The sequence below is a fragment of the Streptomyces sp. NPDC048644 genome (assembly GCF_043199105.1).
Classification (GTDB): Bacteria; Actinomycetota; Actinomycetes; order Streptomycetales; family Streptomycetaceae; genus Streptomyces.
Map to the genome: position 1 here is coordinate 57,672 of NZ_JBICVO010000004.1, position 57,118 is coordinate 114,789.

Sequence of the window (57,118 nt, forward strand, 5' to 3'; positions counted from 1 at the left end):
GCGGCAGCGCCCGGCGCCCCGGCACCCGCGCGGCCCTGGCCCGCTCCCCGTCCGGCGCACCACCCTGGCTCCCCATCCCGTAGAGGGCACGACGGGGCGGGACGGATGGGGCGTCGGGTTCCGGAGGGGATGGAGGGGGCGGGGAGGCTGGTGGGGTCGAGGAGGTCGGAGGGAGTGGGGAGGCCGGAGGGTTCGACGGGGCCGGTGCATCCCGGGAGTCCCGGTGCCCCAACTGGTCGGGTGACGTCGGCGAGTTGGAGGGCTCTGGCCGGTCCGACGGGACTGCCGAGTCCGACGGGACTGCCGAGTCCGACGGGACTGCCGAGTCCGATGAGTCCGACAGGTCCGACGAGGCTGAAGGGCCCGACACCTCCGACGCACCCACCGAATCCGCCGCATCCTCAGCCGCACGCCCGGCCGCACTCCCGTCCTCCCCGTCCTCCCCGTCCTCCCCCTCCCCCAACGCCCCCATCGCCCGTGCCAGCCACAGCACGTCGAGGAGTTCGGCCGCTCCCAGGTCGTATCCGGCGCCCCCGAGGGTCTGCCGCAGCCGGTCGATCATGGCGACAGTGGCTCGTCGAGGCGGTGCAGCACGGCGGAGAGCAGTTCGTCCCGGCTGAGGTCGGCGCCGCTGATCCGCAGGTGGACGGCGGCGAGCAGTTGGTCGGTTGCCAGCGTCTGGGTCCTGGTGCGCTGCTCGAACGCCTCGATGAGGTCCTCGGCCTCCGCCAACGCCGCGGCGCCCAGGTGGTGTTCGACGATCTTCCGCAGCCGGTCGCCGGTCGGTTCGGGCAGGTCGAGCCGTACGCAGCGGCGCAGGAAGGCGGGCGGGAAGTCGCGTTCGCCGTTGCTCGTCATGACCACGATCGGGAAGTGGGTGCAGCGGACCACGCCGCGGTGGATGGGCACCCGCTCCCGGCTCCCGCTCATCAGGACCTGCACGTCCTGCTGGTGTTCGGGCAGCCGGGCCAGCTCGGGGATCTCGAACTCGCCCTCCTCCAGGACGACCAGGAGGTCGTTGGGCAGGTCGATGTCGGCCTTGTCGAGTTCGTCGACGAGCAGCACCCGGGGCCGGCCGGCCGCCAGCGCGCTGCCCAGCGGACCGAGCCGCAGGTACTGGCCGATGTCGCCGGCGGGCGCCGGGCGCCGGGACGTGGCCCTGCGCGGCGCCCCGCGCAGTTCCTCACGCTCGCGCCGCAGCGAGGTCTCCCGCAGCCGGCCCACCGCGTCGTAGCGGTAGAGGGCGTCCTGGAGGGTGGAGCGGCTGTTGACGGACCAGCGCAGGACGCTGCCGAGCCCCAGTTCGTCGGCGATGGCGCGGGCCAGCGAGCTCTTGCCTGCGCCGGGGCGGCCGGTGACCAGCAGCGGGCGGTGCAGGTGCAGTGCCGCGTTGACGACGGAGATTTCGTGGTGCTCCAGGAGGTACGGGTCCACCGTCTCCCTGCCGCGTTCGGCGGGGAAGCGCCGCCAGGGAGGCGGGTCGGGCAGCGGCGACGGTCCGCGGAACACCCACCAGCCCTCGGGCTCCGCCGCCCCGCCGTCACTGCCGTCTGCTGCGCTCTGTCCGGTCACCACGTGCTCTCTTCCTGTTTCCGGTACGTCCCCCGTTTCCTGCCCGCCGTGCCGCGCCGGGCGCTTGGGCCCGCGCGGCGTGCGTCCCGCTGTGTCCGCCGTGGTCACGGCCCGCTCCTCACGGCTGTGTCAGCACCCAGGCGTCCGGCGCGAGCGGGCCGGGACGGAAGTCGGGTGCGTCGTACAGCAGGGAGAGGCGCCGGCCGTGGTGCGCGGTGTGTCCCGGCTCGGCGACGGCCTTGGCCCGCTCCAGGCGCACCGCTTCGGGGATCTCGGTGTGGTGCGTGCCGTCCACCAGCGCCAGCAGGTCCCTGCCGATCCGCTCGCCGTGGTCGGCGCGGTGCCACAGCACGGTGTGCACCCCCGCCTGCACGCACTGCCGCAGCAGCGCGCCGTGGTGGTCGGGCGGGCAGCACAGCACCACCGTGCCGGCGTCGCGGTGCACTTCGAGCTGGGCGCGGGCCACCTTGCGGTCGGTGTGCCGGTGGTCGAGTACGACGCCTTTGGCGTGCGGCAGCGCGGCGGTGCGGTGTTTCCAGCCCGCGTAACTCTCGCGGGACCGCTCGGTGGTGCGTACCACCACCCGCCGGCTGATGCCCGGCGCGAACGGGCCGTCCTCGTCGCTGTCGCAGGACTCCCAGGAGTCCACGTCGAGGCCGAGCCAGGCGGCCGGCAGGAAGAATTCCACCAGGGCGGTCTCCGGGTCTTCCCTGACCTCGGTGCGCAGCACCCGGCGGATGTCGTCGATCACCTGCTCGCTGCCCGCCTCGCTGTCCCTGACCATGAGGAGGCGGTGCGAGGCGCGGTCGGGCCAGGTCCAGATCTGGTAGGTGAAGCCCCGTCCTGACGGCCCCGGCAGCAGCTCGACCTGGACGCGCGGGGCGAAGCGCGGTGCGGTGGCGCCCGCCTGAGGGGCGGCCCCGGGTGCCGGGGGCCGGACGGCGGTGGCCGCGAGGTCGGCCCTGAACTGGTCGACCGCCGCTTCGTCCACGCCCGAGCGGGCGGCGACGCGGCCGACCCAGGCGTCCAGGTCGTCGGCCGGGTAGGCGCCGGCCGCCCGTTCGTCCGCGCTGATCCGCACCACCCCTTGCAGCAGCGGCGGCAGCGGCGTCCCGGGGGCCGGCGGGAAGCCTTCCAACGCGTCGACGGTGTCGGCGAGTCCGGTCACCTCGGGCAGCTCGGGCGCGTGCGGCAGGACGCGTTGCAGCAGGGTGCGCGCGTCGGTGCGGGTGCAGTGGGCCAGCAGCCCGGACAGACCGCGACGCTGATGGGTGGTCAGGTATTCACCGGGGCGTACCGTACGGGCCGCTCTGCGCAGCGCCTCCCAGTCGTCTCTGGCGCTGTGGGCGGCGTGGCCGTGCGGGTCGCCCCAGGGCGCGTGGTGGTCCCTGACCAGTTCGAGGAGTTCGGGGATGCCGCGGCGGACGCCGACGGCCAGGCCGACCAGCCGCTCCAGGTCGGCGGCTGGCCCTGCCGACGGCCGCCCGAGCCGGGCGGCCAGCCGCTCCTCACAGTCCAGTACCGCGTCCGGCCTGGTCAGGATCCGCTCCAGCGCGCCCAGCAGTTGCTGCACGCCGCGTTTGGCGGTGGGGACGGCGGGCGGCGGCAGGGTGGGGAGTTCGGCTTCGATGGCGGGCACGCTGAGGGCGTACATCGTCGGCTGCGCTCCGGCGGATCCGTCCGGCGGGCGGTGCACGGCGGTGACCAGGCCGACGACGGCCTGACGTGCGCGGTCCCACAGCGGCCCGCCGCTGAAGCCCTCGGTGACCTGCCCCGGGCCGAGCACGTCCAGCGCGATCCAGGGCGGCGCCGAGACCCTCGGCACGGCGCGCACGGTGGGCAGCGGATTGCCGCTGGCCCACAGGGCGATGACCTCACCGGCGTGGCCGTGCGGCAGGAAGGGCGCGGGCTGCGCCCCGTCGGGCGGGTCGGCCGTCAGCTCCAGGACGGCGAGGTCGCCGTGGTACGGCACCCGGCCCGGCACGGCGGGCTCGCTGCCGCGGGCCGTGGCGCGCGGCGGCGCCCACCATTCGTGGGCGACGTGGGCGGTGAGGTCGCGGCCCGGTGCGAGGTGCGGCAGCCGGAGGGTGACCGCTTCGCCGCCGGGCGGCTGCCGGTCGAAACGGTCCCTGCCCAGCGCGCTGTTGACGACGTGGGCGCAGGTGAGGACGAGCCGGTCGGCGACCAGCACGCCGCAGCCGATGGCCGCTCCGGCGTTCCGTACGGAGACGAAGGAGCGGTGCAGCGGGGTGTCGTCACCGGCGCCGGTGATCACGGCGTCGTCCCACCGGTCTCACCCGCGTCACTGCCGAGCTTCCAGGTGGCGGAGACGGTGAAGCTGGCCTCGCCGTTGCCGGAGAACACCCCGAGCTTCAGGTCGGAGCCGAGGGTGACACCGAACTGGACGGTGACCTCGTCCGGGTGGTGGCTGCTGTCCGCGATCGAGCGGTGGATGCGTCCGAGTACCCCGCCGAGCGGTCGCAGGGCCTCTTCGAGCACTTCGCCGCTGCGGGTGAGCGTGCGGTGCAGCCGGCTGTCGACGCTGACCGGCTGCGCCGACCCGAATCCTTCGGGAAGTTCCAACTCGCCGTCCCCGGCGTGCCGTTGGGCGTCGTCGCCGGTGGCCGAGCCGGTGTCCTGGGCGGGGACTGCGGGTGTGGCCCGCAGCCATACGACGGTGCCGTCATCGATGCTGAGCGCTACGTCCCCCATGTCGATCAGTCTGACACGGGCGCGGCCGAATGTGGTCTCTCTTTTGCGCCGTAGGCGGAGCGGTCGCGGCGTGGGCCGCGCACGGTACGGGGGCACCCACCGGGGCGGGTGCCCGAGCCGTCAGCTGTCGAGCAACACCCGTGCCAGTTGGCGGGATTGAGCCACAAGGCGGTCCCGGGAGTCCCAGATCTCGCCGTCCTCCTCCAGGAAGCCGCCCGCGAGGTTGCGGGTGGTGAGGGCGACCCGCAGTGGTCCTGGGGCCGGCCGGCAGCGGATGTGGGTGGTGAGTTCGATGGTCGGCACCCAGCCGGACAGGCCCAGGTCGAAGGCGGTGGGCGGCATGCCGTCGACGGCCAGCAGCAGGGACAGCGGGTCGTGGTCGCGCCCGTCGGCGAGGCCGAACCAGCCGCGCATCTCGCCCTTCCCCGAGGGGGCGCCGACCGCCCAGCCCGCGGTGGCCGGATCCAGTCGGATCGCCAGTCGGCCGGCGATGGCGGTGCTGCCCGGGACGGGCGGCTGCCCCTCGGGCGCGCTGTCGGTGCCGAGGCAGTGTTCGTACGGGGGCAGGGCGGGCGGCTTGGCGCTGGTGCGGACGTCGTCGGGCAGCGCGTCGAGGTCGCCGTAGGAGGCGAGCACCCGCAGCCGCTCGACCTCGGTGCCGTCCTCCTTGAACTGCACGAGGGTGGCGGTGCCGGTGGACATCGTCCGGCCGGTGCGGACCACCTCGGTCCGTATGACGGCCGGCCCTGGGACCGATGCGGTCAGGTAGTGCGCGGTGACGGAGAACGGGTCCGGGTGCGGGAGGGTGTCGCCCAGGGCGCGGCCCATGAGGGCGAGCAGATAGCCGCCGTTGACCGCGTGGATGATCGTCCAGCCCGCCGAGAGCTGTGCGTCGTAGACGCCGGGGGCGCGGCGCACGACCGCCGTATCGCGGTCGAACTCGCTGTTACCTGGGGTCACCGTAGCCATGGGATGCACGCTACACCGAAGAGTTACCGACCGGTAGTGTCACTTTGACGGAACACATCAGGCCATGACGCCCCCGGAGCCTGCAATGATTCCGCCATGCTTCACGTGCTCTACCTGGTCGGCGTCGCCGCCTTCGCCGCGAGCGGGGTGCTGGCCGCGTACCGCGCCAACATGGATCCCTTCGGCGGCCTGGTGCTCGCCTTCGCCGCCTCGATCTCCGGCGGCACGCTGCGCGATCTCATCCTCGACCGGCACCCGCTGTACTGGACCCACGACTGGGTCCTGCTCACGGTGATCATCTGCGTCGGCGTCGGCACCATGATCTATCTGCGCTTCCGGACGCTGCCGTACAGGTCCCTGCTGGTCGTCGACGCCGCCGGGCTCGCCGTCGTCACCGTGATCGGGGCCCGCGCCGCCATCGACGCGGGCGCCACCCCGCTCGCCGTGATCATCCTCGCGGTGCTGACCGGCGTGACGGGCGAGGTCGTACGGGACGTGCTGTGCGGGGAGTTCCCGCCGCTGCTGCTGCGTGAGGACGTCTACGCCATCGCCGCGCTGGCCGGCGGCTGCTGCCTGCTGGGGCTGCACCACCTCGGCGTCAACGGCACCGCGGCGACCGCGGCATCCGCCGGGCTCGTCTTCGCCCTGCGGATGGCCGCGGTCTACCTCGGATGGCACCTGCCCCGGCCGCAGCAGCTGGGCGGCGGCCGGGGCGCGGCGGACTGACGGGCGGCGGCCCGGCAGGCCCTACTTGCCCGCCGGCAGTCCGGGCCGCCCCGGGGTCATCAGCCAGGTGTCGAAGAGGTCACCGAGCCGCTGCCCCGAGATCTTCTCGGCGAGCGCGATGAACTGCGAGGTCTCGGCGTTGCCGTAGCGGTGCGCCGAGGTCCAGGCCGGCAGCAGCCGGAAGAACGCCTTGTCGCCGATCCGCTCGCGCAGCGCCTGGAGGGTCATCGCGCCCCGCTCGTAGACCGTGTCGGAGAACATCGTGTCCCGCTGCGGGTCACCGGCCTTGATCTGCCAGAACTCGTCGTCCGCCGGCACCGACGCGTACGCGTCGCGGAACGCGTCGTGGGCGCTCTTGGTGCCCTTGTGCTCGTCCCAGAGCCACTGCGCGTAGGTCGCGAAGCCCTCGTTGAGCCAGATGTTCTTCCATTCCTTGACCGAGACCGAGTCGCCGAACCACTGGTGGGCCAGCTCGTGGACGATCGTCGTCTCGTTGCGGACGGCCGAGTACACCGGCTTGGACTGCACCTCAAGGGAGAAGCCGGCCTTCGGCATGTCGTCGACGATCGCGCCGGTCTCCTCGAAGGGGTACGGGCCGAAGACCTTGGACCAGTAGTCGGTGGCGGCGGCGGTGACGCCGTAGACGTCGACCTTCCCGGTGGGCAGGGTCGGGTCGGTGGCGACGTAGATCGGCGTGCCACCGGGTGTGGTGCCGGTGCGGACGTCGAACTTCCCGATGGTGGCGGTGGCGAGGTACGGCGCCATCGGCCGGCTCTCCCGCCAGTGCGCGTACGCGCGGCCGTCGCGCTCGCCCGACTCGACGAGCCGGCCGTTGGAGACGCCGGTCAGGCCCTTGGGCGCGTCGATCCGGATGTCGTAGGTCGCCTTGTCGCCGGGATGGTCGCTGGAGGGGAACCACGTCGACGCGGCGTTCGGCTCGCAGGCGACAAAGACGCCGTCCTCGGTCTTCATCCAGCCGTAGTCGGAGCCGAACAGGATGGGGCCGCTCAGCGGCTGCGGGACACCGCCGTAGACCACGGTCACGGTGAACTTCCGGCCGCCGGGCAGCGGGCTGCCGGGCCGTACGGTCAGCTCGTCGCCGGATCTGCCGAAGTCCGCCCGGTGGCCGTTGACCGCGACCGAGGCGACGTCGAGCTTCTGCAGGTCGAGGTCGAAGGCGGAGAGGTTCTGGGTGGCCCTGGCGGTCAGCGTCGTCCGGCCGTCGAGACGGCCGCTGTCGGGGTGGTAGCTGACGCCGAGGTCGTAGTGCAGGGCGTCGAACCCGCCGTTGCCGAGGTGCGGGAAGTAGGTGTCGCCGACGCCCGGCGCGCCGGGTGATGCCGCCGGCGGGGCGGCCGACGCGCCGGGTCCTGCGGCGATGGAAGCGGCGGCGGCCACCGCGGTGGCGAGCGCGAGCAGACGGGTGGTGCGACGTGCAGAACGGGAGAGTGCCATGAGCCGTCCCTTCGAACACACGGAGGAAAAGAATCAACCGTGCCGACTCTGCACTCTCCCGCGCCGCTTCACCCGGGACTTTGCCAACTCCTCAGGCGTTACCGCCCGTTGACTCCTTACCGTCCTTACCGCCCTTACCTTCCGTACCGTCCGCCTGCTCCGGAATCGTGCCGCCGCCGACCGGCTCCGGGTGGTGGCAGGCGACCTGGTGCCCGGTGCGCAGCGCGACCAGCGGCGGCTCGGTGGTGGCGCACACCTCGGTCGCCTTCCAGCAGCGGGTACGGAACCGGCAGCCGGACGGCGGGTTGATCGGCGAGGGCACATCGCCCTTGAGCAGGATCCGGTCGCGCTCGGTGCGCCGCTTGGGGTCGGGCACCGGCACGGCCGACAGCAGCGCCTTGGTGTACGGGTGCAGCGGCGACGCGTAGAGCGAGGCGCGGTCGCTCAACTCCACGATCTTTCCGAGGTACATGACCGCGATCCGGTCCGATACGTGCCGGATGACCGAGAGGTCGTGGGCGATGATGACGTAGGTGAGACCCAGCTCCTCCTGGAGGTCGTCCATGAGGTTGACGACCTGCGCCTGGATGGAGACGTCGAGGGCCGAGACCGGCTCGTCGGCCACCACCAGCTTCGGCTTGAGCGCCAGGGCGCGGGCGATGCCGATGCGCTGCCGCTGGCCGCCGGAGAACTCGTGCGGGTAGCGGTTGTAGTGCTCCGGGCTCAGACCCACCAGCTCCAGCAGCCGCTGCACCTCCTTCTTCACCCCGCCATCGGGCTCGACGCCCTGGAGGCGGAAGGGGGTGCCGATGATCCCGCCGATGGTGTGCCGCGGGTTCAGCGAGCCGTACGGGTCCTGGAAGATCATCTGGACGTCGCGGCGCATCGGCCGCAGCCTGCCCGGGGACAGGTGGGTGATGTCCTTGCCCTCGAACTCGATGCTGCCGCCGGTGGGTTCGTCGAGCCGGGTGATCAGCCGGCCCATGGTGGACTTGCCGCAGCCGGACTCGCCGACCACGCCGAGGGTCTCCCCCGGGCGTACGTCGAAGTCGATGCCGTCGACCGCCTGCACGGCCCCGACCTGCCGCTTGAGCAGCCCCTTGGTGATCGGGAAGTGCCGCGTCAGGCCGCGCACCCGCAGCAGCGGCTCGGGGTCGGACGCCTCCGGGGACGCGGCCTCGCCGGGCCCGGCCGCCGGGGTGTTCTGGCTCTCGTCGTCAGTCGTCTCGGTCACAGCTTCGGCGCAATCTCTTCGGTCCAGATACGCTCCCGCTCCTGCGGCGCCATGTGGCAGGCGGAGAAGTGCCCGCCGTCGACCTGGCCGAGTTCGGGACGCACGGTGCGGGTGAGGTTGTCCTTGGGGACGTCCGCGTACGGGCAGCGGGGGTGGAAGGCACAGCCGGACGGCACATTGATCAGGCTGGGCGGCGCGCCCTTGACCGGGATGAGCCGGTCGGTCTGATCGCGGTCGATCCGCGGCATCGAGCCGAGCAGGCCCCAGGTGTAGGGGTGCTGCGGCGTGGCGAAGATCCGCTCCGCGGGGCCGCGTTCGACGCACCGGCCGCCGTACATCACCAGCAGGTCGTCGGCCAGCTCGGCCACCACTCCCAGGTCGTGGGTGATGATGACGACCGCGGAGCCGAACTCCTTCTGCAGATCGCGGATCAGGTCCAGGATCTGCGCCTGGACGGTGACGTCAAGAGCGGTGGTCGGCTCGTCGGCGATCAGCAGTTCCGGGTTGTTGACCAGCGCCATCGCGATCATCGCGCGCTGGCGCATGCCGCCGGAGAACTGGTGCGGGTGGTCGTCCACCCGCTTGTCGGGCTGCGGGATGCCGACCCGGTCGAGCATCTCGATCGCCCGCTTGCGCGCCGTCTTCTTGTCGACGTCGTTGTGGACGCGGTACGCCTCCACGATCTGCCGGCCGACCGTGAAGTACGGGTGCAGCGCGGACAGCGGGTCCTGGAAGATCATCGCCATCTCGCGGCCCCGCAGCCGCCGCACCTCGTCCGGATCCGCGCCGACGAGTTCCTTGCCGTCCAGCCAGATCTCGCCGGACATCCGGACCTTGCTGCGCTGCTGCCGGGAGGCGCGGTGCAGGCCCATCACGGCGAGCGAGGTGACGGACTTGCCGGAGCCCGACTCGCCGACGATGCCGAGCGTCTTGCCCTTCTCCAGGGCGAAGGAGAGCCCGTCGACGGACTTCACGAGGCCGTCGTCGGTCGGGAAGTGCACCTTCAGGTCCCGCACTTCGAGGAAGGCGGAGGGCGCGGCCCCGCTCCCGGCCGCGGGCACCGAACCGGTCGCCGTGGCGGTCGCGGACCCGGGCGCGGGTACGGCCTCGGGCGCAGCCTCCGTCGTGGCCTCGGCCTCGGCCGATGACTCCGTGCCGGCCGCCCCGGTGGCGTCCTCGGCGGTTTCGGAGGATTCGGAGGAATCAGTCACGAGAGCCTCACCCGCGGATCGACGGCGGCGTACAGAACGTCCACCACCAGGTTGCAAAGGACGATGAAGAACGCGGCGAGCAGCGTGACGCCGAGGACCTTCGGCAGGTCGTTGTCGGTGATCGCCTGTACCGCGAAGGCGCCCACCCCCTGGAGGGAGAAGACCTGTTCGGTGATCAGCGCTCCGCCCAGCAGCAGCCCCAGGTCCATGCCGAAGACGGTGACGATGGGCGTGAGGGCGGCCCGCAGACCGTGCCGGACGACGACGGTGCGCTCCCCCAGGCCCTTGGCCCGCGCGGTACGGATGTAGTCCTCGCCGAGGGTCTCCATCATCCCGGCTCTGGTGAGGCGGGCGTACAGCGCCGAATAGAGGAAGGCCAGCGTCACCCAGGGCAGGACCAGCGTCCTCGCCCACAGGAAGGGATTCTCCAGGAGTGGCACGTAGTCGCTGCGTTCGAAGATCGGCCACTGATAGGTGAACAGGGCCAGCGCGACCGCGCCGGTGAAGAACATCGGCAGCGAGACGCCGGCCAGCGCGACCCCCATCGACAGCCGGTCGAAGACCGAGCCGGGGCGCAGCGCGGAGATCACGCCGGTGGTGATGCCGGAGACCAGCCACACGACCGCCGCGCCGAAGGCGAGCGAGAGGGTGACGGGAAGCCGGGACTGGATCTCGGGCCAGACCTCGATGTGGGTCTTGAACGAGTAGCCGAAGCACGGCACGTTACAACGCGCCGCTTCCGGGCCGAACTTGTAGTCGACGCCGACGAAGATGCCCTTGATGAACTCCCAATACTGTTCGTATACGGGCTTGTCCAGGCCGAGATTCTTCTTCACCGCGGCGATGTCGGCAGGTGTGGGCGCCTTGCCGATGTACTGCTGGGCAAGTTGGTCGGTGGTCTGCCCGGCGAGCTTCGGCAGCAGGAAGAAGATGCCGAAGGTGACCGCGCTGACGATCAGCAGCAGGATCACCGCGCTGATCAACCTGCGGATGATGTACGAGAACACGGGGATGCGGCGTCGGTGCCCGCCGGCCGGAGGGGCCGGCGGGCACCAATGCCTTCACCTGCCTTCCGGTGCTTACTTCTTGACGCCGATGTTGAGGTAGTCGTACTGACCGCTGTAGGCCGATGTGGAGACCAGGTTGGTGGCCTTGGGCGAGCGGTAGTTCAGCACCTTGAAGTAGGTGAGCGGAACGATCGCGGCCTGCTCCATGGCCTTCTTGTCGATCTCGGCGTACTCCTTCTCGCGCGCGGCCTTGTCGGGGTTGGCGACGGCGTCGTCGAGCAGCTTGTTGATCTGCGGGTCGTCCAGCTCCGAGAGGTTGGAGTTGCCGGACTGGCTGATGGCCTTGCCGTGCAGGATCTGCTGGAGGTAGCCGTAGCCGGTCGGGAAGTCGGCGCCCCACTGCATCATCATCAGACCGACGTTGTTCTTCTTGTTGAACTTCGGCACACCGGCGTAGTCCGAGAAGTACTTGCTGGTCGGGTACTGCTGGATCTTGGCGTTGACGCCGATCTTCTTCAGCGAGTCGATGACCGAGGTCGCCGCGTCCACCTCTTCCTGGCGGTCGTTGCGCGCCAGGATCGTGGTGTTGGTCTTGCCGGCGCCGCACTTGTCCCAGTGCTTCTTGGCCTCGGTGAGGTCCAGCTTGTCGCCGGAGTACTTCTGCGGGTACTGGTCGTACTTCTGGTAGCCGGCGATGTCGGTCGGCAGGACCGTGGAGGCCAGGTCACCGCGGATCGGGCCGCCGAGCGAGGTCTGTACGGCCTTCTTGTCGACGGCGTACTCGACGGCCTTGCGGCACTCGACGTTGTTGAACGGCGCCACATTGGTGTTGATCGCCATGTAGTTGAGCCGCTGGCCGAGGGCGTTGTCGGTGTTGCCCTTCTCCTTGGAGTTGGTCAGCAGCTGGGCCTGCGTCTGCGCGTCGACGCCCTTGCCCGCCATGTCGACCTGGGTGTTGCCTGCCAGCAGGTCCTTGTCGATGGTGGACTGCGCCACCTTCAGCCGCAGGACGATCTTGTCGGGCAGCTGCTTGCGCAGCGGGTCGGTCTTGGCGTTCCAGTGCGGGTTGCGGACCAGGGTGAGCTGCTTGCCCTCCTGGTAGTCCTGGAACTTGTAGGCGCCGGACGAGACCACGTGCTTGGTGTAGTCCGCGCCCTTGTCCTTGTCCTGCGGGACGGGCGCCGTCTGCGGAGCGCTGACCAGGTAGTCGAACTCCGCGAACGCCTTCTTCAGGTGGAAGACGATCGTCTGGTCGTCCGGCGTCTCGATGGACTTCAGACCGGCCTTGCTCTTGTCCTTGTACGGACCCTTGTAGCCGTCGTCGTTGTCCTTGAGGAACTGCTGGAAGTAGTTCGGTCCCAGGGACAGCGTGTCGCGGGCGAAGTTGCTGCGCTCGACCGCGTACTTGACGTCCTGCGAGGTGATGGCGGAACCGTCGTCGTACTTCAGACCCTTGCGGATCTTGTACGTCCAGGTCTTGCCGCCGTCGCTGGACTTGCCCATCGACTCGGCCAGGTCCGGCGTGAGTTCGTTGCCCTTGGCGCCGGGCGCCGCCTTGAAAGCGGTGAGTGAACGCGCGTAGAGGCGGCTGAAGTTGTAGACGAACGCGTAGTAGGTGTTGCCGGGGTCGAACGACTCGGGCGAGTCGCTCATCGCGTAGTTGAGCGTGCCGCCCTTCTCGTCCGAAGCGTTGACGATGCCCTTGGTCGCGGCGTTCGCCTCGCCGGAACTTCCGGAGGTACCGCCCCCGCTGCAGCCGGCCAGCAAAAGGCCCGCACTGGTGATGGTCGCTGTCACCGCGACCGGAACTGACCTTCGCATGATGGTGGCTGTCCCCTTCATTCGTCGGAAAACGTCGGAAAACGTCGGAAAACTTCGGCGGAGAGAAACTTCGGAGAGCCGGGATGCGGGCGCCGGGCCGCGGTCCGGCGGGCCTCAGCGGCTGCGCGGATCCAGGGCGTCCCGCAGCCCGTCACCGAGCAGGTTGAACGCCAGCACGGTGACGAAGATGGCGATGCCGGGGACGAGCATGTACTGCGGGTCGACCTCGTAGTACTTGACCGCCTGGTTGAGCATCCCGCCCCAGGACGCCTGGGGCGGCTGGATGCCGACGCCCAGGAAGCTCAGGGCCGCCTCGAAGAGGATGTTGGAGGGGATCAGCAGCGTCGAGTAGACGACGATCGGGCCGACGAGGTTGGGCAGCAGCTCGCGGAAGAGGATGAACGGGCCGCGCGCACCCATGCCGCGGGCCGCGTCGACGAATTCCCGCTCGCGCAGCGACAGCGTCTGGGCGCGCACGATCCGGCCCATGTACGGCCAGTTGAAGAATCCGATCACGAAGATCAGCACGGAGAGGTGCAGCGGCAGGCCGGTCAGTCCGAAGGCGCCGCCCTGGAGGGACGCGGAGATCGCGATGGCGAACAGCAGCAGCGGGAACGCCAGGAAGACGTCCATCAGCCGGCTGATGACCGCGTCGACCCGGCCCCGGTAGAAGCCGGCGATCACCCCCATGACCGTACCGATGGCCACCGACAGCAGGGTGGCGCCGAAGGCGACGATCAGCGAGACCCAGGAGCCCTCCAGCACACGGGCGAGCAGGTCGCGGCCGAACTTCGGGTCCACACCCAGCGGGTGGTCCAGGCTCATCCCGCCCATGTCGCCCTTGGGGAGCGTGGTGTTGGGATCGATGAGCGACTGCTGCGGCGCGTCCGGGTCCAGGCCGAGCAGTGCCTGGATCGGACGGGAGAGCGCGGCGACGGCGATGAGGAGGATGACAACGATGGCGCCCACCACCGCGACCTTGTCGCGTCGGAAGCGCAGCAGCGCGATACGCCCGAGCGAACGCCCCTCGATCCGCTTGGTCTCCACGCCCTGGAGCACCGCTTCCGGCTGCGCCTGCGCAGCCGCCCCGGTGGTCTCGATCGGTGCGGTCACGGTGCCTTTGACCCCTCTCGGCCGACGGTGGCCGGCCCACGCCCGGCCGCGGTGGCGGCCTGGTTCACATCACTGGTGCAAGTGGTGCAGGTGTCGCGGAAGTTCGCCCCGCGGCGGTCCGCGGGTCCACACGACACCGGTGGTCGGATGACGTTCGTACACAGGGCCGAGACCCTGCTGCCGGAGTCTTCATCCGATTCGCGATCACTCACCAGCCCTGACGGTGAATGGATGCGCAACTGTGATGTGGTCCGCAGGTTTCCGTTATACGGACAGAACTCCCGGCTCAGCGGAGCGGGGGGACGCGGAGGAGAGGCCCAACGGGCGGGCAGAGAGGGCGAATCCGCCCGGAAATCGACGCCGTCACGCGCCGGGTGGTGTCAGTAGGGACGCGGGTAGCCGTAGCCGTAGGACGGCGCGGGGGCGGGCATCCGACCGCCGGGGGCGCCGTAGCCGTCCCGGTCGAAGAAGGGCCGCGCGCAGGCCCGCATCCACATGCCGACGGGGTCGTACTCGTCGTTCATCGCGACGGTCGACACCGGCAGGCCGTCCGGAACCGCGCCGATCGACTGCTGGATCATCAACCGCACCGCGTCCACGGCCTGTTGGCCGGTGTCGTACAGGTCGAGGCCGATGGCCAGATAGGGCGCCCCGAGTGCGGGCTGCACCCAGGCCCTGCGCAACGCCCGTACGGCGGGCGTGCGGTGCGCGTTCTGCGCGAGCAGGGCGTAGAACTGCGGGAGTTCGATGGCCGGTTCGGTGATCCGCAGCGGTCCTGCGGGCAGCCGGTCGAGGCCGCCTGCGATCCGGCGCAGGTCCAGCCAGGGGATACCGACGCCGCCGCCGGGAGCGTGCGGATTCAGCCACAGGCCCCAGCGGTCGGGGAAGAGCGAGGCGGCGATGTCGGCACCGGCCACCAGCTCGTGGTCGCGGTTCCAGCCGGATGCGGCGAGTTCGGGCGCCGAGGTGACGCACGGCGCGTAACCGAGCCCGTCGACCTCCATGTTGCCGTACTGCGCGTCGGGCATGCCGGCCCGGCCGTGCCAGAGCAGCATCCAGACCTGTCCGGCGGCGAGGGCGTGCAGCAACGCCTCGTAGGCGTCGTAGCGGCCGGGCGAGACCTGCGCCAGCATCTGTTCGACCTGGCCGGCCGCCGCCGCTCCCTGATGCGCACCCGCGCTCACGTGGTCCGTCCCTTCTCCGGCAGGGCACGTGGGGTGCGCCCGCCCGTCATCCAACCAGCTTACGAGTGGTCCCGGGCGTAGAAGGGACGCACGCGCTCCAGCATCCGGTCGGCCACCGGATCACCCTGGGCGATGTCCAGCATGACGAGCTGGACGGGCCAGGGCACCGGGACCGCGCCGAGCGCACGTCCCAGGGCCGACAACGCGGCCTCCTGCGTACGGTCGTCGTGCAGCGGCGCCTGGGCGGTGTCGACCTGAACTCCGACGAACAGCGCGGGCGTGTCGCCCTCCACGCTTGCCAGGACACGTCGGGCAGTCAGGACAAATCCGGCGGCCGAGAACTCCAGCCCCGCCGCCGCGAGGAAGTCCACCGGCTCGTCCTGCCAGTCCGGTTCGAAGAGCCGCACCCGGCCGCCGCCCGGCACCATCCCGGCCTCGGGACCGTCCTCCCGGCACAGCGCGGCCACCGCGGGTGCCGGCAGCGGCACCCCGACCGTGCCGTCGGGGTTGACGGCGATGCCGAGCTTCGGCGGCAGCCCGCGGGCGAACTCCCTGGCCGGCGCGACGGTGAAGGACAGGTGCGAGCCGACGACCCGCAGGAACTCCTGCTCGGAGGTGAAGACCGGCACGTACGCGAGGCCGTCGATCTCGACGGTGGGCAGGTCGAGGCCGCCCGCGCCGGGGCCCGCGCTGTCCGGCCCGCCGCCGTTCGGCAGCGGGATCCACAGCCGGCTGCGGCCCAGCACCTCCACAATCCGGCCACCCGCCCCGGGATGCCCGACCGAGGCCGCGAGCACCTCTTCCAACTCATTGGCCGGCCATGCCAGCTGAGGTATCCCCTGCTCCGAAAAGTTCATGTCCATCCGCCTGCTCCCAACCGCGCTACCTGGCCGAAAAGCCTAGACGAGTAGGACGGGGCTCGCGTTGCCCGCCCGCGCGGTCCGCTTCAGCCGAACCTGACGGTGCGCAGCGCGTCGGCGGCTGCCCGGTCCAGCAGGACGGCCGAGCCGAACCCCCGCGGCAGCCGTCCCCGCTCCGCGCCGCCGAGCAGCCGGCCGACGGCCCTGCGGTGCCGGGCGAAGGCGTACCAGGACACCCCTCGGCCACGCGACGCCTGGCCGTGCAGCGCCACCTCGGCCGGCACGTCGAGCAGCACCAGGTGCAGGGGCCGGCCGTCCCGGCGGGCCGCCCGCGCGACCCAGCGGCGCACCCACGCGAGCGTCCCGCAGTCGTGCACCACCACGCTGCCGCCGGAACGCAGCGCGCGGCGCAGCCCCGCGTAGTGGGCGGCGCGGACCAGCGGGCGGTAGAGCGGGTACGGCCACCGGCGCAGCCTGCCGCGCTCCCAGCGTGCGCGGGCGTCCTGCGAGTCGATGCGGTGCACCGGGGCACCGCGGCCGTCCAGCGCCGGGACGAGGCGGTCCATCAGCGTGCTCTTGCCGCTGCCCGGCAGTCCCGAGACCACGACGAGGGCGCCGGGGGCGCAGCGCAGCCCCGTCGTGCGGCGGGCGGCGGGCAGCGCCCGCAGGTCCATGACGTGCCCGTGCCCCTCCCGTGCCAGGGGCTGCGGTACGGCCTGCGGCGCACGTGGCGGGCGCGGCAGCGCGACCCCCGCCGTCGTCGCGTATGCGGCTTCGCTGTGCACCGTGATCGCCCCTCCCGGTCCGGTGGTCCGGGCCTGGCCCGTACCTGCCCGCAGAGTGTCAAGAAAAGGTAATGTCCATCAAGGCGGTCGGCGGGCTCTTCCGTCTGCCGAGGGGGCGGCGACCGGGACTCCTGCGTCCGGCGATCCCGTGCAATGATGTCGGCGCCACGTGCACATCTGTGTTCACTCGTGCACCGTCAACTGCATACCGGCCGCTTGAATCCGCGCGGGAGAGTCCCCGGCTGCGCGCCGGGGCGCCGAAGGAGCAAGTCCTCCCTTGAATCTCTCAGGCCCCGATACCGCGCGGGCGAGGCAGATCTGAAAAGCGAGCCACTGCCCGGCTGACGGGGCGGCTCCACCCAAGGTGCAAACCGGCCCGTTCGCGGGATTCCGGTGAACCTCTCAGGTTCCGATGACAGATGGGGAGACATGTCCTGTCAACCTTGCCTGGGAGCCCGGAACCATGACAGAAGCCCCCCGCCGCACGGCGCTGGATGCCACCCATCGCGCGCTCGGCGCGACCATGACCGACTTCGCCGGCTGGGACATGCCGCTGCGCTACGGCAGTGAGCGCGACGAGCACGTCGCCGTCCGCACCCGCGCCGGCCTGTTCGACCTCTCCCACATGGGCGAGATCACCATCACCGGACCGCGCGCCGCCGACCTGCTGGACTACGCCCTGGTCGGCAACATCGGCGGGGTCAAGCCCGGCCGCGCCCGCTACACCATGATCTGCGAGGCCGGCGGCGGGATCCTCGACGACCTGATCGTCTACCGGACCGGCGAGCAGGAGTACCTGGTCGTCGCCAACGCCTCCAACGCGCAGGTCGTGCTGGACGAGCTGACCGCACGCGCGGGCGGTTTCGACGCCGCGATCCGCGACGACCGGGACGCGTACGCGCTGCTCGCGGTGCAGGGCCCGGAGTCCCCCGGCATCCTCAAGGCCGTCACCGACGCCGACCTGGACGGGCTGAAGTACTACGCGGGTCTGCCCGGCACGGTCGCCGGCGTACCGGCGCTGATCGCCCGTACCGGCTACACCGGTGAGGACGGCTTCGAGCTGTTCGTCCGGCCCGCGGACGCGGTCGCCCTGTGGGAGGCGCTGACCGCGGCGGGCAAGGACGCGGGCCTGGTGCCGTGCGGTCTCTCCTGCCGCGACACCCTGCGCCTTGAGGCCGGCATGCCGCTGTACGGGCACGAGCTGACCTCCGCCACCACGCCGTTCGACGCGGGCCTCGGCCGGGTCGTGAAGTTCGAGAAGACCTCCAACGGCGGTGACTTCGTGGGCCGCGCCGCGCTGGAGGAGGCCGCCGCCCGCGCCGAGTCCGCGCCGCCCCGCAAGCTCGTGGGCCTGATCGCGCAGGGCCGCCGCGTCCCGCGGGCCGGCTACCCCGTGGTCGACGCGGCGGGCACGGTCGTCGGCGAGGTCACCTCCGGAGCGCCGTCGCCCACCCTCGGCAAGCCGCTGGCCATCGCCTATGTCGACGCCGCGCACGCCGAGCCCGGCACCGATGGCGTCAAGGTGGACATCCGCGGCAGCCACGAGCCGTACGAGGTCGTCGCGCTGCCCTTCTACAAGCGGCAGAAGTAGCCCGTCCCCCTTGGCACATCACGGTGCCCGGGGCGCCGCCGCACCCCGTGTGTCTCACTGTGCAAGACCCCTTTCACATTCACACCTTCGCGTACAGGAGAATCGACCCATGAGCAACCCCCAGCAGCTGCGCTACAGCAAGGAGCACGAGTGGCTGTCGGTCGCCGAGGACGGCGTCTCGACGGTCGGCATCACGGAGCACGCGGCGAACGCGCTCGGCGATGTCGTCTTCGTGCAGCTTCCCGAGGTCGGTGCCACGGTCACGGCGGGCGAAAGCTGCGGTGAGCTGGAGTCGACCAAGTCGGTCAGCGATCTCTACGCGCCGGTCGACGGCGAGATCACCGAGGTCAACGAGGTCGTTGCCGAGGACCCCTCGCTGGTGAACTCCGCCCCGTTCGAGGGCGGCTGGCTGTTCAAGGTGAAGATCACCGCCGAGCCGGGTGACCTGCTCTCCGCGGACGAGTACACCGCCTTCACCGCCGGCTGAGTACGCCGCTCGGCCCCCGCCCGTCCCGGAAGCGCTTCGCGCCCCCTGACTCCCCAGGAAAGACTCATGTCGCTTCTCAACAGCTCCCTCCATGACCTCGACCCCGACGTCGCCGCCGCCGTCGACGCCGAACTGCACCGCCAGCAGTCCACCCTCGAAATGATCGCCTCGGAGAACTTCGCTCCGGTCGCCGTCATGGAGGCCCAGGGCTCCGTCCTGACCAACAAGTACGCCGAGGGCTACCCCGGCCGCCGCTACTACGGCGGCTGCGAGCACGTCGATGTCGTCGAGCAGATCGCCATCGACCGGATCAAGGACCTCTTCGGCGCCGAAGCCGCCAACGTCCAGCCGCACTCCGGCGCCCAGGCCAACGCCGCCGCCATGTTCGCCCTCATCAAGCCGGGCGACACCATCCTGGGCCTCAACCTCGCCCACGGTGGACACCTCACCCACGGCATGAAGATCAACTTCAGTGGCAAGCTCTACAACGTGGTGCCCTACCACGTCGACGAGAAGTCGAACCTGGTCGACATGGAAGAGGTCGAGCGCCTCGCCAAGGAGCACCGCCCGAAGCTGATCGTGGCCGGCTGGTCCGCCTACCCGCGTCAGCTGGACTTCGCCGAGTTCCGCCGCATCGCGGACGAGGTCGGCGCCTACCTGATGGTCGACATGGCGCACTTCGCCGGTCTGGTCGCCGCGGGTCTGCACCCCTCGCCGGTGCCGCACGCGCACGTCGTGACCACCACCACGCACAAGACGCTCGGCGGTCCCCGCGGCGGCGTGATCCTGTCGACCCAGGACCTCGCCAAGAAGATCAACTCGGCGGTCTTCCCCGGCCAGCAGGGCGGCCCGCTGGAGCACGTCATCGCGGCGAAGGCGGTGTCCTTCAAGGTCGCGGCGTCCGACGACTTCAAGGAGCGTCAGCAGCGCACCCTGGACGGCGCCCGCATCCTGGCCGAGCGCCTCGTCCAGGACGACGTCACCCAGCACGGGGTCTCCGTCCTGTCCGGCGGCACCGACGTGCACCTGGTCCTGGTCGACCTGCGCAACAGCCGGCTCGACGGCCAGCAGGCCGAGGACCGTCTCCACGAGGTCGGCATCACGGTCAACCGCAACGCCGTCCCGAACGACCCGCGGCCCCCGATGGTCACCTCGGGCCTGCGGATCGGCACCCCGGCGCTGGCCACCCGCGGCTTCCAGGAGGCGGACTTCCGCGAGGTCGCCGACATCATCGCCGAGGCGCTGAAGCCCAGCTACGACACCGAGTCCCTCAAGGCCCGGGTCACCGCGCTCGCCGAGAAGTACCCGCTCTACCCCTCCCTCTGAGGGGCGCGCGCCACGATGTGACGCGTTGCACGAACTGAGCCTTCCGGAGGCCGGTCCGCCGGCCTGGAGAAGGTGAACGGGCCGCGAGCCCGGGGCCGTTGGTCCCGGGCTCGCGGTCTGCCTGCCCGCATTCCGTGCCTTTGTCGGCACTTATGGTGGCATGGCCCCTGGGTGACGGGGGCTTCCGCGACAGAGGACGGACACACGCACTCCATGGACATGAGCGCGGGCAACAGGAAGGGGCTCAGCCTCTTCGCCCTCATCATGATCGGCATCGGATCGATCTTCGGCTCCGGCTGGCTCTTCGGCGCAGGCACCGCCGCCCAGGTGGCGGGCCCCGCCGCACTGGCGGCCTGGGTGATCGGCGCCGTCCTCATCGGCATGATCGCCATGACGTATGCGGAGGTCGGCTCGGCGTACCCGATCCCCGGCGGGATGGCCCGCTACGGTCACCTCTCGCACGGGCCCGTCCTGGGCTTCCTCACCGGCTGGGCGGTGTGGATCGCCGTCGCCTCGCTCATCCCGATCGAGTCGATCGCCGCCACCCAGTACATGTCCTCCTGGAGCTTCGGCTGGGCCCGCGGCCTGGTCGACGGGGAGCACCACGAGCTGACCGCCACGGGCATCGGCGTCGCGTTGGTCCTGACCGTCGCACTGTGGCTGACCTGCTACTGGTCGGTCCAGCTGCTGGCCCGCGCGAACACCGTGCTGACCCTGGTCAAGTTCGTGATCCCGGTCCTCGCGGTGGCCGCCCTGATCGCCTCCGGCTTCCACACCTCCAACTTCACCGCGCACGGCGGCTTCGCCCCGTACGGCTGGTCGGCGGTGCTGACCGCCGTCACCACGTCCGGCGTCGTCTTCGCGTTCAACGGTTTCCAGGCCGTGGTCAACCTCGGCGGCGCGGCCAAGAACCCGGGCCGTGCCATCCCCGTCGCGCTGGTCGGGGCGCTCGCCCTCGGCCTGGTGATCTACCTGGCGCTCCAGACCGCGTACCTGGGCGCCGTACCGCCCGAGCAGCTCACTCAGGCGGGCGGCTGGCGGGGCGTGGACTTCAGCTCGCCCTTCGCCGATCTCGCCAAGCTGCTGATGCTGCACTGGGTCGTCACGATGCTCCAGTTCGGTGCCTTCATCTCGCCGGCCGGATCGAACATCGCCAACGTCGCGTCGGCCGCCTACATGGTCCAGAACATCGCCGAGACCGGCTTCTTCCCGAAGAAGCTGGCCGCCGTGCACCCCAGGTACGGCACCGCGCGCCCGGCGATGTGGCTCAACCTCGGCTTCTCCGTGCTGCTGCTGGTCACCGTCGGGCACAGCTGGGAGGCGCTGGCCGGGGTGATCTCGTCGGCCATGGTCATCTCGTATCTGATCGGCCCGGTCGCGGTCGGCGTCTTCCGGAGGACCAAGCCGGATCTGCCGCGCCCGTTCCGCCTCCCGGCCGCCGCCGTCCTCTGTCCGCTCACCTTCGCCTTCGCGTCCTGCGCGCTGTACTGGTCGCGGTCGCCCGACACCGCCAAGGTGGCGGCGATCACCCTCATCGCGGTGCCCGTCGCCGCGCTGGTGCTGCGCCGTAGCGGCCGGCGGCTGCGCGGGCAGTTCGCCCCGGCGTGGTGGATGGTCGCCTTCCTGCTGTGGATGGCCCTGGTCTCCGCGCTGGGCAGCCCGGACTTCGGCGGCCTCGGCGTCATTCCCGGCGGCCTGGACATCGCGCTGGTCGCCGTCTCGGCCGTGGCCTTCTACTTCTGGGCGGTACGCGCCGGGGTACGGGCCCATCGCACGGGCCTGGCCGGCGCGGACCCGATGACGGACGCCCCGCCGGAGGCCGCCGATACGGCAGCGGCACCGTCCGTTACCCCGGAGGACGACCGCCCGACGGTCGCCGTCTGACCACGGACGCCGGGTCCGGGTTACGCTCGTCAGTCGGCGCAGAAACGTATCAACCACCCCATTGCTCCACCGTTCACCACGAGCAGACAAGGGAGTTCGCCACCGTGGCCATCTCTGTCTTCGACCTCTTCTCCATCGGCATCGGCCCCTCCAGCTCCCACACGGTCGGCCCGATGCGGGCCGCCCGGATGTTCGTCGGACGGCTCAAGAAGGACGGGCTGCTGGCCCAGACCGTGTCGGTGCGCGCCGAACTCTTCGGCTCGCTCGGCGCCACCGGTCACGGCCACGGCACCCCCAAGGCCGTCCTGCTCGGCCTGGAGGGCCACTCGCCGCGCACCGTCGACGTCGAGAACGCCGACGCTCTTGTGGACCGCATCCGCAGCACCGGCCGGCTCCGCCTCCTCGAAGCCGAGATAGGCAGCGCGCACGAGATCGACTTCGATGAGCCCACCCAGCTGATCCTGCACCGCCGCCGCTCGCTGCCGTACCACGCCAACGGGATGACCCTGTTCGCGTACGACACGCACGGTGCGCCCCTGCTGGAGAAGACGTACTACTCGGTGGGCGGCGGCTTCGTCGTCGACGAGGACGCCGCGGCCGAGGACCGCATCAAGCTCGACGACACCGTCCTGACGCACTCCTTCCGCACCGGCGACGAATTGCTGCGGCTGTCCCAGGACACCGGCCTCTCCATCTCCGCGCTGATGCTGGAGAACGAGAAGGCGTGGCGCACCGAGGCGGAGATCAGGGCCGGGCTGCTGGAGATCTGGGAGGTCATGCAGCGCTGTGTGGAGCGCGGGATGACCCGCGAGGGCATCCTGCCCGGTGGCCTCAAGGTCCGCCGCCGCGCCGCCAACGCCGCCCGCGCGCTGCGCTCGGCGGGCGACCCGCAGGCGCACGCCATGGAGTGGATCACCCTCTACGCGATGGCCGTCAACGAGGAGAACGCCGCGGGCGGCCGGGTGGTGACCGCCCCCACCAACGGCGCGGCCGGCATCATCCCCGCCGTGCTGCACTACTACGTCAACTTCGTGCCGGGCGCGGACGAGGACGGCGTGGTCAGGTTCCTGCTCGCGGCGGGCGCGATCGGCATGCTGTTCAAGGAGAACGCGTCCATCTCCGGGGCCGAGGTCGGCTGCCAGGGCGAGGTCGGCTCCGCCTGCTCGATGGCGGCCGGCGGTCTCGCCGAGGTGCTCGGCGGCTCGCCCGAGCAGGTCGAGAACGCCGCGGAGATCGGCATGGAACACAACCTCGGCCTGACCTGCGACCCGGTGGGCGGGCTCGTCCAGATCCCGTGCATCGAGCGCAACGGCATGGCCTCGGTCAAGGCGGTCACCGCGGCCCGGATGTCGCTGCGTGGCGACGGGCGCCACCACGTCTCCCTCGACAAGGTCATCAAGACCATGAAGGAGACCGGTGCCGACATGAGCGTCAAGTACAAGGAGACGGCCCGCGGCGGTCTCGCGGTGAACATCATCGAGTGCTGACCCGCCGGCGGCGGAGCGTGCGACGACGGCCGCGGATCCGTCCCGTCAGGGGCGGGCCCGCGGCCGTCAGGCGTTCCGCACCCGCCCGCCAGGCGCACACCGCGAATGCACTCAGCACACGGACGATCCGTCCCCAACTCACCCGTATCCAGGGCCATTCGCCCCCGCCGAGGCACTCCGTGCGCGAAATGTGCCCCAGTACACTGAAACGTCCGCGCCGACGCGACACGCACGGCACCCGCACGACCACAGAGAGGGGCCCGGCGTGCCCACGCTCGACCTCAGCAGCCACCCGGGCCATCTGGCCCGCCGCTTCCAGCAGGCGCACACCCTGCTGTGGAACACCATCGTCTCGGAGGAGGTCACCTCCCCGCAGTTCGCGGTGCTCAACGCGCTGGTCGACGAGGACGGCCTCGACCAGCGCACGGTCGGCGAGCGGGTCGGTCTCGACCGGTCGACCATCGCCGAGGTGATCCGCCGGCTCGTCGCACGCGGCATGGTGGGCAAGATCCGCGATCCGCACGACGGCCGGCGCTCGGTGCTGCGCGCCACGGACGAGGGCGTACGGGTGCACAAGAAGCTCGCGGTGCGCACCGCCCGGATGAACCAGGTCTTCCTCGCCCCGCTGGAACCGGCCGAGCGGACCGTCTTCCTGGACCTGCTCCGGCGTGTGTCGAACGCCGCCGAGGACCTCCGTCACCCCGCGGAGCCGGCCGCGCCCGGCCGGTAGGGCGCGACACCGGGACGGCAGTGGGCGACGGAGCCCGGTGGCCCCGCCGCCCTGCGAAAACGGGCGCTACCTGCCGATCTCCCAGGCGAACGGCGGGAGTTCACCCGCCCGGGAGTAGATCTCCAGGGAGTGGTCCACCGGGACGAAGGGGTGGACCCGTCCGCCGTCGAGACCGGCCAGCAGCCGGGCGCAGTGGTGCAGGCAGCCGGCCACCTCCGTGCCGTCACCCGAGATGATCGTGGCGGCGGTGTGCGGGCCCTCGCACGGCGTCGGATCCTGGGCGGACGCGGCGGCGCAGCGGGCGGCGGAGAGCGTCGCGGGGTGGGGTTCGGGGAGGTCGGCGGCGGGGCGGAAGGGTATGTCCATCGGTACTGTCCCCCAGTTGGTGCGATGGTGACCGGTGCGGTGCGGATGCCGGTACGGACTCCACGTCCGGCGGCACCCAGCACAGTGGTACGCCCCTACTCGCCGGTCCATGCCCGCTTGGCGAAGACCGGGGGAAGACCTGAAGCGTTCGTCATCGACTCATGGGTTCGGGGCGCGTCCGATGCCGCCGGAGCACGGTGCGCAGCCACCCGAAACCCCTCCGATCGGGAGCGCGGTGGCGTCACTGGGCGCACGCGACCGCGGCGCACTCCCCTTCGGTCGCCCGTTCACATGCCCTGGGTGTCCGCGGGGTCGCTCCCGGCCCCCGGCGGTGTCTCCTGGCCGACGGTGAAGCCCAGGACGGCGCCGCCACCGGGGCGGTGGGCGGCGAAGGCGTGGCCGCCGTGGGCGGCGGCGATCTCGCGGACGATGGCGAGGCCGAGGCCGGATCCGGGCAGCCCGCGGGCGGCCGGTGCGCGGTAGAAACGGTCGAAGACCCGGGAGAGGTCGGCCTCCGCGATCCCGGGGCCGCGGTCCAGTACCTCCAGCCGGTCGCCGCTGACCACGACCTCGATCGGCGCCGTCCCGCCCGCGTCGAACTTGGCGGCGTTCTCCAGCAGGTTGGACAGGGCACGGTGCAGCGCGGCCGGACGGCCCTCGACGACCACGGGGCGGTAGGTGCGTACGGTGATCTCCCGGCCGGTGCGCCTGCGGGCCGCGGACGCCGCCTTCTGCGCCACATCCGCGAGGCTCACCTCGCTCAGCGGATCGGCGTCCCGCCGCCCGGCCGCCAGGTCCACCAGCTCGTTGACCAGGTCGGTCAACTCGCGCGCCTCGCCCGACAGGTCGGCCAGCAGTTCCTCGCGGGCGGCGGGCGGCAGTTCGTCGAAGCGGTGCAGCAGCGAGATGTTGGTGCGCAGCGAGGTGAGCGGCGTCCGCAGTTCGTGGCCCGCGTCCTGGGCGAGCCGCTGCTGGTCCCAGGCCGAGCGCGCCAGCCGCCCGAGCATGTCGTCGAAGGCCCGGCCGAGACGCGCGACTTCGTCCCGTCCGGCGACCGGCACCGGCACGTCCAGCCTGCCGTGCTCGGCGACGCTCTCGGCGACCGAGGTGAGCCGCACCAGCCGGCCGGTGATCCGGCGCGCCAGCCACCAGCCCGACGCCCCGGCCACGACCAGGACCGCAGCCGCCAACAGGGCGGTGCGCGCCTGGAGTTCGGCCAGCAGGTCCTCGGACGCGCTGGACTTCTGCGCCACCTGTACCGCGCCGCGCCCGCCGCCGAGCGCGACCGTCGCCACGTGGTACGCGTCGCCGTCAGCCGTCGCCTCGCGCTCCGCGTGCCGCCCGGCCCCGGCGGTGCCCGCCAGGTCCCGCTCGGCCGCGCCGACCGGGAGCCGCGGGCGCCCCGGGTCCACGATCCGGCCGTCCGCGCCCAGCACCTGGACGTCGGTGCGGGTGGGGCGGGTGAGGTCGTCCCGGGGGCCGTCGTGGTCCGCGTCGGCTGCCGTGTAGTCCGCGGGCCCGAACGGCTTCTCCCGCACCTGGTCCCGCAGATCCCGTACGACCCCGGAGAACACCGACTTCTCGTCCACCCGCACCAGCCGCGCCGCGGCGTCGTAGCTGAGGAAGCCGACAAGCACGGTCACCGCCGCGGCGCCGGCGGCGAAGGTCACAGCGAAGGAGGTGCGCGCGCTGGCCGGCGCGCGGTCCCGCAGCCGCGCACGGAGCCGGCAGCCGGGTCTGCCCCGGAGCCCGCCGCCGCGGCCGGTGCCCACCTCAGTCCTCCCGCAGGACGTATCCGATGCCGCGCACCGTGTGGATCAGCGGCCTGCTGCCCGGCACATCGACCTTGCGCCGCAGATAGCCGACGTACACCGCGAGGTTCTTCGAGCCGGGGCCGAAGTCGTAGCCCCAGATGCGGTCGTAGATCGTCGAGTGGTCCAGCACGATTCCGGCGTTGCGCGCCAGCAGTTCAAGGAGTTCGAACTCGGTGCGGGTCAGCTCCAGTTCGCGCCCGCCGCGCCAGGCCCTGCGGGACGGCCCGTCGATCCGCAGGTCGGCCGCTTCGACGACACCGCTGTCCGCGGCGCACTCGTACCCCGCGCCCGGCTCGCCTGCCGCCGCGCCGTCCCGGTCGCCGTACTCGCCGTCCGGCGCGGTCCGCCGCAGCAGTGCGCGCAGCCGGGCGAAGACCTCATCGACCTCGAAGGGCTTGACGACGTAGTCGTCCGCACCGGCGTCGAGCCCGGCGATCCGGTCCGCGGTCTCGACCCGGGCGGTGAGCATGAGGACGGGGGTGCGGTCCTGCTCGGCCCGCAGCACCTGGCAGACCTGGAGTCCGTCGATGCCCGGCATCATCACGTCCAGCACGATGACGTCGGGCCGCTCGCGGTGCGCCGCCGCCAGCGCCTGGATTCCGTCGGCGACCGCGGTCACCCGATAGCCCTCCAGCGTCAGGGCGCGCTCCAGGGCGGTGCGGATCGGGCGGTCGTCCTCGGCGAGCAGTACGGCGTAGGTCACCGGGCAAGTCTGCCAAGCCCGGCCGGGCCGGTGCCCTGGACCGAACGGCCACCGCGGCTTTCTTACCGGGCTCTCACCCGGGCCACGCCACGGGCTTACCCCGTGGCGCCAGCGTGGTCACGGGCCGGACGGCAGGCCCCGGGGCGTCCGGCCGCCGCGCCGCCCGGACGGCCGGAGCCACGCGGCGCACCTACCGGGAAAGACCGGATGAAGATCACCCTCCTGCTGCACAACGCCTATGCCATCGGCGGCACCATCCGCACCACGCTCAACCTCGCCGCCGCCCTCGCCGACCGGCACGACGTGGAGATCGTCTCGATGCTGCGGCACCGGGAGGTCCCGCGGTTCGCCGTCGATCCCCGGGTGCGGCTCGTCCCGCTGGTGGACACCCGGGTCGGCAGCGACGACATGGCGGACCCGCGGTTCAGCGAGCCCGCGCATGACTTCCCCGCGGCCGAGAAGCGCTACGAGCAGTACAGCCGGCTGGTCGACCTCCGGGTCGCCGCCCACCTGCGGGCCACCGACGCGCACGTGGTGATCGGCACCCGCCCCGGCATCAACGTCTACCTGGCCCGCTTCGCCCCGCGCCGCGCGCTGCGCATCGCCCAGGAGCACCTGCGCCACGACGCGCACGGCAAGCGGCTGCGCGCCGAACTCGCCCGCCACTACCGGACGCTGGACGCCGTGGTCACCACCACCGAGGCGGACGCCGCGGTCTACCGCGCCCGGATGCCGCTGCCCGGCGTCCGCGTGCAGGCGGTGCCCAACATCGTGCCCGCGCCGCAGGGTCCGCCGTCCGACGGCACCGGCAAGGTGATCGCGGCGGCCGGCCGGCTGGTCCCGGGCAAGCGGTTCGACCTGCTGGTCGAGGCGTTCTCCGCGGTCGCCGCCAAGTACCCGGACTGGCGCCTGCGGATCCACGGCGGCGGCGCCGAACGGGTCAGGCTCCAGCAGCTGATCGACGGGCTCGGCCTCGGCGACCGGGCGGAGCTGACCGGCCCGCGCTCGCCGATCGAGGCGGAGTTCGCCAAGGCAGCCGTCGTCGCCTCCGCTTCGGACGCCGAATCCTTCGGCATGACCCTCGTCGAGGCGATGCGCTGCGGCGTGCCGGTGGTCAGCACCGACTGCCCGCTGGGGCCCGGCGAGATCATCACGGACGGCACGGACGGGCTGCTGGTGCCGCCAGGCGACGGGCAGGCGCTGGCCGACGCCCTGATCGCGCTGATCGACGACCCGGTGCGCCGCGGGCGGATGGCCGCCGCGGCCCTGGAGAGCGCCACACGCTACGACCCCGGGCCGATCGCCGCCCGCTACCAGCTGCTCTTCGACGAGCTGCGGGCCACCCGCAGGCGGCGGGCCCTGCGGCGGGCCTTCGGGTGGGTCCGCACACGGGCCGGGCGCCTCGCGCGACGGGTCCGCACCGCCGTGCGCCGGCCCGCGAACGGCGCACCAACGGCGCACGGCGGGGCGGACACCACGACCCGTGGGACAACCGGCGCCTCAACCGCCCCGGCCACCTCGACCGCCACCAACGCACCGTCTCAATAGGGAACTTCACGCCCCTGATCTGGCGTCTCCGGACGTACACATGCTGAACTGCTGGGACGCAGATGACGCTTCGGGAACGCAGGTCCGATCGGCGGGAGGCCGCTCATGCTGCACGGTGTCGATGTCAGCTCGTACAACTCGTCGTTCTCCACCGACGGTCTTGACTTCGTGATCGTCAAGGCCACCGAGGGCCGCTCCTACATCAACCCGCACCAGTCCGCGCAGGCCGCCAAGGCCCGCAAGGCGGGCTGTGTGGTCGGCTTCTACCACTTCCTGTGGCCAGGGAACATCGCCGCCCAGGCCAGGTACTTCGTCGAGAAGTGCGCGTCCGTCCAGGGCGACATCCTGGCCGCCGACTGGGAGCGCACCGGCGACGGCACGTACGCGAGCAACGCGCAGAAGGACCAGTTCCTGAGGGAGGTGAGGAAGCTCCGCCCGACGCACCGCGTGATGCTCTACTGCAACCGCGACTTCTGGCTCAACCACGACACCACGTCGTACGCCGCCGACGGTCTGTGGATCGCCGACTACGTCTCCGCGGGGCACCCGAGGATCAAGGCGAACTGGCGCATCCACCAGTACACCGACAGCCCGCTGGACAAGAACGTCGCGGACTTCTCCAGCAAGGCCGCCCTCAAGAAGTGGGCGCACCCGGCATAAGGTTCCGGTAGCCGGCACACCAGGCCGGACGGAACCAGAACCGAGGAGCAGCCGTGACCGACCCGGCGTCCATGACCGTGCAGCAGGAGATCGCCCGGGATCTCCAGGTGACCGCGTCCTTCGACGCCGAGCAGGAGATCGAGCGCCGGGTGGCCTTCCTCACGGAGCGGCTGACCTCCACCGGCCTGCGGTCGCTGGTGCTCGGGATCAGCGGCGGCGTCGATTCCACGACCGCGGGCCGGCTCTGCCAGCTCGCCGTGGAGCGGGCCCGCGCCGCCGGGCACGACGCGACGTTCTTCGCCATGCGGCTGCCCTACGGCGTCCAGGCCGACGAGAAGGACGCCCGGCTGGCACTGGACTTCATATGCGCCGACCGGCTGCTGACCGTCGACGTCAGGCCGGCCAGCGACGCCGCGCTGGCCGCTGCGCTGGACGGCGGCGTGGAGTTCCGTGACGCGCGACACCAGGACTTCGTGCAGGGCAATATCAAGGCCAGGCAGCGGATGATCGCGCAGTACGCGGTGGCCGGCGCCCAGGACGGCCTGGTCGTGGGCACCGACCACGCGGCCGAGGCGGTCTCCGGCTTCTTCACCAAGTTCGGCGACGGCGCGGCCGACGTCGTCCCGCTGACCGGCCTGACCAAGCGCCGGGTGCGCGCGGTGGCCGCGGCACTCGGCGCCCCTGCCGAGCTGGTCGAGAAGGTGCCGACGGCCGACCTGGAGACCCTCGACCCGGGCAAGCCCGACGAGGACGCGCTCGGTGTCTCCTACGACCAGATCGACGACTTCCTGGTGGGCCTGCCGGTCCCCGAGGCGGCCTTCGAGACGATCGTCCGCCGCTACCGCCTCACCGGCCACAAGCGCGCCCTGCCGATCGCTCCCTGAGCACCGCGCATCCGACGGGCCCGTGGGCAGCAGCCCCGAGCCCGTCCGCGTGCGCCCGCCGGCCGCGCACGGACCTGTCATGAGCCGGTAAGGCGACGGTCACCGTGCGGGGGCTAATCCGTCGGCGGGAGTGGGCAGGGATGCGGCCATGGGAAGCCGCGAAGTCCGATCGGAAGATCAACTGTCAGTGGGGCCGCCTACGCTCCGAGGTATGGGTTACGCACAGCTGCGCGAACTCCGGACCGCGCTGACCACCGCTTCCGACATTGCCTCGTCCCTCCAGACCGCCCCGACCCGCCGGGACGCCGACCAGCTCGTCGACGTCCTCCGCCAGGCGCTGACCGCCGCCAGCTCGCTCAGCGAGGAGAACGGCCCGACCGGCTGCGCCGTCCATCCGCACGGCGCCGTCGATCCGCTGTACGGCGACCCGGACGATCCGCTGCCGCCTGGCTACGGCAAGTGCCTGCTCTGCAACGACCGGCGGCGCCGGGCCGACGCACACCCGCATGTGCACCGGCGGCGCATCGCTTAGGGGCGGGCGCCGGGCGGAGCGGACCGGCCGGCGCCACGCCGCTGCGGCCCGCGCTGCCCGCGGGCGTCCCGCTAACGCGCCCGCTCCGCCGCGGCCTCCCCCTGCTCCTCGTTCCCCGACGGCTTCGCACTCCCTCGGGGCTTCTCGTCCGCCGGTAGCTTCTCGTCCTGCTGCGGCTTCTTCTCGGGCCGCAGCGCGATCCGCCCGAGCACCGCGGCGACGACCAGCGCGGCGAGCGCGATCAGGACGTAGTCGGGCACCGCGTTGCCGATCCCCGCGACCCACTCCTCGACGTGGAATTCGGCGTCCGCGTCCAGGATTCCGGGCAGTCCTACGGTCCCGTTGAAGAGCAGGAACAGCACGCCGATGCCGATGAAGAAAACGCCGGAGAGCAGCGACGTGGTGTGCAGCCGCAGCCTGCCGACCGAGAACTCCCGGCCGCGCAGCCAGCCGCGGCTGCCGAGCCGGAAGCGGTCCCACAGCAGTGCGAGGACGAACAGCGGCAGCGCCATGCCCAGCGCGTAGACGGCGAGCATCGAGGCGCCGTACACCGGGGAGCCGCTGACCGCGGTGACGGTCAGCACCGCGCCGAGGATCGGGCCCGCGCAGAAGCCCGCCAGGCCGTAGACGCAGCCGAGGAGGAAGGTCGAGACGGCCGAGCGCGGGGTGATCCGGGCCGCCGCCTGCTGGGCGCGCTTGGAGGCGAAACCCAGGCCGAGGATCTGTGCCACGCCCATCGCGATGACGACCCAGCCGCCGACCGCGATCAGCAGGTCGCGGTGCCCGTTGAACAGCCGGCTGGCGGCCGTGCTGGCCGCGCCGAGCGGGACGAGGGTGGTGGCGAGCCCCAGGTAGAAGACGCCGGTACGGGCCAGCAGCTTGCCGGGGTTGGCGAGCGAGTACGCGAAGAAGGCGGGCAGCAGCAGGGCGCTGCACGGGCTGATCAGGGCGAGCACGCCGCCCAGGAAGGCGGCGAGGTAGCCGATGTCGCTCACTTGCCCGACCCCTTCGCCTTCGCGGTGGCGGCGTCATCGATCGCCTGGCCGAACACGTCCGCGGACTGCGCGCCGGCCACCGGACGGCCGTTGACCAGGAACGACGGGGTGGACTGTACGCCGAGCCTGTAGCCCTCGTCCTGGTCCTTCTGCTGCGCGCGCTTCGCCGCCTCGCTGTCCAGGTCCTCGCGGAACCTGTCGATGTCCTTGACTCCGCTGGTGCGGGCCATCTCCACGAGCCGGTCGGTGGCCAGCGCCGCGCCCTTGCGGGTCTTGGCGTACAGCTCGTCGTGCATCTCCCAGAACTTGCCCTGCTGCCCGGCGGCCCAGGAGGCACGGGCGGCGCGCTCGGAGTCGGCGCCGTAGATGGTGAAGTTGCGGAACTCGATGCGCAGCGTGCCGGCGTCCACGTACTTCTTGATCAGGCCGGGCTGGGTCTCGCGGGTGAAGCGCCCGCAGAACGAGCACTGGTAGTCGGCGTACTCGACCAGCACCACCGGGGCGTCCTTCCTGCCGACCGCCAGCGGGTCGCCGTCCTGGCGCCTGCTGGTCTGCTCGGCGAGTTGGTCGTACATCTTCTGCTGACCCGCGTCCTCCTGCTGTGTGACGGACGCGGCGGCATCGGGATCGCCGGTGTCGCGGCTGCCTTCGACGGCCTTGCCGACGGCGATGGCGAGGGCGATCACGGCCACGACGAGGGCGATGACCGCGCCGACGGCGGCGATCTTGCGGGTGGGAGAGGCGGATGTGGGCATGCGGAAGCTCCAGTCGTACGCGGGGTATGGCCGGGCGCCGGGGCGACACGGCCGGGGCCGGATGCGGCGCGGCTCCGCGGGTGCGGGGCGCCGGGGAACGGCCTAAATCCGCAGTACGGGAAGGAGGGTGGAGTGGTCGGCGTGGCCGGCGGCGGTGGGCGGCCTGGCCAGCGCGAACTGCGCGGGCAGGTCGACGGCCATCGGCGCCGGGCCCGCGATGCCGGGGGCGAGGGGTTCGCCGCGGTGCGGTGCGGGCAGCGGCGCGGACTCGCCGCTGCCGGGCGCGTGCTGTCCCGAGCAGCGCTTGGGCACGTCGAGGACGTCGGTCCACACGGCGAAGCGGTCCGCCCGGTGTCCGGCCTCAGGGCCGGTGGGTCCGGCTGCGGTGGCCGGTCCGGCCGTGGCGGCGTCCGCCGTGCCGGTGTCGGCGAGGACGCCGGCCGCGGTCGCCTGGACCGCCTTCCACGCCTGGTCGCCGCCGATCCGGCAGAGCAGCGGCCCGAAGGTGACGGCGAGGAGGAGCAGGAGGATCACGGCGGCCGACCGGCGTGCGTGCGTCATGGCGTCCTCCTTCCCCGTCCGCGCACGGCTGCTGCCGGCGCCCGCTGTCCGGCTCCCGGGGCTGCGAACCACCGGCCGCGCGCGGGAGCATGAGCGGCCCATCCTACGGACCGCGGGGGCGGGTCCGTAGCAGGCACCGGCCCCTGGGGCGCACCGGCGCCACCGGGCGAGCGGCTGCCCGCCGGGGCGGCGAATCCCCGCCCCGCAGCGCCCCAACGCCGCCCCTTCACCGCATATCCATCGAGGCAACCGATTATTCAACCGTCGTTTACAAGGCCGGTGGCGTACCTCACCTTGGATCAGGCGCCAATTGATCGCGCTATCGGCTACCTTGTCCGTAGTTGCACCTTTGGCAACTGGCGGCCGACCTGCCATAGTCGACCGCAGCGACCCCCATTGACCCGGGCCAGGTCGTTCACGACCCCGCGGACACACCCCTTCCGTCCGCCGCGGGTCGGCACTGGGGCCTCACCCGCACCATCCCGCGGGAGGCCCCAGTCCCGTTTCCTGGCCCTTTCGCGGCGCGCGCCGCCGGCTCAGCGGTCGGTGACCCGCATCTCGAACCACGTCGTCTTGCCGCGCGGCAGCAGGTCCACGCCCCAGCGGTCGGAGAGCCTGTCGACGAGGAAGAGGCCGCGGCCACTGGTGTCCATCTCCTGCACCGGCATCAGGCAGGGCAGCCCCCGGGACGGATCGCGCACCTCGATGCGGATCCAGCCGCGCCGCCTGAGCATCCGCAGCCCGAACCGGCGCGCCCCGGTGTGCCGTACGGCGTTGCCCACCAGTTCCGACACCAGCAGCACGGCGTGCTCGGCGAGTTGCGGCGACAGCGCCCACTGCTCCAGGAGCACGGACTGCGTCAACCGGCGTGCGGTACCGGCGGATTCGGGGCGCGAGGGCAGTCGCACCTCACCGACGGTCGGATCACCGACCAGTTCGAGTGCCGCGAGGTGCAGGGCGTCCGGCAGCGCCCCGCCACCCCTGTCCGCTTCCGGGAGTCCCCGGTGCACGGCGGCCGTGTCACCGCACGGCCGCGGCTGCTCCATTCCTTCGAGGCCCGCCATGCCCCCCATCATGGCCGCTGCGCGACCCTCGCGGGGCCGGAACCGGCGGAATCATCTGCCCGGAATCACCGGTTCGCGACCCCCAACGGGACATATGCCAGCGGCAGTTAAGGTTTCCTCGCGCCCCGGCCGACCTGCGAAGACCCCCGGCGTACCACGGAACGGCAGGCCCCGCGCACAAGGTCGGCTCAAGGCGTGGTTAAGGCTGACGCGATTCCCTCACACGAGGCACGGGTATCGGCCACATCCGAACGGGCCGCCAACACCGGCCGGATCAGCGGAACTTGGCCTTGCCAGGACCCTCATCGACGAAGCTGCGCATGCCCGTCTCCCGGTCCTCGGTGGCGAACAGGCCGGCGAACCAGGTGCGTTCGATGGTCAGGCCGGTGTCGAGGTCGGATTCCAGGCCGCCGTCGACGGCCTCCTTGGCGGCCCGCAGCGCGAGCGCGGGGCCCTTCGCCAGCCGCGCGGCCCAGGCGTGCGCCTGCTCGAAGACCTCGGCGGCCGGCACCACCCGGTCGACCAGGCCGATGCTCAGCGCCTCGTCGGCCTTGACGTGCCGGCCGGTGAAGATCAGGTCCTTGGCCTTGGAAGGGCCGACCAGCCGGGCCAGCCGCTGGGTGCCGCCGGCGCCCGGGATGAGGCCGAGCAGGATCTCCGGCTGCCCGAGCTTGGCGTTGTCGGCCGCGATCCGGAAATCGGCACAGAGCGCCAACTCGCAGCCGCCGCCCAGCGCGTAGCCGGTGAGCGCGGCGACCACCGGCTTGGGGATGCGGGCCACGGCGGTGAACGCGTCCTGCAGGGCCTTGGAGCGGACGACCATCGCCGGGTGGTCCATGGCCTGCATTTCCTTGATGTCCGCGCCGGCCGCGAACACCTTCTCGCTGCCGCGCACCACGACGGCGCGCACGTCATCGCGCCGGGTGGCCTCGTCGGCCAGTTCGTGGAGCCGGTCCTGGGTGGCGATGTCCAGCGCGTTCATCGGCGGGCGGTCCAGGCTGATGGTGCCGACGCCGTCGGCGACCTCGAAGTTCACAGTCATGCGAGGAAGGTTAGTTGCCGTTAACGACGGTGGGTGCGGTGCACTTGGTCACAGTGCCGCCCGGCTCCGCCGCCGTCTCCGGCCGGTCTATCGCCCGGCGTTCCACTGCTTCCAGGAGAGGTTCCAGTCGCTGAAGCCGTTGTCGGGCCGGATCGTCTCGTCGTGCGAGTTCTCGACGATCACGACGTCGCCTATCAGCGAGTGGCGGAAGAACCACGCCGCGGGGGTGGACGCGTCGCCGCCGCCGCGCCGGTCGAAGAGTCCCACGCAGCCGTGGCTGGCGTTGCGGGCGCCGAACGCGGCCTTCCCCGACCAGTAGTTGCCGTGGATGAACGTCCCGGAGGTGCTGAGCCGCATGGCGTGCGGGACGTCCTTGATGTCGTACTGGCCGCCGAAGCCGACGGTGTCGCCGTTCATCCGGGTGACCGGCAGCTTCTCGCTGATCACCATCCGGCCGTTGTAGGTCTCGGTGCCCGGGGCGCCCGCGGATATCGGGATGGTCTTGATCTTCTTGCCGTCGCGGACCACGGTCATCGTCTTCGACGCGGCGTCGACGGTGCTCACCTGGCTGCGGCCGACCGTGAACGACACCGACTTGTCCTGGGTGCCGTAGACACCCGGGCGGCCCTCGACGCCGTTCAGCGCGAGCCTGAGGGTGACTTTGGTGCCCGCCGCCCAGTACTTCTCGGGGCGGAAGTCGAGGCGGTCGTTGCCGAACCAGTGGCCCTCGACGGGGACGGACGGCTCGGCGGTGACCTTGATGGCGCCTTCGACGGCGGCGGGGTCGGTGATGCCGCGGGTGAAGCGGATCGATACGGGCATGCCGACGCCGACTTGCCGGCCGGCGTCCGGGGTGTAGCGGCCGATGAAGGTGTTCTTGGGGACGAGCGTGCTGAAGGCGGAGTGCTCGGCGGACTCACGGCCCCGGCTGTCGACGGCCACCGCGTCGACGGTGTACTGGGCCGATGCCCCGAGATGGCCGCTGGGCCGCCACCGCGTGCCGTCGCCGGATATCTTGCCGCCGACCTCGTTGCCCTTGTCGTCCTCGACCCGGACGGACCTGAGCTTGCCCTTCCGGGCCGTCACCTTCAACGCACCGCTGGTGGCCACGCCTTCGGCGCCGTCATCGGGCGAGACGGTCACGGCGGCCTGCGAGGCGGCCGTACCGCCCGCCGCCTTCCCGTCCGGCTCCTGCCGGCCGGCCGCGCCGCCGCCGCACGCCGTCACCAGCAGCACGGATCCGAGCAGCAGCGCCACCGCCCCGCCGCGCCGCCACCGCCGCCCGCGCACCGGCTCCTTCGCCATCGACTGCTTCACGACCGGCCCCTTTCCCCCTCGCACCACGCGCGCTCCCCCGCGCGCGGGACACCGCCCTGCCCGGCGCGCCGCCTCCCGCCCTGCGTGCCGGACCGCCGCGCGCGTGCCGATAGATAACCACACCGGTCCGACAACGCGATGCCCGGCGACGGCACCGTGCCGTTTCCCGGCGGAGCCGGGCGGGCGCACGAGCCCCGGCTACAGCACGCTCCCCTGCCGCCACTGCTCCCACGGCATGTTCCAGCCGCCGAGCCCGTTGTCCGGCGCGACGATGCGGTCCTTCGAATTCCGCACCTCCACGATGTCGCCGACCATCGACTGCCCGTAGAGCCACCCGGCGGGTGTGCCCCGCCCGCCGCCCTTGGTGTCCCGCAGGCTCACGCACCCGTGGCTGGTGTTGTCCCAGCCGAAGACCTCGGGCGGCGCCCAGTAGTTGCCGTGCAGGAACGTCCCCGACGGGGTCAGCCGCATGGCGTGCGGCACGTCCGGGATGTCGTACTCGCCGCCGAAACCGACGGTCCTGCTGTTCATCCGCGTCACCCGGTGCCGCTCCAGGATCACCATCTTCCCGTTGTACGTGGGGTGCTTCCGGTCGCCGGCGGTGGCGGGAAGGGTGGCCGTCACCTTGCCGTCGCGGCGGACCGTCAGGGTGTGCGTGGCCGCGTCGATAACGCTGGTCTGGTCCCTGCCGATCCGGAAGCGGACGGTCTTGCGCTGCGCCCCGACCGCCTCGGGGCCCGCCTTGACCCCGCGCAGCCTGAGGTCGACCGTGACCTCGGTGCCCGGCTGCCAGCGCTCGCGCGGACGGAAGTCAAGCCGCTGGTTGCCGAACCAGTGGGCGGCGATCTCGACGTCCGGTTCCGCGGTGACCGTGATGGCCCGTTCGACGACGGCGCGGCGCGCGATCGGCCGGTTGAACTGGAGCGAGACGATCATGCCGGTGCCGACCGTGGCCTTGTTCTCGGGCGTGAAGTAGCCGATCAGGCGGTGCGGGGACACGTAGGTGGTGAAGGTGGTGTGGCGGGTCACGTGGTGGCCCTTGCCGTCCACCGCCGCCGCGTCCACGGTGTACGTCGCGCCGGACTCCAGCGGTCCCGCCGACGGCCGCCAGGTCTTGTGGTCCGCCGAGATACGGCCCGCCACGGACGCCTCCCCGGTGTCCCCTTCCCGCTGGACCGCCACCCGCTCCAGCCGTCCGGCGGGCACCCGGACCTCGAACCGTCCGTTCGCCCGTACCCGGTGCGCACCGTCGCCCGGGACGACCTCGATCGCGTACCGCGGGCCGGGCGGCTTCCCGCTGAGCAGTTCGCCCGCGACCGCGCAGCCCGCCAGTGCGGTCAGACCGAGCAGGGTCACCAGGACGAGGGTGGCGCGGTACCCGGCCTGCGGGAGGAGGCGAGCAGGCCATCGGCGGGCGGTGCGCTGAGAGTTGTGATCCTTCTTATCACCGGACATGTCCCGAATTGTGACGGATGAGGCGGTCACCGCACCGTATGTGACCGTCCGGCATGCCGCGCGGCCAGGGCGCGCACGCCCCGGGTCGCACCGGGAAACGCGCCCCCCGTACCCGCCGCGCGCACCGGGAGGACAAGCCGGAAACCGCTGTCACCAGGGCGTTGCTATTGTCGGGGCGCAAACTGGACTCGGGGGAAGGCAACAGGATGTCGTCCAAGACATCCGTCGATCCGGGAGAGCTGCGCGCCGCCGCACACGCGGAGGACGCCATCTCGGATGACATGACGGACAAGAACCGCAAGGCCCTCAGCAGCACCAAGGATGCCGCGGCGTCGCTCAAGGGCTGGTCGCTCTCGCAGGCGCTGCTGGCCACGGCCGACAGCTGGCAGCCGTCGCTGAACGGCATGCACAAGCGCGCCAAGACCGGCGCCGCCAACCTTCGGACCTGCGCCGAAGGTCACGACTGGAACGACACCGCGACGTCCGATGACTTCGAGAACACCGGTGGCCTGGCGCAGTCGGCGCCGCAGACCCTGGCCGCGCCCGCCGGCGCCGGCATCGGCGGACCCGGAGCCGTCGGGTCCGAAGGCACCTCGCCGCTGCCGGCGCCGCCCGCCTTCCTGGACCGGGGCAACACGGCGCGTCCCGCCCGCGATCCCGGCGCGCAGTGGACCGCCGACGACATGCGGAACGCCGCGCCCATGCCGATGCCGACCGCCGATTCCCCCTTCGGGTGAGAGACGGAAAGCATCCGTCGAGAGACGGAAAAGCCATCCGTCACCCGCTGTTGCCACAGGGAAGTAAACACACGTGACCAGCGACTATTCGCGACTGCTGAAGCAGGATTTCTCGGACTGCGACGAAGCATCGGCGGCCTGGCACAGGCTGTCCACCCATATGGACGAGCTCAACGACCGGCACCGGACGAAAGTCACCGGGCCGCTGCACGCCAACTGGTCGGGGGACGACGCCGATGCGGCGCTCTTCTACCTGGAAGACCTGGAGAGCCGCTTCGGCATCGTCCGCACCGAAGCGATGGCGATATCCGAAACCATCGCCCAGGGCGCGGCCAAGATGCTGCTCGCACAGAGCCATCTGCGCAGCACCGTCAAGGAAATCGAGAGCGAGAACTTCTCCGTCGACGACGAGGGCGCCGTCCACCCGCCGAAGGGCCGGGAAAAGGAGCAGGAGAGCGAGACCAGGCAGGACCGGTTCGATCTGTTCACCAGGCTGGAGAACTACCAGATCGAGATCAATGACTGCATCGCGCGGGCGCGGGATGCCAGCGACGAAGCGGCCAAGGCGCTGGGGCGGCTCAGCGGCGACATCCTTCAGGGCAACATCGACGACGCGGCGGGCGAGGCGCGCGACGACGTCAAGCAGGTCTCCGAGGACCTGCACATCGATATCGGCAGGCCGTATCCGCCGAACGACCCCAAGGACGCCGCGGAATGGTGGAAAAACCTTCCTGAGGGCCAGCGGGAGTCCTATGCGGCGCTCCATCCGGAAATCATCGGCAGGACCGACGGACTGCCGTCCGCGACCCGGGATGGCGCCAACAGACTCGCGCTGGAGCAGGAGTTGAGCGCGATGGAGAATTACGAGTACCACGACAAGTACTCCACCGACGACTACAACAAGCGCCTCAACAACATGCAGACCCTCCAGGCGGAACTGGACAAGCGGGACGGCATCACCGGAGAAAAGCAGCTCTACGTGCTCGGATTCGAATCCGAGGGCGACGGAAAAGCCATTCTCGCCATGGGAAACCCGGACACCGCGGACAATGTCGGGGTGAGCGTTCCTGGCACGTCGACGACGATGGAATCCACCGAGGGACAGCTCGGCCGGATGGACAAGCTGCAGAACGCCGCGGGTGACGCCGACCCCGGCGCGAAGACGTCCATGGTCTATTGGCTCGGATACGACGCTCCCGAGATCCCCGGCTCCCAGGCGGGCAACCTGGACGTCGCCGGAACCGGACGGGCCGAGGACGCCGCGCCCGGCCTGCGGAACTTCACGCACGGACTGCGCGCGTCGCACGAGGGCGAACCCGCCAACCTCAGTGTGCTCGGGCACAGTTACGGCTCCACCGTGGTCGGCGCCGCGGCCTCGGACGGCGGCGGCCTGGACACGGACAACATCGCGGTGGTCGGCAGCCCCGGCATGACCGTCGACAAGGCCGAGGACCTGAACATCGATCCCGACCACGTCTACATCGGCCTGGCCCAGGACGACGGGATCAAGAACGCCGCGGGCATGACCCTGGGGCCCGATCCGTCCCAGGAAGCCTTCGGCGGCCGGCGGTTCAAGGTGGACACGCACGGACACAGCGGCTACTGGGACGAGACCGACCACGGGCCGAGCCAGAGCCTCGCCAACCAGGGCAAGGTCATCGCCGGGGTCACCCCCACCCCGTCCCCGAAGGGGCCGCCCCCGGGCGACCCGGACCGCCCGGACATTCCGATGGGACCGCACCCGTAACCCATGACAGCCCGCCGCACGAAGGCCGTTCGGTCCTTCACCCTGATCGCCCTGACCGCCCTGCTCACGGGAGCCTGCATGTCCCAGCCGTCCGAGAACGCCAACGCCCCGCTGCCGCGGAAGAGCCGGGAGGACACGCTGGCCTGGGCCAAGCAGTACACCGCGACGATGGCCCACCACGCGCAGGTGGACATCGCCGATGACCCGGCACCCCGCACGCATTTCGAGGCGTGCATCGGCAAGAACGACGAGGTGGCGGACGACGGCAGGTTCACCCTCAGCTACGCCGCGTACGCCCGCGTCCCGGCCGGTGAGCAGATCGCAGCCGTCAAGAAGCTGCGGAAGGCGCTGAGGAGCCAGGGTGTGGACGTCTCCGACTACTCGGAGGACCCGCAGCGGCCGGCGGTCACGCTGTACGGGAAGAACACCAAGGAGCGCTTCCTGATCGTCGCCGACACCGTGAAACCCGCCAACACCCTCCGGCTGGAGGTCAGTACGGCCTGCTTCCTCCCGCCCGGGGGCGAACAGCAGAAGTTCTGACCGTCGTCGCGGCGGGTGGACGGGCCCGGCGAAAAATCCACGTGAGCGTTGTCAGTGGTCGCCCTTACTCTCACTCACGATGGCTGCTGCAACGAGTACACCGACGCGTTCCCCGTCCGGCGGGCCGGACGGGCACTCCGCCGTGCGTTCCCTGTTGCGGCTGTGGCCCTTCGTCCGGCCGGTGCGCGGGCGGCTGGCCACCGCCGCGGTGGTGGCGGTGGTCGCCTCCTGCATCGCGCTGGTCATTCCGCTGGTGCTGAAGTGGCTGGTGGACGGCCCGGTGGCGGAGGGGGATCCGGGCGGGGTGTGGCTGGGCGGCGGGTATCTGCTGCTGCTCGGGGTCGCCGAGGCGGGCCTGTTCGGGCTGCGGCGCTGGCTGGTGGCCCGGCCCCTGGCCCGGGTCGAGGCGTCCATGCGCGCGGCCCTGTACCGCCACATCCAGCGCCTCCCGGTCGCCTTCCACGACCGGTGGTCGTCGGGGCAGCTCCTGTCCCGCGCCACCACCGACCTCCAGATGCTGCGCATGTTCCTGGCGTTCCCGCTGACGTTCCTGATGGTCAACGGCGTCACCATCGTGGTGGGCTGCGCGATCCTGCTGGCTCAGCAGTTCTGGCTCGGTCTTGTCCTGCTGGCGCCGGTGCTGCCGCTGATGGTGGTGTGCTCGGTGTTCGAGGCGAAGTACGCGCTCGCCGCCCGCCGGGCGCTGGACCAGGTCGGCGATCTGACGACGGTGATCGAGGAGTCCGTGCTCGGCATCCGGGTCGTGAAGGGCTTCGGGCGCCACCGCAGCCAGGCCCGCGCCTTCCGGCGGCTGAGCCACGAGCTGCGGACCACCGAACTCCACAAGGCCCGGCTGCTCGCCGCGATCTGGGGAGCCATCACCTTCCTCCCCGAGCTGGCGATCGGTGCCGCCCTGGTACTGGGCACGGTCCAGGTGGCGCACGGCGGTCTCTCGGCCGGCACCCTCGTCGCATTCCTGTCGACGGCGCTCGCGCTGCGCTGGCCGGTGGACTCCATCGGTTTCCTGCTGGCGCTGAGCAACGAAGCGGCGACGGCCACCGACCGGTACTTCGAGGTGCTGGACGAACCGGCGGCACCCGCCGCACCGGAGCGGACACCCGGTGCCGGCGCCGGGGACGGGGACGCTGTGCCCGACGGCGTGGGCGGGCTGGAGTTCGCGGGGGTCGAGTTCCGGTATCCCGACGCGCCCCCGGACGCGCCGCCGACGCTGCGCGGCATCGACCTGCACATCAGGCCAGGCGAGACGATGGCCCTGGTCGGCGCCACGGGCAGCGGGAAGACCACCCTCACCGCCCTGGTGCCGCGGCTCCACGACACCACGGCCGGCCGGATCACGCTCGACGGGCGGGACCTGACCACGTTCACGCGTGCGGAGGCCCGCGCCCTGGTGTCGGTCGCGTTCGAGGAACCGACGCTGTTCTCGGCGACCGCAGCGGAGAACGTCCTCATGGGCGGCGAGCGGCTCCAAGAGAGCGATCTGCGCCGCGCGTTGGAGGTGGCCCAGGCCGACGGATTCGTCGACGCGCTGCCCGAAGGCTCCGCCACGCAGGTCGGCGAGCAGGGCCTGAGCCTGTCGGGCGGCCAGCGGCAGCGGCTCGCGCTGGCCCGTGCCGTGGTCGGCAGGCCCCGCTTCCTGATACTTGACGACCCGCTCTCCGCGCTCGACGTGCACACCGAGGCGAAGGTGGAGGCGGCGCTGCGCACGGTGCTGGCGACCACCACCGCCCTGGTCGTCGCGCACCGCCCGTCCACGGTCCTGCTGGCCGACCGGGTGGCGCTGCTGTCCGGCGGCCGGATCAGCGCCGTCGGCACCCACCACGAACTCCTGCGCAGCCACCCCGAGTACGCCGCCCTGATGTCCGGCGCGGACGGCGCCGGGGAAGAGGAGCCGGCCGGGAGCCCGCCGCCGGCCGGCGGGGGAACGGCACGGCCCGACGGAGGCGACACCCGATGACGGCACCTTCCACGGACCTGCCGCCCGAGAGCCACGACGACGGCCCGGACCCCGCGACGGCCACCGCGCAAGGCGCCCCGCCGGACGTCGCGGCCGGGCCCGCGTCCGGTGACGCCTTCGAGCGGGACGTGCTGCCGGCCCCGGAGGGCGCATCCCGCTCCCTGCTGCGTTCGCTGCTCGCCCCGCACGCCAGGCGCGTCCGGGTGGCGGCCGTTGTGCTGCTGCTCCAGCAGGCGGCGGTGCAGGCGGGGCCGCTGCTCGTGGCGTTCGCGATCGACCGCGCGGTGCCCGCCCTGCGCGCGGGGCACACCGGCCCGCTGATCGCCGTGGCGGTGGCGGCCGTGCTGTGCGCCGCGGCGTCCGGCGGGCTCCAGTACCTCTTCGTCAGGTGTTCGGCCAGGATCAGCCAGGACGTCCTGCTCGATCTGCGCGGCAGGATCTTCCGGCACGCGCAGGTGCTCAGCCTGGACTTCCACGAGCGCTACACCTCAGGCCGGCTGATATCCCGCGCGACGACGGACGTGGAGTCGCTGCGCGAACTCCTGGAGGAGGGCCTGGAAGAGCTGATCTCGGTCGGCCTGTCGACGGTGTACATCACCGCGATGCTGCTGTACCTGGACTGGGGTTCCGGCGCCGCGGCCCTCGTCTCGGCGGGCCCGCTGTATCTCCTCGTGGCGTCCTTCCGCCGCCGCTCCCAGCGGGTGTACGGCACGAAGTCATCGGCCATCGCCGCCGTCATCGTGAAGTTCACGGAGACGGTCAACGGCATCCGCCCGGTGCAGGCGTTCCGCCGGGAGCGGGCCAACGAAGCCGAGTTCGCCCGGCTGAACCACCGGCACCAGCGCGTCAACGGCGACGCGACCCTGGAGATGGCCCGCTATGTCGCGCTGTCCGGTCTGGTGGCCAACACCGCGGTCGCCGCGATCGTGCTGTGGGGCGCGTACCGGGTGGCCGCCGGCGGCCTGCCGCTGGGGGTGCTGGCCGCGGCCGTGCTGTATCTGCGCCGCCTGTACGACCCCATCGACCGGCTGGGCATGTTCCTCAACTCCTATGAGTCGGCGGCGGCTTCGCTCGGCAAGATCGCGGGGCTGCTCGCGCAGCGCCCGTCCGTTCCGGAGCCGGAGTCGCCCGCGGAGCTGCCGCCCGTCGCCGACGGCCGCCCCGGCCGCACGGTCACCTTCGATGACGTCCGCTTCGCCTATCGCACCGGCGGCGAGGTGCTGCCCCGCTTCGGTCTGACGCTGGCCGCGGGCGGGACCACCGCCGTGGTGGGCTCGACGGGCGCGGGCAAGTCGACCCTCGCCAAGTTGCTGGCCCGCTTCTACGACCCGACCGAGGGCCGGGTCCTGCTCGACGGTGTCGACCTGCGGGAGCTGTCCGCCGCCGAGCTGCGCCGGGGCGTGGTGATGGTCACCCAGGAGGCGTTCCTGTTCTCCGGCACGGTCGCCGACAACATCGCCATCGGCCGCCCCGACGCCACCCGCGCGCAGATCGAGCAGGCGGCCAGGGCGATCGGCGCACACGACTTCATCGCCGCGCTGCCGGACGGTTACGACACGGACGTCCGCAAGCGCGGCGGCCGGATCTCCGCGGGCCAGCGGCAGTTGGTCGGCTTCGCGCGGGCCCTGCTGGCCGACCCGGCGGTACTGATCCTGGACGAGGCGACCAGCTCGCTGGACATTCCGGGCGAGCGGGCGGTGCAGCGCGCCATGGACACCGTGCTGCGAGGCCGTACGTCCGTGGTGATCGCGCACCGCCTGTCGACGGTGGAGATCGCCGACCGGGTGCTGGTCATGGCGGACGGCCGGATCGTGGAGGACGGCACCCCGGCCGCCCTGATCGCCGGCCGAGGCCGCTTCGCCGCGTTGCACCGGGCCTGGCGGGACAGCGTGGGGTGAGCGGGGCCCCCGGGACGGCCGGTGCAATCGCGCAGGCCGCCCGGGGCACATCCCGCGCGCGGAGCGTCAAAGGGCCCGAAGGGGCCGGCCGAGCCGCACCCTCCCGGCTCACCCTCCCGGCTCACGCGTCCGGCGCGCTCCAGCCGTAGACGAAGCGCAGCATGCCGGTCGCCTCGCGGGCGCGGCTCACCGCCTGCCGGGGCGAGTCGCCGACGGCGATGACACGGCCGGACCGGTCGAAGTTCTGCCGGACCGTGGGCTGCGGGCTTCCCGGCTCCTTCAGCAGTGTGACGGCGTGGACGTGGGGCAGGTCGCGGACCTGCTCGACGCCGTGCACGTCCAGCAGGGTGTGCGTCGACGGCCCGGAGGGGGCCGCGTACCAGGCCGCGGCGCTGCGGTCGTGGACGGTCTCCTGGGGCAGCAGGGCGCCGATGTCCTCGCCGATGCTCTGCCGGGCGACCAGGTCGTACATGTCCACGCCGGTGGAGAGGTGGACGAGATCCATGATGGCGTCCCCGCCGATCCGGTTGTGCATCTCGATGATGCGCGGCCCGCGGTCGGTCAGCATGACCTCGGTGTGCGAGGGGCAGTCGTGGAAGCCGAAGGCGTCGAGGACGCGGGTGACGTACGCGGTGACGGCGGCGTGCTCATCGGGGGCGAGCGGGGCGGGCACGACGTGGCCCCGCGAGACGAACGTCTCGGCGTCGGTGAACTTGCGGGTGACGGCGACGATGCGGTGCCCGCCGCCGGTGGAGAGCGCCTCGACGCTCAGCTCCCTGCCGTCGAGGAACTCCTCGACGATTACCCCTCGTTCGATGTGTGCGGAGCCGACCCGGTGCAGTGCCGCCTCGATGTCCTCGGGGGTGTCGATGCGCGAAACCCCCACGCTGGCCTCGGTGTCCACCGGTTTGACGATGCACGGCAGGCCGATCTCACCGACGGCTTCCAGGACGGCCTGCCGGCCGCGGGCGTAGGCGTGCCGGCAGCTGGGGATGTCGTGCTTGTCGAGGATCTCCCGCATTTTCGCCTTGTCCAGCACCCGGTGGAACAGGTCGAGGTCGACCGTGGAGGGGATGCCGAGACGTGCGCTGACGGCGTGCACGAGGGGGTAGGTGTGCTCGTTGTGCGCGGCGACGGTGTCGAAGGGCGCGCTGCGGTGCAGGGCCTCGGCGATATCGGCCCACAGGCCGTCACCGGCACCGTCGTCGAGGATCACCACATGGGCGTACGGGCCGGTCGCGTCCTCCCGCCTGGCCCTGGCCCGCGGGACGAAGAGCACCAGCTCGTGGCCCTGGTCGCGAAGCCGTTCGTGGCACATCCTGTTGGTGCCGATCACGAGAACTCGCATGTTCACTCCTTGACTTACCGTGCCGGGGTGCCGGCGAGCGGCACGGCGTCCACACGGACGAGATCGCGCGCCGCCTCGGCCTTGGCCACGGCGTCCTCCGTGCTGCCGCCGGCGCACAGCACGTACCCCTGGCGGGAGTCGGATGAGACGAGGGGACCGAGCTGCCGGCCGGGCCGCAGGGTGCACACCGCCCGGATGACGCCGGGGGCGCGCTCGGCTTCGGGGACGCCATCGACGTGCCGGATGCGGACGTTTTCGTGGGAGAAGAAGCGGATGGCAGCCGCGCGGGCCTTCGGGACGCGCGGCGGGTCCGGCAGGCCCAGCAGGGCGGAGAGGGTCTCGGTGATCTGATCGGCGCCGCTGACCAACTGGCACATCTCCCAGATCTGGTCGCCGCCGACGCGGGTCTGGGCCTCGATGAGGCGTGGGCCGTTCGGGGTGAGGCGCAGCTCGCTGTGGACAGGTCCGGTCCGCTGGCCGATGAGGTCGAGGAACTGCAGGACGAGCTTCTCGATCGCGTCCCGGTCACCGGCGTCGAGGCGGGCGGGGGCCTGGTGGCCGAGTTCCACGAAGCCGGGTGAGCCCGTGGTCATCTTCTCGGTGACCATGACGACCTCGTGCCTGCCGTGCCGGGAGACCGACTCGACGCTGTACTCGGGTCCGGTGAGGAACTCCTCCGCCAGTACCGCTTCCCGGCCGGCCACGGCCGCGGTCCAGGCCCAGCGCTCGGCGAGCTGCCGGGCGGACCCGACGACGTAGACCCCTTCGCTGAGGCCGCCCGACGGTGGCTTGAGCACGAGAGGCTGTCCGTCGAGCTCGTCCAGGAAGGCGGCGGCGTCCGACGCGGTGGCGCACAGACGGTGGCGTACGGGGCTCAGGCCGTGCCGGTCGAGCAGCGCGCGGGTCCTGGTCTTGTCGCGGGTGGCGAGGACGGCGGTCAGGTTTCCCCCGGGAACGCCCAGGTCGATCGCGATCCGGGAGGCGGGCTCCAGGCCGTACTCGGTGAAGGAGAGCACGGCGTCGAAGGGGTCTGCCGCGTGCCAGTCCCGGGCGAGCGGAAGGACCTCGTCCAGGTTCCGGTAGTCCAGGACGGCGTACCGCGCGGCGGCTGCGGCCTGCGCCTCGTTCGCCCGCTCCGGGGACTGGACCATCGAGTGGCGCAGGCTCAGCGCCGCCGCCTTGGGCAATTCGTGGCCTCGGCCGCCGACCAGCAGGATGTGCTGTTGCCTCATGGGCTCTTTCTACCTCACTGACGTAGCCGGGACAGGTCGATGTCCATCCGGTCGGCCAGGGCCCTGGCTCTGGCGATGACGACGTCGAACAGCTCGGAGTGGGTGACGCGCAGCTCGTCCGGGTTGAGGGCGAGGGCCAGCAACTCCCCGATGCGCTGGCGGATGTGGGCGCCGAGGTGGGCCTGGTCCAGGCATTTGCGGCCGAGTCCGATGGAGTCGCTGAGCAGCTCGATGCGGTGGAACCACAGTGCGGGGAGGTAGAGCACGTCGCCCGGCCGCAGGACGAAGCGCATCAGCCGGGTGCCGGGGGAGGCGCACAGTGCGTCCAGTTGCGCCGTGCCGCCGGGCCCCGGCAGCAGCTCGGCGCCGGGGCCCATGATGTGCCAGAGCTTCTCACCGACGATCTGCGCGTGCATGACGTCGACGGAGTACGCGTCCTGGTGCAGGCGGGTGATGCCGCCCTGCTGGCCGATCCACAGCTGGTGGTTGGTGGAGGCGGCCTCGCCGTACAGGTCGCGCCGGAAGTCGTACTGGGCGATGTCCAGTTCGGGCAGGTCATCGGCCAGTTCGGGGGCGACGGTCCGGTAGTACCACTCCTGGAGGTAGAGCGGGTCGGCGCCGCTGCCCGCGCTCGCCTCCAGCCGGGTGACGAACTCGCCGAAGGTGGTCCGGCGCGCGGCCTCGCTGCGGTAGCTGTCGACCACGACCGGGACGTCGGCGCAGCGGTCGGCGAGGTTCTGGAAGGTCCAGTGGCGTACGGACGGCCAGTCGGCGGCGTAGCCGTCCAGGACGACCGGGCGGCCCCTGAAGCGGTACTCCCGCTCGAACTCCTCCCGCGTCAGGCCGCTGCGGCGCTCCAGCTCCGGGGCGGAGTCGAGAAGCCCGGCCAGCGGGCCGGAGCGGAAGGCCGCCGCCACCGTCGTCAGGGCGTCGATGTCACGTCGTTTGAGCAGGTTCCGCTCGGTCTGCATGGCGATGCGCCTCCCGGGTGCGGGCGTGGGTGTGGGTCAGGCGGCGAGCAGGCGCAGCACGGCGTGCACGGCGTCCTCCCGCAGGGATTCCTGGCCTGGCAGCCAGCGGTGGACGAAGTGGTCGCAGCCTTCGAGCCAGACGACCTCGGCGGAGCGGGCGCTGCGGGCGTGGTCGAGGTACCCCTCGATGACCTCGGGTGGGCAGACCTGGTCCTGGCGGGCGCCGAAGATCAGCAGGTCGCCGTCGAACCGGCGCAGGGCGGCGTACGCGGGCGAGTCGGGGTGGTTGGCTGGGCGGACCAGGCTGCCGTCGAAGGGCAGGTCGGCGGCGTGCGCGGGGTAGGTCGCCGGGCAGAACAGCACCAGGGCGCGCGGACGCAGCTCCGGCACGGTCCAGGCGGCGAGGTGAGCGCCCATGCTGGTGCCGATGATCACGGGCGGCCCGGTCTTCGCCAGCCGGCCGGCCGCGGCCAGGGTCTCGGTGCGGCGACGGCGCAGGGTGGACCGGGTGAGCGCTCCGGTGCTGTCGCCGTTGCCGGAGAAGTCGAAGGTGAGCGAACCGTGTCCGTGGTCGGCCAGCGCGTCGAGCAGGTAGCGCACCCGGTGCCGGGTCGCGGTGGTGCCCAGGCCGTGCAGGGCCAGGATCCGTGGCTCGGCCCCGCCTTCTCCCGTGGTCTTCGTCGCCGCCAGACGCTCTCCGGCGGCTTCGATGACGAACTCGTGCTGCACTGTGTGCCCTCCCCCTGTGGACGTGCTGCCGTGGTGGTGAGGTTCAGCTGCCGGCGCCGGTCGCCTCGAACCGCTCCTTGCGTACGGCGGGCCACTCGTCACGCAGGATGCTGTAGTAGACGATGTCGCGGCGGCGCCCGCCTGGCATGAAGTTGAAGCTGCGCAGGACGCCTTCCTCGGTCGCTCCGATGCCGGCCAGGCCGGCCCGCGCCCCGGCGTTGCGCACGTCGGTCTTGAACTCGACCCGCGCACAGCCGAGTTCGCCGAACGCGTGGTGGAGCAGGGCCAGCTTGGCGGCCCGGTTGACGCCGGTCCTGCGGGCCCCCGCGTACAGCCACGACCAGCCGATCTCCAGCCGGCGTTCGGCCGCGGACAGGTTGCCGTAGGCGGTGCTGCCGACGATCTGCCCGGTGGCGTTGTCGAGGACGGCGAACACGATGCGGGTGCCGGTCAGGGTGTCCCGGATCGCTGTCTCCATGAACGTGTGCAGGTCGTCCCGCGTCGCGATGCGCTGCACGAAGTGGCGCCAGATCTCCGGCTCGTACGCGATCTCGGCGAATGCCTCGGTGTCGGCGATGCGGATGCGCCGCAGGGTCACCCGGTCGTTGGCCAGCTCCAGTTCGGCCAGCTTGTCCCAGCTCACTTCCGCTCGTCCTCCGTTCGTCCGCCGTGTGGCGGTCCGGCCGCCGCCGTCACCAGCACCGGTGCGTCGCCGACGGTGCCGTCGTTGTAGATCCGGTGCTCCGCGTAGGCCCGTTCCAGGTCTCCTGCGTAGCGGGCGCCGATCGGTGTCCGCATCAGCTTGTACTGGGCGTTCAGCAGGCCGTTCTCGATGGAGAACGGCTCGTCCGCGATGACGGCGGCGAAGAGGCGCTGCTCGTAGCGGAGTTCTTGGTTCAGCTTGGCCAGGTCGCGGGCGAGCGCCTCCCCGTCGAGGTCGGGGGTGGCCGGTGAGACGACCGCGGTGAGGTAGGGCCTGCCGTCGCCGAAGACGGCGCAGTCGTGCACCCCTGGCAGCTCGCGGAGGCGTTCCTCGACGAGGGGCACCAGGATGTTGAGTGCTCCGCTCAGGGTGACGATGTCGTCGACGCGGCCGTCGATGTAGAGGAAGCCGTCCTCGTCGACGTGGCCGATGTCGTAGGTCTTGACCTCGCCGGTGGGCAGGAACACCCGCTCGTTGGCGCCGGGCGCACACCAGGTGTAGCGGGTGTTGACGGGGTGGCTGCTGCCGACGATGAGGATGCCGTCCTTGTCGAAGCGGATCCGCTTGTGGGGCAGCACCCGGCCGACGCTGCCGACCCGGAAGGCGCCGGGGTGGTTCTTGGTGACGATGCACGTCTCGTTGAGGCCGTAGCCCTCGTGGAGGGGGACGCCGGCGTCGTGGAAGTAGTGCAGCACCTGGCGCCCTGCCGGGGCGGACCCGGTCCACAGGTAGCGGATGCGGCCACCGAGCGCCTGCTGGATCGCGGCCCCGCGGCCCGCCGGGTCGGCGGGAATCCCGTCGGCTTCCAGCCGGGTCATGAGCTGACCGTAGAACCCGGGCACCCCCATGATCACGGTCGGGGAGACCGCGTGCGCCGTCTCCACCGCGGTGACCCGGTCGGCGAGGGTGACGTCGTGGCCGTGTGCGAGGGCCGAGTAGATCCAGTAGCGCTGCTGGAGGAACCGGACGGGCAGGAAGACCAGCAGGTTGTCGCCGTCGCGGTGGTCGAACATCTCCTGCACGGCGGCCAGCGACCGGTTGACGCTGGCGACGGTGACCTCGATGCCCTTGGGCGGTCCGGTGCTCCCGGAGGTCTGCTTGACCGCGCAGATGTCGGCCGGATCGTAGCCGGGGTGGGGCGGCAGCGCGGGCGCGTCGGCCGGTGTGCCGGCGGCGTCGAAGGCCCAGGCGTGGACCTGCGCGATGTCGTGCACCAACGCGCCTGAGGCGTCGCCGACGTGGTGGGGGTCACCGGTGAACAGCAGGCCGAGGCCGAACTCGGCGAGTACGGCGGCGGGTTGGTGGCGGTCCGGTTCGATTCCGGCGGTCACGGCGCCGAGCTTGAGCGCGGCGAGGTCGAGCAGCACCCACTCGATCCGGTTGGGCGCCATGACGCCGACCCGGTCGCGGGCGCGGATGCCGAGCGCGTGGAGCCGGGCGGCCACCCGGACGGCAGCCGCGTCGAGGTCGGCGAGGCTCAGCGAGCGGATCTCGCCGTCCTCGCGGTAGTGGATGCGGTGCCGGGTGTCCCGGCACACGGTCCCGGCGACGGTGTTGACGACGTCGGCGACCGGTACGGGAGGGCCCTGGTCCTGGCCCGCGGTCTGCTCGGTCATACGGGTGTTCCTCCTCGGAAGGTGGCGGCGGGCGGGCACGGTCGCGCGCCGTGGTGTCGGGCCGCAGCGGTGCCGCCGGGAGCGCGGCGGCGGTCAGCCGGGTACGGGCAGGGCCCCGGTGCCGAGGGGGTACGCGTCCAGCCGCTCCCACCCCCGCGACAGGTACCAGTCGCGGTCGAAGCCGCCCATCGGGCTCACGGGCAGGGTGCCGTGCTCGACGCCGTCCGCGAGGGTCCGCCACAGTTCGTCGACGAGCGAGCAGTGGCGGACGGCCTCCTGGAGTTCTCGCAGGGTGTAGGCCGGGCGGTCGGTGCGGACCAGCCGGATGTCGTAGCAGCCGCGGAAGCCGTGGCCGAAGACGGTGAACGGCGGGTGCCACGCCTGGGCGCCGGGGGCGCGGATGGAGAAGCGCACCCGTGAGGCGGTGTGGCCGCCGTGGTGGTGCTCGGCGTGTTCGGTGATGTCGGGCACCTGCGGCGGAAAGAAGTAGTGCCGTTTCTCGGGAATGGCTTCGCGGTCGAATTCGCCGGGGGCGAAGTGCCAGCGGTTGTACATCATGCGCTGGGCGGCCCGCCACAGGATGCGGGCGGTTTCGTCGCCGTCCCCTGCCATGCGGGTGGGGTGGGGCAGACAGCAGCAGAGGAAGTCGGCCTTCTTGAGTTCCAGCACCCCGTCGGGACCGCCGGGCCCGGCGCCGCGCAGCCGTGCGAGGTCGCGGACGGAACTGCTCATGCCGTAGTCGGAATCGGTGGCGTGCACGGCGGAGAGCACGAGGGCGGCGAGGAGTTCCCCGACGGCACCGTGCCCGGCCCGGGGCCCGTCGTCCGCGGCTGTCTGCGCGTCGCGGAGGATGGCCGCGACGGCGAGGGAGCGCAGGTCGTCCCGTACCCGTCCGGTCGGCTCGACGCCCAGGTGGGCGCGGCCGTGGCGGGCGATCAGCTCGGGCAGGGCGTGCGGATCGCGTGGCTGCGGGAAGTCGGTCAGGTACTCGTTCTTCGCGAAGGTCAGGCCGTTGATGCGGCGGTAGCGCATGAGGTGCGAGTGCCGGTCGACCTCGCTCTGGAGGGCGCGGACCTCATCGGCGAGATCCAGCAGCGGCATACCGCCGGGATTGTGCGGCGGGCGTCCGATTGCGGCGCAGTAATGCGCATGGCGGTCCAGCAGATATTGGCGGAGCCCGGTCGCCGAAAGCTGCACTCCGTTGAACTCCTCGAATCGGACGGAACGGCCGCTGTTGAACAGGCAGTGCGCGAGGACGACGAATAACCGGTCCGCCCGGTGCCAGGTTTCGACGGGGCGTTGCCGAAGATTCGACAGGCGGCCTTCCCGCGTCAAGGTGTTGCTGCCGGCGTCGGACTTCGAGAAGACCTCGCGTCCCACGAATATGTAAACCGTCTCGACGCGTTCGACCCAATCGGCCAGCCGGATCAGCCGGTGATCGAGTTCCCCTTTGTCCTCCCAACTGCGGAGTATGGCGTCGACCTCGTGGAATGCGGCGGCTTCCCGCGCCTGGGCGGACCGCGCCTCCTCGTCGACCATGTCGAGAACTTCGGGCGGCACACGCATCCAGGCAAGCGGCTCCGGAGCGGATTCCCCCAGCTCACCGGGCTTCCAGAAGGAAATACCGAAGAGGGCGGAGCGGGTCACCGGGATGAGGCCGGCGCCGGGATCCGGGTCCGCGACGCATTCGACGTCGGTCCTGCCGAGCACGTACTGGACGAGCAGCGCCTCCCACACCGTCAATCTGCGGCAGGCGAGCCGGAAGGGAATTCGGCCATTGCTGGTCAGCTCGCTGAGCAGCCAGCTCGATGCCTCCTGTGAACGCAATACGGCAGTACCCGATCCCGACAAAAGCATGAAGATCCCCTGCCGTTCGGCAATGAAGCGCCTCAATGGAATCAGCGGAAACTGGTGAGCAGCCTGACAGAACAGCGCTCATGGTGACAACGGCCCGTTACGGCGTATACGCAGTTTTCGGCCGTTCCCCTGCGCGTGCGAACGAGCCGAAAAGATCAGTTCCCATGAATTCGATCAAGAAGCCGTTCCCGCGCGCGCAAGCCACACAATCCTTCCCCTCCGCGCCGCGCCCATGACCGTCCGGCCGTCCACCTCGCGCGGAGGTCAGTAGCCGACGCTCGGGTACCAGTCGCCGCGGCCCTGCGGGGTCAGGTCGAGGAGGTGCCAGACGGGCGCCAGGAGGTCGATGCCGCGCTCGTCGATGTCGTCGGCCATGCGGGGGTGGGCGGAGTAGCGGTGGCGGACCGTGCCGTCCTCGTCGCGGGTGAAGACGGAGACGGTGGAGTCCTGCTCGCCGTCCTCGTCCTCGCTGCCCAGGTCGTACTTGAACCTGCTGTCGCCGCAGCTCAGCAGCCGCAGCCGGGACCAGCCGCGGTTGCGGGCGTGCTGCCGCAGGACGGGCGGTTCGGCGGCAGCGGCGATGACGAAGTCGGCGTTGCGGGCGACGTGGTGGGCGATGCCCTGGAAGCCGTCGATCCACAGGGTGCACATCGGGCAGGGCTCGGTCTGCCGCTTGCCGTACATGAAGTGGTAGACGATCAGCGGACGGTCCGGGGCGGTGAAAAGACCGCTCAGGGTGACCTCGCGGACCGGTGTGTCACCGGCGTCGAGTCCGACGGGGCCCTCGGTGAAGACGTAGTCGTCGACGGGCGGCCCCTGCGGAAGTGCCCGTCGCCGTGCCGCGACCTGCTCGCGGTGGCGCATGAGGTCGGTCTCGGCCCGGCGCAACTCTTCGCGGGCGGCGAGGTAGTCCGCCGATTCCCCGGCCAGTCGGGTGTGCCGCAACATCGCGTCCTCCTGGGGTGGCCTCCCCGGTCCCGAGCCCTCGGTTCCCCGTCCCCCGGCCCGGCCCCTCAAGTCTATGGCGGCACGGTGCGAGCGGTACGGGCCGCGCGGCCCGCACAGGTCCGCATCCGGGCACGTCACGCGTCAACCGGCCGACGGGGCAGGCGTGCTGCCCCTGCCTGGCGTACCCGCCCTCGCGTGCGCCAGGATGACCCGGTGAACGATCACATAGCGTCGCCGTCCCTGCAGCCGGTCCGCGGAGCGGCCCGCTGCGCCACCACCGCCCTCGCCCTCGCCGCAGCCGCCTGGGGGCTCCGGGGAGCGTGGCAGATCCGGCTCGCCATGTCCGGGATGCCCGCTTCCGGGCCGCCGGACCAGGGCGACGGCAGACACCGCCCGCTGACCTCACTGGAGAACGCCTACCACTTCGTCAGCACCCTGGGAGACGCCGCCACGGTGCTCTGCGCGCTCACGTTCCTGATCTGGCTGCTGCGCGTCCAGGCCAACGCCCGCGCCCTCTCGGGAAAGCCCCCGCGCTATGCCTTGCCATGGCTCTACGCGGGCTGGATCGTGCCCATCGCGAACCTGTGGTTGCCCCGCGGCATCATCGTCGACATCCACCGTGCGAGCGCCCCGGACGAGCGGCTGCCGCGCGTCGTGAACTGGTGGTGGGGCCTGTGGCTGGTCGGCGTGCTGAGCGGTCTCGGCCTGAATTCCACGGACTCCACGGACGGCGTCATCGCCCGCGCCTACGAGCGCGTTTCGCCGCTCCTGGCGTCCGACGCCGCCGTCGTCGGCGCGGCGCTGACCGCCATCTTCGTCGTCCGCGCCCTCACCGCGGCACAGCAGCGGCACACCGGTGCACCCCTGAAGTAGGACACCGCCCCGGTAGCCCTGCCCGCCGGCCTCCGGCACGGGACCGAGTCGCAGCGCCGCTGAGCGGCTGCCACGGGCAGCCGACGGCCCCGCCGCGTGCCCGTACCGCTCTCGGCTAGCCTGAGTCCACGATGAACCGTTTCACGACGTCATGGGGTGCGTTCGACCTCAGCCGCTTCCCCGAGGACCCCCGCGACACGCTCCGCGCCTGGGACGCCGCCGACGCGTACCTGCTCCAGCACCTCGCCGAGGTTGAGGCCGAGACCGGAACCGGGGCGGCGGCCGGAACCGAGCCCGGTACCGGCACCGGCGCCACCGTCGTACTCGGCGATCGGTGGGGCGCCCTGGCGACCGCGCTGGCCGCCCGGCGTCCCGTGCAGATCACCGACTCGTATCTCACGCAGCGGGCGACGGCGGCGAACCTGCGGCGCAGCGGCGTCGACCCGGAGGCGGTGGGACTGCACTCCGTGCTGGACACTCCGCCGGAGCGGATCGACCTGTTGCTGGTCCGTGTGCCCAAGAGCCTCGCACTGCTGGAGGACCAGTTGCGCCGGCTGGCGCCCGCCGTGCACGCCGGTACCCGCGTCGTCGGCGCGGGCATGGTCACCGAGATCCACACCTCGACCCTGAAGCTGTTCGAGCAGATCATCGGGCCGACCAGGACCTCCCTCGCCGTCAAGAAGGCGCGGCTGATCTTCTGCACCCCCGACCCCGGGCTCCCCCGCGTCCCCAGCTCCTGGCCGCGCAGCTATCCGCTGCCCGCGGACGTCGGGGTCGTCTCGGGCCGTACGGTCACCAATCACGCCGGCATCTTCTGCGCCGACCGGCTCGACATCGGCACCCGCTTCCTGCTGGCGCACCTGCCCGCGGGCCGGGGCGCGGGACGGGTGGTGGACCTCGGCTGCGGCAACGGCGTGGTCGGTACCGCGATGGCGCTGGCCGACCCCGGGGCCGAAGTGACCTTCATCGACGAGTCGTTCTCGGCGGTGGCGTCGGCGCGGGCCACCTTCGCGGCGAACGCGCCTGCCACCGCGAAGGCCGAGTTCGTCGTCGGCGACGCGCTGTCGCAGGTGCCGGCCGGTTCGGTGGACCTGGTCCTCAACAACCCGCCGTTCCACAGCCATCGCGCGACGTCCGACGCGACCGCCCGCAGCATGTTCGGCGGGGCGCGGGCCGCGCTGCGCCCCGGCGGCGAACTGTGGGTCATCGGCAACCGTCACCTCGGCTACCACGTACGGCTGCGCCGCCTGTTCGGCAACTGCGAAGTGGTCGCTTCCGACCCGAAGTTCGTGATCCTGCGGGCCGTCAAGCGCTGACCCGGCCCCTCCTGGCGGCGGATCGCCTCGCATAGGGTGCGGGCATGAACGCCCCTGCATCGGACCTGTGGGACGCGCCGGAACCGGGCATATCCGGCCGTGGGGCGGCGGGCCCCGACGTGCCCGACCACCGCGGCCCCGCGCGCTATCTGTGGTGGCTGACCCGCAGCCAGCCGCGCCGCGTCGCCGCCGGTGCGACGTTCGGCAGCCTGTGGATGGTCGGGCTGATGCTGCCGCCGTACGTGCTGTCCCGCGCCATCGACGAGGGCCTGGCGCCCGGCAGGACGGGGCCGTTGCTCGGCTGGAGCGGTGTCCTGCTGGCCACCGGGGTGCTGAACGCCTTCCTCGCGATCATGCGGCACCGCACCATGACCAAGATCCGGATGGACGCCACCTTCCGTACGGTGCGGGTCGTCGTGGCGCACACGCTGCGGCTGGGCGCCGCGCTGCCGCGCAGAGCGACGGCGGGCGAGGTGGTCACCATCGGCATCGGGGACGTCGCCGTGATCAGCCAGACGCTGACCCTGACCGGGCCAGGCGTCGGCGCCGTCCTCGCGTACGGGGTGGTGGCCGTCCTGCTGCTGTCGGTGTCGGCGCTGCTCGCCGTGCTGGTGCTGCTGGGAGTGCCGCTGCTCGCGGTGCTGGTGGGGCCGCTGCTGGGGCGGCTGCAGGGCGCCGAGTCCCGCTACCGCGAACGGCAGAGCGGTCTGGCCGCGCGGCTGACGGACCTGGTCGGCGGCCTGCGGGTGCTGGGCGGGCTCGGCGGCAAGGAGGCGTT

Annotated in this window: 51 protein-coding genes and 1 riboswitch (2 of these 52 only partly in view); of the genes, 19 read left to right on the forward strand and 32 right to left on the reverse strand. The window is 71.7% G+C overall.

Annotation, left to right across the window (positions count from 1 at the left end):
• The 5 genes from ACGFNI_RS09920 to ACGFNI_RS09940 all read right to left on the reverse strand — a co-directional run.
• Positions 1-562, reverse strand: the 5' portion of a protein-coding gene (locus ACGFNI_RS09920; protein ID WP_393682282.1) for an SAV_2336 N-terminal domain-related protein. 3,839 nt of this gene lie to the left of the window's left edge; the window shows 562 of its 4,401 coding nt (coding positions 1-562); its start codon is at positions 560-562; the stop codon falls past the left edge of the window.
• Positions 559-1,572: an AAA family ATPase gene (locus ACGFNI_RS09925; protein ID WP_393683004.1), complete on the reverse strand. Its 1,014-nt coding sequence runs from the start codon at positions 1,570-1,572 to the stop codon at positions 559-561. The genes ACGFNI_RS09920 and ACGFNI_RS09925 overlap by 4 nt, the downstream gene beginning before the upstream one ends.
• Positions 1,573-1,690: 118 nt before the next feature.
• Positions 1,691-3,847, reverse strand: coding sequence for a trypsin-like peptidase domain-containing protein (locus tag ACGFNI_RS09930; protein WP_393682284.1), 2,157 nt, complete (start codon positions 3,845-3,847; stop codon positions 1,691-1,693).
• A complete protein-coding gene (locus ACGFNI_RS09935) occupies positions 3,844-4,284 on the reverse strand; it encodes a CU044_2847 family protein (protein WP_393682286.1) in 441 nt (146 codons plus the stop codon). Before ACGFNI_RS09935 ends, ACGFNI_RS09930 begins: the two co-directional genes overlap by 4 nt.
• A gap of 120 nt (positions 4,285-4,404) precedes the next feature.
• On the reverse strand, positions 4,405-5,253 hold the full coding sequence (locus ACGFNI_RS09940; protein WP_393682287.1) for a thioesterase family protein: 849 nt from the start codon (positions 5,251-5,253) through the stop codon (positions 4,405-4,407).
• 96 nt (positions 5,254-5,349) lie between these two features.
• Between ACGFNI_RS09940 and ACGFNI_RS09945 the strand changes: the two genes are divergently transcribed.
• Entirely contained in the window at positions 5,350-5,979 is a 630-nt protein-coding gene (locus ACGFNI_RS09945) for a trimeric intracellular cation channel family protein (RefSeq protein ID WP_393682289.1), read from the forward strand.
• Positions 5,980-6,000: 21 nt separating this feature from the next.
• Here the strand turns inward: ACGFNI_RS09945 and ACGFNI_RS09950 are convergent, their stop codons facing one another.
• From ACGFNI_RS09950 to ACGFNI_RS09990, 9 genes are all read right to left on the reverse strand, one after another.
• A complete protein-coding gene (locus ACGFNI_RS09950) occupies positions 6,001-7,434 on the reverse strand; it encodes a M1 family metallopeptidase (RefSeq protein ID WP_393682291.1) in 1,434 nt (477 codons plus the stop codon).
• Between the two features lie 91 nt (positions 7,435-7,525).
• Complete coding sequence (locus tag ACGFNI_RS09955) at positions 7,526-8,668, reverse strand: ABC transporter ATP-binding protein (protein ID WP_393682293.1); 1,143 nt, start codon at positions 8,666-8,668, stop codon at positions 7,526-7,528.
• Complete coding sequence (locus ACGFNI_RS09960) at positions 8,665-9,729, reverse strand: ABC transporter ATP-binding protein (protein WP_393683006.1); 1,065 nt, start codon at positions 9,727-9,729, stop codon at positions 8,665-8,667. The genes ACGFNI_RS09955 and ACGFNI_RS09960 overlap by 4 nt, the downstream gene beginning before the upstream one ends.
• Positions 9,730-9,875: 146 nt before the next feature.
• On the reverse strand, positions 9,876-10,886 hold the full coding sequence (locus ACGFNI_RS09965) for an ABC transporter permease (protein ID WP_393682294.1): 1,011 nt from the start codon (positions 10,884-10,886) through the stop codon (positions 9,876-9,878).
• A gap of 72 nt (positions 10,887-10,958) precedes the next feature.
• Positions 10,959-12,707 carry an ABC transporter substrate-binding protein gene (locus ACGFNI_RS09970; protein WP_393682296.1) on the reverse strand — a complete coding sequence of 583 codons (1,749 nt, stop codon included), beginning with the start codon at positions 12,705-12,707 and terminating at the stop codon, positions 10,959-10,961.
• Positions 12,708-12,821: 114 nt separating this feature from the next.
• Positions 12,822-13,820 (reverse strand): ABC transporter permease, encoded by a 999-nt coding sequence (locus tag ACGFNI_RS09975; RefSeq protein ID WP_393682298.1) that lies wholly within the window; start codon positions 13,818-13,820, stop codon positions 12,822-12,824.
• Positions 13,821-14,200: 380 nt separating this feature from the next.
• Positions 14,201-15,004, reverse strand: a complete 804-nt coding sequence (locus ACGFNI_RS09980) for an enhanced serine sensitivity protein SseB C-terminal domain-containing protein (RefSeq protein ID WP_393682300.1) — start codon at positions 15,002-15,004, stop codon at positions 14,201-14,203.
• Between the two features lie 59 nt (positions 15,005-15,063).
• A complete protein-coding gene (locus tag ACGFNI_RS09985) occupies positions 15,064-15,861 on the reverse strand; it encodes an enhanced serine sensitivity protein SseB (protein ID WP_393682302.1) in 798 nt (265 codons plus the stop codon).
• A gap of 89 nt (positions 15,862-15,950) precedes the next feature.
• A complete protein-coding gene (locus tag ACGFNI_RS09990; RefSeq protein ID WP_393683008.1) occupies positions 15,951-16,655 on the reverse strand; it encodes an AAA family ATPase in 705 nt (234 codons plus the stop codon).
• A 211-nt stretch (positions 16,656-16,866) separates the two neighbouring features.
• Positions 16,867-16,961, forward strand: a riboswitch (glycine riboswitch).
• A gap of 151 nt (positions 16,962-17,112) precedes the next feature.
• Between ACGFNI_RS09990 and gcvT the strand changes: the two genes are divergently transcribed.
• The 6 genes from gcvT to ACGFNI_RS10020 all read left to right on the forward strand — a co-directional run bounded on the left by gcvT (position 17,113) and on the right by ACGFNI_RS10020 (position 24,154).
• On the forward strand, positions 17,113-18,240 hold the full coding sequence (gcvT, locus tag ACGFNI_RS09995; protein ID WP_393682303.1) for a glycine cleavage system aminomethyltransferase GcvT: 1,128 nt from the start codon (positions 17,113-17,115) through the stop codon (positions 18,238-18,240).
• Positions 18,241-18,349: 109 nt separating this feature from the next.
• Positions 18,350-18,727, forward strand: coding sequence for a glycine cleavage system protein GcvH (gene gcvH, locus ACGFNI_RS10000; protein WP_393682305.1), 378 nt, complete (start codon positions 18,350-18,352; stop codon positions 18,725-18,727).
• A gap of 66 nt (positions 18,728-18,793) precedes the next feature.
• On the forward strand, positions 18,794-20,053 hold the full coding sequence (gene glyA / locus ACGFNI_RS10005; RefSeq protein ID WP_393682307.1) for a serine hydroxymethyltransferase: 1,260 nt from the start codon (positions 18,794-18,796) through the stop codon (positions 20,051-20,053).
• A gap of 213 nt (positions 20,054-20,266) precedes the next feature.
• Positions 20,267-21,937 (forward strand): APC family permease, encoded by a 1,671-nt coding sequence (locus tag ACGFNI_RS10010; RefSeq protein WP_393682309.1) that lies wholly within the window; start codon positions 20,267-20,269, stop codon positions 21,935-21,937.
• A 104-nt stretch (positions 21,938-22,041) separates the two neighbouring features.
• Positions 22,042-23,424, forward strand: a complete 1,383-nt coding sequence (locus ACGFNI_RS10015) for an L-serine ammonia-lyase (RefSeq protein WP_393682310.1) — start codon at positions 22,042-22,044, stop codon at positions 23,422-23,424.
• Between the two features lie 265 nt (positions 23,425-23,689).
• Positions 23,690-24,154 carry a MarR family winged helix-turn-helix transcriptional regulator gene (locus tag ACGFNI_RS10020; protein ID WP_393682312.1) on the forward strand — a complete coding sequence of 155 codons (465 nt, stop codon included), beginning with the start codon at positions 23,690-23,692 and terminating at the stop codon, positions 24,152-24,154.
• Positions 24,155-24,220: 66 nt separating this feature from the next.
• Here the strand turns inward: ACGFNI_RS10020 and ACGFNI_RS10025 are convergent, their stop codons facing one another.
• From ACGFNI_RS10025 to ACGFNI_RS10035, 3 genes are all read right to left on the reverse strand, one after another.
• Positions 24,221-24,520 (reverse strand): hypothetical protein, encoded by a 300-nt coding sequence (locus tag ACGFNI_RS10025; RefSeq protein ID WP_393682314.1) that lies wholly within the window; start codon positions 24,518-24,520, stop codon positions 24,221-24,223.
• A 287-nt stretch (positions 24,521-24,807) separates the two neighbouring features.
• Positions 24,808-26,232, reverse strand: a complete 1,425-nt coding sequence (locus ACGFNI_RS10030; RefSeq protein ID WP_393683009.1) for an ATP-binding protein — start codon at positions 26,230-26,232, stop codon at positions 24,808-24,810.
• Positions 26,233-26,293: 61 nt separating this feature from the next.
• On the reverse strand, positions 26,294-27,037 hold the full coding sequence (locus tag ACGFNI_RS10035) for a response regulator transcription factor (RefSeq protein WP_393682315.1): 744 nt from the start codon (positions 27,035-27,037) through the stop codon (positions 26,294-26,296).
• Positions 27,038-27,244: 207 nt separating this feature from the next.
• Here ACGFNI_RS10035 and ACGFNI_RS10040 point away from each other — a divergent pair, with 207 nt between their 5' ends.
• The 4 genes from ACGFNI_RS10040 (at position 27,245) to ACGFNI_RS10055 (ending at position 30,661) form a co-directional block, all read left to right on the forward strand.
• A complete protein-coding gene (locus tag ACGFNI_RS10040; RefSeq protein WP_393682317.1) occupies positions 27,245-28,585 on the forward strand; it encodes a glycosyltransferase family 4 protein in 1,341 nt (446 codons plus the stop codon).
• Positions 28,586-28,690: 105 nt separating this feature from the next.
• Positions 28,691-29,245 (forward strand): GH25 family lysozyme, encoded by a 555-nt coding sequence (locus ACGFNI_RS10045; RefSeq protein WP_393682319.1) that lies wholly within the window; start codon positions 28,691-28,693, stop codon positions 29,243-29,245.
• Positions 29,246-29,298: 53 nt separating this feature from the next.
• Positions 29,299-30,129: an ammonia-dependent NAD(+) synthetase gene (nadE, locus tag ACGFNI_RS10050; RefSeq protein ID WP_393682320.1), complete on the forward strand. Its 831-nt coding sequence runs from the start codon at positions 29,299-29,301 to the stop codon at positions 30,127-30,129.
• Between the two features lie 211 nt (positions 30,130-30,340).
• Positions 30,341-30,661: a hypothetical protein gene (locus ACGFNI_RS10055; RefSeq protein WP_393682321.1), complete on the forward strand. Its 321-nt coding sequence runs from the start codon at positions 30,341-30,343 to the stop codon at positions 30,659-30,661.
• A gap of 71 nt (positions 30,662-30,732) precedes the next feature.
• On the opposite strand, the gene ACGFNI_RS10060 is transcribed toward ACGFNI_RS10055, so the two are convergent.
• The 7 genes from ACGFNI_RS10060 to ACGFNI_RS10090 all read right to left on the reverse strand — a co-directional run bounded on the left by ACGFNI_RS10060 (position 30,733) and on the right by ACGFNI_RS10090 (position 37,850).
• On the reverse strand, positions 30,733-31,656 hold the full coding sequence (locus ACGFNI_RS10060) for a cytochrome c biogenesis CcdA family protein (protein ID WP_393682322.1): 924 nt from the start codon (positions 31,654-31,656) through the stop codon (positions 30,733-30,735).
• Entirely contained in the window at positions 31,653-32,411 is a 759-nt protein-coding gene (locus tag ACGFNI_RS10065; protein WP_393682324.1) for a DsbA family protein, read from the reverse strand. The genes ACGFNI_RS10060 and ACGFNI_RS10065 overlap by 4 nt, the downstream gene beginning before the upstream one ends.
• A gap of 102 nt (positions 32,412-32,513) precedes the next feature.
• On the reverse strand, positions 32,514-32,972 hold the full coding sequence (locus ACGFNI_RS10070) for a hypothetical protein (RefSeq protein ID WP_393682325.1): 459 nt from the start codon (positions 32,970-32,972) through the stop codon (positions 32,514-32,516).
• Between the two features lie 536 nt (positions 32,973-33,508).
• On the reverse strand, positions 33,509-34,036 hold the full coding sequence (locus tag ACGFNI_RS10075) for an ATP-binding protein (protein WP_393682326.1): 528 nt from the start codon (positions 34,034-34,036) through the stop codon (positions 33,509-33,511).
• Between the two features lie 274 nt (positions 34,037-34,310).
• Complete coding sequence (locus ACGFNI_RS10080; RefSeq protein WP_393682327.1) at positions 34,311-35,078, reverse strand: enoyl-CoA hydratase/isomerase family protein; 768 nt, start codon at positions 35,076-35,078, stop codon at positions 34,311-34,313.
• An 87-nt stretch (positions 35,079-35,165) separates the two neighbouring features.
• Entirely contained in the window at positions 35,166-36,383 is a 1,218-nt protein-coding gene (locus ACGFNI_RS10085) for an Ig-like domain-containing protein (RefSeq protein WP_393683010.1), read from the reverse strand.
• A gap of 210 nt (positions 36,384-36,593) precedes the next feature.
• Positions 36,594-37,850 (reverse strand): Ig-like domain-containing protein, encoded by a 1,257-nt coding sequence (locus ACGFNI_RS10090; RefSeq protein ID WP_393682328.1) that lies wholly within the window; start codon positions 37,848-37,850, stop codon positions 36,594-36,596.
• 206 nt (positions 37,851-38,056) lie between these two features.
• Here ACGFNI_RS10090 and ACGFNI_RS10095 point away from each other — a divergent pair, with 206 nt between their 5' ends.
• From ACGFNI_RS10095 to ACGFNI_RS10115, 5 genes are all read left to right on the forward strand, one after another.
• The gene (locus ACGFNI_RS10095) at positions 38,057-38,587 is read left to right on the forward strand and encodes a hypothetical protein (RefSeq protein WP_393682330.1); all 531 of its coding nucleotides are present in this window, start codon (positions 38,057-38,059) and stop codon (positions 38,585-38,587) included.
• Between the two features lie 73 nt (positions 38,588-38,660).
• Positions 38,661-40,334: an alpha/beta hydrolase gene (locus ACGFNI_RS10100; protein WP_393682332.1), complete on the forward strand. Its 1,674-nt coding sequence runs from the start codon at positions 38,661-38,663 to the stop codon at positions 40,332-40,334.
• A 3-nt stretch (positions 40,335-40,337) separates the two neighbouring features.
• On the forward strand, positions 40,338-40,874 hold the full coding sequence (locus tag ACGFNI_RS10105) for a hypothetical protein (protein WP_393682333.1): 537 nt from the start codon (positions 40,338-40,340) through the stop codon (positions 40,872-40,874).
• Positions 40,875-40,953: 79 nt separating this feature from the next.
• Positions 40,954-42,849 carry an ABC transporter ATP-binding protein gene (locus ACGFNI_RS10110; RefSeq protein WP_393682335.1) on the forward strand — a complete coding sequence of 632 codons (1,896 nt, stop codon included), beginning with the start codon at positions 40,954-40,956 and terminating at the stop codon, positions 42,847-42,849.
• Positions 42,846-44,747: an ABC transporter ATP-binding protein gene (locus tag ACGFNI_RS10115; RefSeq protein WP_393682336.1), complete on the forward strand. Its 1,902-nt coding sequence runs from the start codon at positions 42,846-42,848 to the stop codon at positions 44,745-44,747. The genes ACGFNI_RS10110 and ACGFNI_RS10115 overlap by 4 nt, the downstream gene beginning before the upstream one ends.
• 121 nt (positions 44,748-44,868) lie before the next feature.
• On the opposite strand, the gene ACGFNI_RS10120 is transcribed toward ACGFNI_RS10115, so the two are convergent.
• The 8 genes from ACGFNI_RS10120 to ACGFNI_RS10155 all read right to left on the reverse strand — a co-directional run bounded on the left by ACGFNI_RS10120 (position 44,869) and on the right by ACGFNI_RS10155 (position 54,151).
• On the reverse strand, positions 44,869-46,095 hold the full coding sequence (locus ACGFNI_RS10120; RefSeq protein ID WP_393682338.1) for an ATP-grasp domain-containing protein: 1,227 nt from the start codon (positions 46,093-46,095) through the stop codon (positions 44,869-44,871).
• A gap of 14 nt (positions 46,096-46,109) precedes the next feature.
• Positions 46,110-47,327, reverse strand: a complete 1,218-nt coding sequence (locus ACGFNI_RS10125) for an ATP-grasp domain-containing protein (RefSeq protein WP_393682340.1) — start codon at positions 47,325-47,327, stop codon at positions 46,110-46,112.
• Between the two features lie 14 nt (positions 47,328-47,341).
• A complete protein-coding gene (locus ACGFNI_RS10130; protein WP_393682341.1) occupies positions 47,342-48,298 on the reverse strand; it encodes a cupin-like domain-containing protein in 957 nt (318 codons plus the stop codon).
• Between the two features lie 36 nt (positions 48,299-48,334).
• Complete coding sequence (locus ACGFNI_RS10135; RefSeq protein WP_393682342.1) at positions 48,335-49,027, reverse strand: alpha/beta hydrolase; 693 nt, start codon at positions 49,025-49,027, stop codon at positions 48,335-48,337.
• 43 nt (positions 49,028-49,070) lie between these two features.
• A complete protein-coding gene (locus ACGFNI_RS10140; protein WP_393682343.1) occupies positions 49,071-49,670 on the reverse strand; it encodes a GNAT family N-acetyltransferase in 600 nt (199 codons plus the stop codon).
• Positions 49,667-51,346 carry an AMP-binding protein gene (locus ACGFNI_RS10145; protein ID WP_393682344.1) on the reverse strand — a complete coding sequence of 560 codons (1,680 nt, stop codon included), beginning with the start codon at positions 51,344-51,346 and terminating at the stop codon, positions 49,667-49,669. Before ACGFNI_RS10145 ends, ACGFNI_RS10140 begins: the two co-directional genes overlap by 4 nt.
• A gap of 93 nt (positions 51,347-51,439) precedes the next feature.
• Entirely contained in the window at positions 51,440-53,173 is a 1,734-nt protein-coding gene (locus ACGFNI_RS10150; RefSeq protein WP_393682345.1) for a hypothetical protein, read from the reverse strand.
• 294 nt (positions 53,174-53,467) lie between these two features.
• Positions 53,468-54,151: a DUF899 family protein gene (locus ACGFNI_RS10155; RefSeq protein WP_393682347.1), complete on the reverse strand. Its 684-nt coding sequence runs from the start codon at positions 54,149-54,151 to the stop codon at positions 53,468-53,470.
• 213 nt (positions 54,152-54,364) lie between these two features.
• On the opposite strand from ACGFNI_RS10155, the gene ACGFNI_RS10160 reads away from it, so the two are divergent.
• The 3 genes from ACGFNI_RS10160 to ACGFNI_RS10170 form a co-directional block, all read left to right on the forward strand.
• The gene (locus tag ACGFNI_RS10160; protein ID WP_393682348.1) at positions 54,365-55,024 is read left to right on the forward strand and encodes a DUF4328 domain-containing protein; all 660 of its coding nucleotides are present in this window, start codon (positions 54,365-54,367) and stop codon (positions 55,022-55,024) included.
• A gap of 131 nt (positions 55,025-55,155) precedes the next feature.
• Complete coding sequence (locus tag ACGFNI_RS10165) at positions 55,156-56,340, forward strand: methyltransferase (protein ID WP_393682349.1); 1,185 nt, start codon at positions 55,156-55,158, stop codon at positions 56,338-56,340.
• Positions 56,341-56,384: 44 nt separating this feature from the next.
• Positions 56,385-57,118: the start of an ABC transporter transmembrane domain-containing protein gene (locus tag ACGFNI_RS10170; protein ID WP_393682351.1), read on the forward strand. Its footprint extends 1,069 nt past the window's final position; the window shows 734 of its 1,803 coding nt (coding positions 1-734); the start codon lies at positions 56,385-56,387; the stop codon falls past the right edge of the window.

Coding starts and splice junctions, on each gene's coding strand:
- ACGFNI_RS09935 (WP_393682286.1), bottom strand. CDS start 4,284: ATGGGGGACGTAGCGCTCAGCATCGATGACGGCACCGTCGTATGGCTG.
- ACGFNI_RS09940 (WP_393682287.1), bottom strand. CDS start 5,253: ATGGCTACGGTGACCCCAGGTAACAGCGAGTTCGACCGCGATACGGCG.
- ACGFNI_RS09945 (WP_393682289.1), top strand. CDS start 5,350: ATGCTTCACGTGCTCTACCTGGTCGGCGTCGCCGCCTTCGCCGCGAGC.
- ACGFNI_RS09950 (WP_393682291.1), bottom strand. CDS start 7,434: ATGGCACTCTCCCGTTCTGCACGTCGCACCACCCGTCTGCTCGCGCTC.
- ACGFNI_RS09970 (WP_393682296.1), bottom strand. CDS start 12,707: ATGCGAAGGTCAGTTCCGGTCGCGGTGACAGCGACCATCACCAGTGCG.
- ACGFNI_RS09985 (WP_393682302.1), bottom strand. CDS start 15,861: ATGAACTTTTCGGAGCAGGGGATACCTCAGCTGGCATGGCCGGCCAAT.
- gcvT (WP_393682303.1), top strand. CDS start 17,113: ATGACAGAAGCCCCCCGCCGCACGGCGCTGGATGCCACCCATCGCGCG.
- gcvH (WP_393682305.1), top strand. CDS start 18,350: ATGAGCAACCCCCAGCAGCTGCGCTACAGCAAGGAGCACGAGTGGCTG.
- glyA (WP_393682307.1), top strand. CDS start 18,794: ATGTCGCTTCTCAACAGCTCCCTCCATGACCTCGACCCCGACGTCGCC.
- ACGFNI_RS10010 (WP_393682309.1), top strand. CDS start 20,267: ATGGACATGAGCGCGGGCAACAGGAAGGGGCTCAGCCTCTTCGCCCTC.
- ACGFNI_RS10025 (WP_393682314.1), bottom strand. CDS start 24,520: ATGGACATACCCTTCCGCCCCGCCGCCGACCTCCCCGAACCCCACCCC.
- ACGFNI_RS10040 (WP_393682317.1), top strand. CDS start 27,245: ATGAAGATCACCCTCCTGCTGCACAACGCCTATGCCATCGGCGGCACC.
- ACGFNI_RS10045 (WP_393682319.1), top strand. CDS start 28,691: ATGCTGCACGGTGTCGATGTCAGCTCGTACAACTCGTCGTTCTCCACC.
- ACGFNI_RS10055 (WP_393682321.1), top strand. CDS start 30,341: ATGGGTTACGCACAGCTGCGCGAACTCCGGACCGCGCTGACCACCGCT.
- ACGFNI_RS10065 (WP_393682324.1), bottom strand. CDS start 32,411: ATGCCCACATCCGCCTCTCCCACCCGCAAGATCGCCGCCGTCGGCGCG.
- ACGFNI_RS10070 (WP_393682325.1), bottom strand. CDS start 32,972: ATGACGCACGCACGCCGGTCGGCCGCCGTGATCCTCCTGCTCCTCCTC.
- ACGFNI_RS10075 (WP_393682326.1), bottom strand. CDS start 34,036: ATGGCGGGCCTCGAAGGAATGGAGCAGCCGCGGCCGTGCGGTGACACG.
- ACGFNI_RS10080 (WP_393682327.1), bottom strand. CDS start 35,078: ATGACTGTGAACTTCGAGGTCGCCGACGGCGTCGGCACCATCAGCCTG.
- ACGFNI_RS10085 (WP_393683010.1), bottom strand. CDS start 36,383: ATGGCGAAGGAGCCGGTGCGCGGGCGGCGGTGGCGGCGCGGCGGGGCG.
- ACGFNI_RS10090 (WP_393682328.1), bottom strand. CDS start 37,850: ATGTCCGGTGATAAGAAGGATCACAACTCTCAGCGCACCGCCCGCCGA.
- ACGFNI_RS10095 (WP_393682330.1), top strand. CDS start 38,057: ATGTCGTCCAAGACATCCGTCGATCCGGGAGAGCTGCGCGCCGCCGCA.
- ACGFNI_RS10105 (WP_393682333.1), top strand. CDS start 40,338: ATGACAGCCCGCCGCACGAAGGCCGTTCGGTCCTTCACCCTGATCGCC.
- ACGFNI_RS10110 (WP_393682335.1), top strand. CDS start 40,954: ATGGCTGCTGCAACGAGTACACCGACGCGTTCCCCGTCCGGCGGGCCG.
- ACGFNI_RS10115 (WP_393682336.1), top strand. CDS start 42,846: ATGACGGCACCTTCCACGGACCTGCCGCCCGAGAGCCACGACGACGGC.
- ACGFNI_RS10120 (WP_393682338.1), bottom strand. CDS start 46,095: ATGCGAGTTCTCGTGATCGGCACCAACAGGATGTGCCACGAACGGCTT.
- ACGFNI_RS10125 (WP_393682340.1), bottom strand. CDS start 47,327: ATGAGGCAACAGCACATCCTGCTGGTCGGCGGCCGAGGCCACGAATTG.
- ACGFNI_RS10130 (WP_393682341.1), bottom strand. CDS start 48,298: ATGCAGACCGAGCGGAACCTGCTCAAACGACGTGACATCGACGCCCTG.
- ACGFNI_RS10145 (WP_393682344.1), bottom strand. CDS start 51,346: ATGACCGAGCAGACCGCGGGCCAGGACCAGGGCCCTCCCGTACCGGTC.
- ACGFNI_RS10155 (WP_393682347.1), bottom strand. CDS start 54,151: ATGTTGCGGCACACCCGACTGGCCGGGGAATCGGCGGACTACCTCGCC.
- ACGFNI_RS10165 (WP_393682349.1), top strand. CDS start 55,156: ATGAACCGTTTCACGACGTCATGGGGTGCGTTCGACCTCAGCCGCTTC.